The 55528-nt window shown below is 62.5% G+C and carries 52 protein-coding genes, 3 pseudogenes and 1 riboswitch (1 of these 56 cut by a window edge); of the genes and pseudogenes, 39 read left to right on the forward strand and 16 right to left on the reverse strand.

Annotated features, from left to right (window positions below):
• Positions 1-142 precede the first annotated feature (142 nt).
• The 5 genes and pseudogenes from J9892_RS07535 to yciA all read left to right on the forward strand — a co-directional run.
• Positions 143-1556: pseudogene (locus J9892_RS07535) on the forward strand (EAL domain-containing protein); the annotation flags it as partial.
• Positions 1557-1639: 83 nt separating this feature from the next.
• Positions 1640-3556, forward strand: a complete 1917-nt coding sequence (locus J9892_RS07540; RefSeq protein ID WP_171864886.1) for a transglycosylase SLT domain-containing protein — start codon at positions 1640-1642, stop codon at positions 3554-3556.
• Between the two features lie 178 nt (positions 3557-3734).
• Complete coding sequence (locus J9892_RS07545; protein WP_039038828.1) at positions 3735-4733, forward strand: LacI family DNA-binding transcriptional regulator; 999 nt, start codon at positions 3735-3737, stop codon at positions 4731-4733.
• A 246-nt stretch (positions 4734-4979) separates the two neighbouring features.
• Positions 4980-5792 (forward strand): NAD-dependent epimerase/dehydratase family protein, encoded by an 813-nt coding sequence (locus J9892_RS07550; RefSeq protein ID WP_043154205.1) that lies wholly within the window; start codon positions 4980-4982, stop codon positions 5790-5792.
• Between the two features lie 139 nt (positions 5793-5931).
• Positions 5932-6330: an acyl-CoA thioester hydrolase YciA gene (gene yciA, locus J9892_RS07555; RefSeq protein WP_029314261.1), complete on the forward strand. Its 399-nt coding sequence runs from the start codon at positions 5932-5934 to the stop codon at positions 6328-6330.
• A gap of 6 nt (positions 6331-6336) precedes the next feature.
• On the opposite strand, the gene J9892_RS07560 is transcribed toward yciA, so the two are convergent.
• Positions 6337-6561 carry a hypothetical protein gene (locus J9892_RS07560; RefSeq protein WP_010674132.1) on the reverse strand — a complete coding sequence of 75 codons (225 nt, stop codon included), beginning with the start codon at positions 6559-6561 and terminating at the stop codon, positions 6337-6339.
• Between the two features lie 111 nt (positions 6562-6672).
• Between J9892_RS07560 and J9892_RS07565 the strand changes: the two genes are divergently transcribed.
• A complete protein-coding gene (locus tag J9892_RS07565; protein ID WP_029314263.1) occupies positions 6673-7518 on the forward strand; it encodes an endonuclease/exonuclease/phosphatase family protein in 846 nt (281 codons plus the stop codon).
• Positions 7519-7613: 95 nt separating this feature from the next.
• On the opposite strand, the gene J9892_RS07570 is transcribed toward J9892_RS07565, so the two are convergent.
• Positions 7614-8936 carry a LysM peptidoglycan-binding domain-containing protein gene (locus J9892_RS07570; RefSeq protein WP_223302529.1) on the reverse strand — a complete coding sequence of 441 codons (1323 nt, stop codon included), beginning with the start codon at positions 8934-8936 and terminating at the stop codon, positions 7614-7616.
• Here J9892_RS07570 and J9892_RS24585 point away from each other — a divergent pair.
• A complete protein-coding gene (locus J9892_RS24585) occupies positions 8865-9137 on the forward strand; it encodes a hypothetical protein (protein WP_010674135.1) in 273 nt (90 codons plus the stop codon). The genes J9892_RS07570 and J9892_RS24585 overlap by 72 nt on opposite strands.
• Positions 9138-9224: 87 nt before the next feature.
• On the opposite strand, the gene gloB is transcribed toward J9892_RS24585, so the two are convergent.
• The gene (gene gloB, locus J9892_RS07575) at positions 9225-9989 is read right to left on the reverse strand and encodes a hydroxyacylglutathione hydrolase (RefSeq protein ID WP_109112289.1); all 765 of its coding nucleotides are present in this window, start codon (positions 9987-9989) and stop codon (positions 9225-9227) included.
• A 78-nt stretch (positions 9990-10067) separates the two neighbouring features.
• On the opposite strand from gloB, the gene J9892_RS07580 reads away from it, so the two are divergent.
• Positions 10068-10790 (forward strand): methyltransferase domain-containing protein, encoded by a 723-nt coding sequence (locus J9892_RS07580; RefSeq protein ID WP_161469592.1) that lies wholly within the window; start codon positions 10068-10070, stop codon positions 10788-10790.
• A gap of 6 nt (positions 10791-10796) precedes the next feature.
• Here J9892_RS07580 and rnhA read toward each other — a convergent pair whose 3' ends face one another.
• Entirely contained in the window at positions 10797-11261 is a 465-nt protein-coding gene (gene rnhA / locus J9892_RS07585) for a ribonuclease HI (protein ID WP_171864875.1), read from the reverse strand.
• A 75-nt stretch (positions 11262-11336) separates the two neighbouring features.
• Here rnhA and dnaQ point away from each other — a divergent pair, with 75 nt between their 5' ends.
• Together dnaQ and J9892_RS07595 are read left to right on the forward strand one after the other, a co-directional pair.
• Positions 11337-12071, forward strand: coding sequence for a DNA polymerase III subunit epsilon (gene dnaQ, locus J9892_RS07590; protein WP_041212726.1), 735 nt, complete (start codon positions 11337-11339; stop codon positions 12069-12071).
• Positions 12068-13318: a TIGR03503 family protein gene (locus J9892_RS07595; RefSeq protein WP_171864876.1), complete on the forward strand. Its 1251-nt coding sequence runs from the start codon at positions 12068-12070 to the stop codon at positions 13316-13318. Before dnaQ ends, J9892_RS07595 begins: the two co-directional genes overlap by 4 nt.
• Positions 13319-13393: 75 nt before the next feature.
• Here the strand turns inward: J9892_RS07595 and J9892_RS07600 are convergent.
• Together J9892_RS07600 and fadE are read right to left on the reverse strand one after the other, a co-directional pair.
• Positions 13394-14911: pseudogene (locus J9892_RS07600) on the reverse strand (HD domain-containing phosphohydrolase).
• Positions 14912-15085: 174 nt separating this feature from the next.
• Complete coding sequence (fadE, locus tag J9892_RS07605) at positions 15086-17542, reverse strand: acyl-CoA dehydrogenase FadE (protein ID WP_041212728.1); 2457 nt, start codon at positions 17540-17542, stop codon at positions 15086-15088.
• Between the two features lie 252 nt (positions 17543-17794).
• On the opposite strand from fadE, the gene lpcA reads away from it, so the two are divergent.
• From lpcA to J9892_RS07620, 3 genes are all read left to right on the forward strand, one after another.
• Positions 17795-18373 (forward strand): D-sedoheptulose 7-phosphate isomerase, encoded by a 579-nt coding sequence (gene lpcA / locus J9892_RS07610; protein ID WP_039038837.1) that lies wholly within the window; start codon positions 17795-17797, stop codon positions 18371-18373.
• 111 nt (positions 18374-18484) lie between these two features.
• Positions 18485-19282, forward strand: a complete 798-nt coding sequence (locus tag J9892_RS07615; RefSeq protein ID WP_210538173.1) for a class II glutamine amidotransferase — start codon at positions 18485-18487, stop codon at positions 19280-19282.
• A 300-nt stretch (positions 19283-19582) separates the two neighbouring features.
• The gene (locus tag J9892_RS07620) at positions 19583-19918 is read left to right on the forward strand and encodes an Hpt domain-containing protein (protein ID WP_010674144.1); all 336 of its coding nucleotides are present in this window, start codon (positions 19583-19585) and stop codon (positions 19916-19918) included.
• A gap of 12 nt (positions 19919-19930) precedes the next feature.
• On the opposite strand, the gene yvcK is transcribed toward J9892_RS07620, so the two are convergent.
• Positions 19931-20854: a uridine diphosphate-N-acetylglucosamine-binding protein YvcK gene (yvcK, locus tag J9892_RS07625; RefSeq protein ID WP_029314269.1), complete on the reverse strand. Its 924-nt coding sequence runs from the start codon at positions 20852-20854 to the stop codon at positions 19931-19933.
• A 113-nt stretch (positions 20855-20967) separates the two neighbouring features.
• Here yvcK and J9892_RS07630 point away from each other — a divergent pair, with 113 nt between their 5' ends.
• Together J9892_RS07630 and J9892_RS07635 are read left to right on the forward strand one after the other, a co-directional pair.
• Entirely contained in the window at positions 20968-22149 is a 1182-nt protein-coding gene (locus J9892_RS07630; RefSeq protein WP_113978476.1) for an FIST N-terminal domain-containing protein, read from the forward strand.
• Positions 22150-22167: 18 nt separating this feature from the next.
• Positions 22168-24243 carry a response regulator gene (locus J9892_RS07635; RefSeq protein ID WP_210538174.1) on the forward strand — a complete coding sequence of 692 codons (2076 nt, stop codon included), beginning with the start codon at positions 22168-22170 and terminating at the stop codon, positions 24241-24243.
• Positions 24244-24527: 284 nt separating this feature from the next.
• Here the strand turns inward: J9892_RS07635 and J9892_RS07640 are convergent, their stop codons facing one another.
• From J9892_RS07640 to narQ, 4 genes are all read right to left on the reverse strand, one after another.
• Positions 24528-25103 (reverse strand): LON peptidase substrate-binding domain-containing protein, encoded by a 576-nt coding sequence (locus J9892_RS07640; RefSeq protein WP_210538175.1) that lies wholly within the window; start codon positions 25101-25103, stop codon positions 24528-24530.
• 302 nt (positions 25104-25405) lie between these two features.
• Positions 25406-25831, reverse strand: coding sequence for a globin domain-containing protein (locus tag J9892_RS07645; protein ID WP_039038868.1), 426 nt, complete (start codon positions 25829-25831; stop codon positions 25406-25408).
• Positions 25832-25977: 146 nt separating this feature from the next.
• Positions 25978-26616: a two-component system response regulator NarL gene (gene narL / locus J9892_RS07650; RefSeq protein ID WP_039038841.1), complete on the reverse strand. Its 639-nt coding sequence runs from the start codon at positions 26614-26616 to the stop codon at positions 25978-25980.
• Complete coding sequence (narQ, locus tag J9892_RS07655; RefSeq protein ID WP_042882582.1) at positions 26616-28328, reverse strand: nitrate/nitrite two-component system sensor histidine kinase NarQ; 1713 nt, start codon at positions 28326-28328, stop codon at positions 26616-26618. The genes narL and narQ overlap by 1 nt, the downstream gene beginning before the upstream one ends.
• A 78-nt stretch (positions 28329-28406) precedes the next feature.
• A riboswitch (molybdenum cofactor riboswitch) is annotated at positions 28407-28546 on the forward strand.
• Between narQ and moaA the strand changes: the two genes are divergently transcribed.
• From moaA to J9892_RS07735, 16 genes are all read left to right on the forward strand, one after another.
• The gene (gene moaA / locus J9892_RS07660; protein ID WP_010674152.1) at positions 28534-29529 is read left to right on the forward strand and encodes a GTP 3',8-cyclase MoaA; all 996 of its coding nucleotides are present in this window, start codon (positions 28534-28536) and stop codon (positions 29527-29529) included. Its footprint overlaps the riboswitch before it by 13 nt.
• A gap of 251 nt (positions 29530-29780) precedes the next feature.
• Positions 29781-30290, forward strand: a complete 510-nt coding sequence (gene napF / locus J9892_RS07665) for a ferredoxin-type protein NapF (RefSeq protein WP_010674153.1) — start codon at positions 29781-29783, stop codon at positions 30288-30290.
• A complete protein-coding gene (locus J9892_RS07670) occupies positions 30287-30589 on the forward strand; it encodes a chaperone NapD (RefSeq protein WP_010674154.1) in 303 nt (100 codons plus the stop codon). Before napF ends, J9892_RS07670 begins: the two co-directional genes overlap by 4 nt.
• Before the next feature lie 189 nt (positions 30590-30778).
• The gene (gene napA / locus J9892_RS07675) at positions 30779-33268 is read left to right on the forward strand and encodes a nitrate reductase catalytic subunit NapA (RefSeq protein WP_041212735.1); all 2490 of its coding nucleotides are present in this window, start codon (positions 30779-30781) and stop codon (positions 33266-33268) included.
• 16 nt (positions 33269-33284) lie between these two features.
• Positions 33285-34019: a ferredoxin-type protein NapG gene (gene napG, locus J9892_RS07680; protein ID WP_049636342.1), complete on the forward strand. Its 735-nt coding sequence runs from the start codon at positions 33285-33287 to the stop codon at positions 34017-34019.
• Positions 34016-34891, forward strand: a complete 876-nt coding sequence (napH, locus tag J9892_RS07685; RefSeq protein WP_102948211.1) for a quinol dehydrogenase ferredoxin subunit NapH — start codon at positions 34016-34018, stop codon at positions 34889-34891. Before napG ends, napH begins: the two co-directional genes overlap by 4 nt.
• Positions 34891-35346 carry a nitrate reductase cytochrome c-type subunit gene (locus J9892_RS07690; RefSeq protein WP_029314277.1) on the forward strand — a complete coding sequence of 152 codons (456 nt, stop codon included), beginning with the start codon at positions 34891-34893 and terminating at the stop codon, positions 35344-35346. The genes napH and J9892_RS07690 overlap by 1 nt, the downstream gene beginning before the upstream one ends.
• An 11-nt stretch (positions 35347-35357) precedes the next feature.
• Positions 35358-35948 carry a cytochrome c3 family protein gene (locus tag J9892_RS07695; RefSeq protein ID WP_010674159.1) on the forward strand — a complete coding sequence of 197 codons (591 nt, stop codon included), beginning with the start codon at positions 35358-35360 and terminating at the stop codon, positions 35946-35948.
• 193 nt (positions 35949-36141) lie between these two features.
• Positions 36142-36648: a molybdenum cofactor biosynthesis protein B gene (gene moaB / locus J9892_RS07700; RefSeq protein WP_102948212.1), complete on the forward strand. Its 507-nt coding sequence runs from the start codon at positions 36142-36144 to the stop codon at positions 36646-36648.
• 50 nt (positions 36649-36698) lie between these two features.
• Positions 36699-37193 (forward strand): cyclic pyranopterin monophosphate synthase MoaC, encoded by a 495-nt coding sequence (gene moaC / locus J9892_RS07705; RefSeq protein WP_043154228.1) that lies wholly within the window; start codon positions 36699-36701, stop codon positions 37191-37193.
• Positions 37190-37435, forward strand: coding sequence for a molybdopterin synthase sulfur carrier subunit (moaD, locus tag J9892_RS07710; protein ID WP_010674162.1), 246 nt, complete (start codon positions 37190-37192; stop codon positions 37433-37435). Before moaC ends, moaD begins: the two co-directional genes overlap by 4 nt.
• 3 nt (positions 37436-37438) lie before the next feature.
• Positions 37439-37918, forward strand: coding sequence for a molybdopterin synthase catalytic subunit MoaE (gene moaE, locus J9892_RS07715; protein WP_102948214.1), 480 nt, complete (start codon positions 37439-37441; stop codon positions 37916-37918).
• A gap of 53 nt (positions 37919-37971) precedes the next feature.
• Entirely contained in the window at positions 37972-38694 is a 723-nt protein-coding gene (modA, locus tag J9892_RS07720) for a molybdate ABC transporter substrate-binding protein (RefSeq protein ID WP_210538176.1), read from the forward strand.
• A 122-nt stretch (positions 38695-38816) separates the two neighbouring features.
• Entirely contained in the window at positions 38817-39497 is a 681-nt protein-coding gene (modB, locus tag J9892_RS07725; RefSeq protein ID WP_010674165.1) for a molybdate ABC transporter permease subunit, read from the forward strand.
• Positions 39494-40549, forward strand: a complete 1056-nt coding sequence (gene modC / locus J9892_RS07730; protein WP_103243416.1) for a molybdenum ABC transporter ATP-binding protein — start codon at positions 39494-39496, stop codon at positions 40547-40549. Before modB ends, modC begins: the two co-directional genes overlap by 4 nt.
• 67 nt (positions 40550-40616) lie before the next feature.
• Positions 40617-41393, forward strand: coding sequence for an alpha/beta hydrolase (locus tag J9892_RS07735; RefSeq protein ID WP_199767372.1), 777 nt, complete (start codon positions 40617-40619; stop codon positions 41391-41393).
• Between the two features lie 67 nt (positions 41394-41460).
• On the opposite strand, the gene moeB is transcribed toward J9892_RS07735, so the two are convergent.
• Positions 41461-42216, reverse strand: coding sequence for a molybdopterin-synthase adenylyltransferase MoeB (gene moeB / locus J9892_RS07740; RefSeq protein WP_210538177.1), 756 nt, complete (start codon positions 42214-42216; stop codon positions 41461-41463).
• Entirely contained in the window at positions 42213-43439 is a 1227-nt protein-coding gene (gene moeA, locus J9892_RS07745) for a molybdopterin molybdotransferase MoeA (protein WP_053288944.1), read from the reverse strand. The genes moeB and moeA overlap by 4 nt, the downstream gene beginning before the upstream one ends.
• A gap of 370 nt (positions 43440-43809) precedes the next feature.
• On the opposite strand from moeA, the gene folE reads away from it, so the two are divergent.
• The 3 genes and pseudogenes from folE to J9892_RS07760 all read left to right on the forward strand — a co-directional run bounded on the left by folE (position 43810) and on the right by J9892_RS07760 (position 48704).
• Positions 43810-44466 (forward strand): GTP cyclohydrolase I FolE, encoded by a 657-nt coding sequence (folE, locus tag J9892_RS07750; protein WP_010674171.1) that lies wholly within the window; start codon positions 43810-43812, stop codon positions 44464-44466.
• A 251-nt stretch (positions 44467-44717) separates the two neighbouring features.
• A pseudogene (locus J9892_RS07755) lies at positions 44718-46367 on the forward strand (methyl-accepting chemotaxis protein).
• A gap of 249 nt (positions 46368-46616) precedes the next feature.
• The gene (locus J9892_RS07760; protein ID WP_053288585.1) at positions 46617-48704 is read left to right on the forward strand and encodes a methyl-accepting chemotaxis protein; all 2088 of its coding nucleotides are present in this window, start codon (positions 46617-46619) and stop codon (positions 48702-48704) included.
• A 74-nt stretch (positions 48705-48778) separates the two neighbouring features.
• Here J9892_RS07760 and J9892_RS07765 read toward each other — a convergent pair whose 3' ends face one another.
• Positions 48779-50509, reverse strand: a complete 1731-nt coding sequence (locus J9892_RS07765) for a formate--tetrahydrofolate ligase (RefSeq protein ID WP_210538178.1) — start codon at positions 50507-50509, stop codon at positions 48779-48781.
• Between the two features lie 66 nt (positions 50510-50575).
• Between J9892_RS07765 and J9892_RS07770 the strand changes: the two genes are divergently transcribed.
• The gene (locus J9892_RS07770; protein WP_210538179.1) at positions 50576-50977 is read left to right on the forward strand and encodes a hypothetical protein; all 402 of its coding nucleotides are present in this window, start codon (positions 50576-50578) and stop codon (positions 50975-50977) included.
• Between the two features lie 8 nt (positions 50978-50985).
• Here J9892_RS07770 and J9892_RS07775 read toward each other — a convergent pair whose 3' ends face one another.
• Positions 50986-51888, reverse strand: coding sequence for a LysR family transcriptional regulator (locus J9892_RS07775; protein ID WP_039038856.1), 903 nt, complete (start codon positions 51886-51888; stop codon positions 50986-50988).
• A 109-nt stretch (positions 51889-51997) separates the two neighbouring features.
• Here J9892_RS07775 and J9892_RS07780 point away from each other — a divergent pair, with 109 nt between their 5' ends.
• From J9892_RS07780 to J9892_RS07795, 4 genes are all read left to right on the forward strand, one after another.
• A complete protein-coding gene (locus tag J9892_RS07780; protein WP_102948221.1) occupies positions 51998-52558 on the forward strand; it encodes a YceI family protein in 561 nt (186 codons plus the stop codon).
• Complete coding sequence (locus J9892_RS07785; RefSeq protein ID WP_210538180.1) at positions 52558-53292, forward strand: hypothetical protein; 735 nt, start codon at positions 52558-52560, stop codon at positions 53290-53292. Before J9892_RS07780 ends, J9892_RS07785 begins: the two co-directional genes overlap by 1 nt.
• A gap of 185 nt (positions 53293-53477) precedes the next feature.
• Entirely contained in the window at positions 53478-54599 is a 1122-nt protein-coding gene (locus J9892_RS07790) for an adenosylhomocysteinase (RefSeq protein WP_201887739.1), read from the forward strand.
• Complete coding sequence (locus tag J9892_RS07795) at positions 54596-54907, forward strand: SelT/SelW/SelH family protein (protein WP_010674179.1); 312 nt, start codon at positions 54596-54598, stop codon at positions 54905-54907. The genes J9892_RS07790 and J9892_RS07795 overlap by 4 nt, the downstream gene beginning before the upstream one ends.
• A 63-nt stretch (positions 54908-54970) precedes the next feature.
• Here the strand turns inward: J9892_RS07795 and J9892_RS07800 are convergent, their stop codons facing one another.
• A protein-coding gene (locus tag J9892_RS07800) for a GNAT family N-acyltransferase (protein ID WP_103243411.1) crosses the window boundary here: on the reverse strand, positions 54971-55528 show its 3' end. 1167 nt of this gene lie beyond the right edge of the window; only the last 558 of its 1725 coding nucleotides appear in the window; the start codon falls outside the window, past its right edge; its stop codon occupies positions 54971-54973.

A 55528-nucleotide genomic window follows, 5' to 3' on the forward strand; every position in this document is an offset into this window, starting at 1 on the left:
AGAAGTTGCTTGAGGTACTGGGTTGCATTGATAATAGTCATGGCTTCGGGCGTGTCGGTTTTTTTTTGCGATTAAATCAGATCACAAACGAAGCCTTTTTTCTATCTATTTCAATTGGTTGTAGCTAAAGATCCTGTACATGATCAGCCACTATGTCATCTTCTTCGAGGATATTTCCGAGCGCAAGGCGGCGGAGCGCCGCATCCAGGATCTCGCCTTCTATGACGAGCTGACCGGCCTGCCCAATCGCCGTCAGCTGCACGAAACCCTGACCCAGGCGTTCACCGATGCAAATCGCAGTCACCTTATCGGGGCCCTGCTGTTCATCGATCTCGACCACTTCAAGACCATCAATGATTCCCTGGGTCACGCCACCGGCGACTGGCTGCTCAAGGAGGTGGCCAGCCGTCTCAAGCGGCTGGTGCGCCAGGGGGATTGTCTGGCCCGTCTCGGCGGCGACGAGTTCGTGTTGTTGCTGCCAGCGCTCTCCATCAGCCCGCCCCAGGCGGAGATGCAGGCCGACCTCATCGCGGAGCGGCTGATCGGGGAGATCGCCGCCCCCTATGATTTCAGAGGTCAGGTGCTGCACATCGGCGCCAGTGTCGGCATCACCCTCTTCCCCGGTCGGGAGCAGGAGGCGGGGGATCTGCTCAAGCAGGCTGACACCGCCATGTATCAGGCGAAATCGGCGGGCCGCAAGACCCGGCGCTTCTTCGATGCCTCCATGCAGTTGCAGGCCGACCGGCGTCTGCACATTCACAACGAGCTGCGCAGTGCCCTCGACAATGGGGAGCTGACTCTCCACTACCAGCCCCAGCATATGGTGGCGGGGGGGGGAGATCATCGGTGTCGAGGCACTGATCCGCTGGCAACCCCCCGGGCGTGCCCTGGTGTCGCCTGCCGAGTTCATCCCCATTGCCGAGGAGACGGATCTCATTGTCGACATCGGCAACTGGGTATTGCACGAAGCCTGTACCCAGTACGTCTCCTGGGAGGAGAACGGGATCCACGTCCCCCAGCTGTCGGTCAACGTGAGCGCCAAACAGTTCCATGCTCCCGACTTTGTCGATCGCATTCACGACGTGCTGGCTGCCACCGGCATGGATCCCGCCTGCCTCAACCTGGAGATCACCGAGTCGGTGGTGCTGGGTCATGCGGAAGACACCATCAGCAAGATGGCGGAACTCAAGACCCTGGGCATCAGCTTTGCCATCGACGACTTCGGGGCGGGGTACTCTTCCCTGAGCTACCTCAAGCGGCTGCCGGCTGACGAGCTCAAGATCGACCGCTCTTTCATCCAGGACATTCCCAAGGATGGTGACAACATGGCCATCGTCGAGGCCGTGATCGCCATGGCCCGCCACATGGGGTTCAACGTGACGGCGGAGGGGGTGGAGTCCCGCCAGCAACTGGAGTTTCTGCAGGCACAGGGCTGCCATTTCTTCCAGGGATACCTCGCCTCCAAGCCGCTTCCTGTTCCCTACCTTGAACGCTATGTCAGCCGCCAGGTACGCGGTGATCGCCCCGTCTGCACCGATAAAAATAGTGTGGCGTAGCCCCCGTGCTTAGCGGGTAGAATGAAGGTATGTCACCACCGCACTTTGGCGGTGGTTATGTCTTCAAGGGGAGAATGCCATTCGTGAAAGTCGTGCAGGGAATCATCTTGTCTGCGCTCTGGATGCCGGGGCTGTTGGCTCCTGCCTTCGCGCAGACCATGGAGCAGTCTCTCTATCGCCAGGCCCATGAGGCCGTGCGTGCCAATGATCAGGTCAAATTCAGCCAGCTTCGGGCACGCCTGATCCACTATCCGCTGTTGCCCTATCTGGATTACTACCAGCTTGCGTTCCGTCCCGGGGCGGCAGACTACAACGATGTGACCCGCTTCATCCGCCAGCACGGGGACACCCCCCAGTCCAACCGGCTCGAGCGCAGCTATCTCACCTATCTTGCCCAGAGCCAGCAGTGGTCCCAGTTCCTGCGCTTCTATCCAGCCAAGCCAAGCTCCACCGATCTGCTCTGTCAGCACTATCAGGCCCGCTACTACACGGGGCACCAAAGTGAAGCCCTGCAGGAGGCAGGCAAGCTCTGGTTGAGCGGTCAGTCCAGGCCCGATGCCTGCGATCCCCTGTTCCAGCTCTGGCAGCAAGCGGGTCTGCGTACTCAGGAGAAGATCTGGGAGCGCATGAACCTGGCTTTCGAGGCCCAGAACCCCAACCTCATTCGCCACCTCGGTGCCCAGCTCGGCAGCGGCATGAAGGGGTATGGCGATCAGATGATCGCCCTGTATGACCAACCCGTGCGGGCGATGAATCCGGCCAACTTCACGGCGGCGCCCCCGTCACGGCATCTGCTCTCCCTGGGGCTGGCCCGCTACGCCAACCAGGAGCCCGACGCGGTTCTGCGCCAGCTGGGGGAGATGACCCGTCGCTTCGGCCTGAACCATGCCGAGGTGAATCGGGTGGAGAAGGCGGCCGCCCGCCGCCTGTTGTTGGACCGCTCTTCTGACCAGCGTGCCTGGCTGGATACGGCCCTGGTGCGGCTCAAGGATCCGGAGCTGGTGGAGCTGCGGGCCCGTCTTGCCATTTGGGAGCAGGATTGGCGCGGCCTCGAAGGCTGGGTCAAGCGGATGCCCATGGGGCTGCGAAAAGAGGATCGCTGGCGTTACTGGATGGCGCGCTCGCTGGAGAAACAGGGGCGGCAGAAACCGGCGCGGGACCTCTATCTCGAGACTGCGAACCTGCGCGGCTTCTACGGCTTCATGGCGGCCCAGCGCACCGGTGTGCCCTATCGCATGAAGAACCAGAGCGTGGCGCACAAGGTGCCGGACTGGCAAAGTGCCAGTCGCCGTTGGCCCTTCCTGCTGCGGGTGCGTGAACTGCTGGCGATGAACGAGATCACGGCGGCCCGCTCTGAGTGGATCCACAACATGGATCGCAACAGCGTGGCCCAGCGTCTGGAGTTTGGTCACATCGCCCTCAACCAGGGCTGGCACGAGCTGGCGATCCTCTCCAGCATCCGTGCCGAGGCCTGGGATGCGCTGGATCTGCGCTTCCCGCTGCCCCTCAAGCGCACCTTCTCCCAGATGGCACAAGAGCGCACCATGAACACCAGTCTGCTCTACGCCATCTCCCGTCAGGAGAGCGCACTCTATCCCCTGGCCCAGTCACCGGTCGGGGCGCGGGGGTTGATGCAGTTGATGCCTGCCACCGCGAAAGAGACGGCCGGCAAGCTTGGGGTGCCCTATCGCAATGAGCAGCAACTGTTCGACCCGGCCATGAACATTCGACTTGGCAGCGCCTACCTCAAGCGCCTGCTGGATGTGTATGACGGCAACCGGATCCTTGCGGCGGCGGCCTACAATGCGGGTCCTGGCCGGGTCAAGCGCTGGCGCGAGCAGAGCAACAACAAGCCGATGGATGTCTGGGTGGAGAGCATCCCCTATCGGGAGACGCGCAACTATGTCCAGAACGTGCTCTCTTTCGATCTCATCTATCAACACAAGCTGCAGCAGCCTTTGCGTTTCATGTCGGAACGCGAGCTGAATCACGCCTATTGAGTTCGGGGGGCAGTCGTTGTGGCGGCTGCCTCCCATTCTTGCCCCAGAATGGTTATCATCCCTTAAGCTTTGTTACAAAAGGAAACCTGCCAGGTGATCGGGCGCCGCGTCTTGGTCTGTCAGGTTCGATACAATGCCCGATCATCACTAACAGGCTTTTCCAACAAAGGAATCGAGAGTGGCAACGATCAAAGATGTGTCTCAGCTGGCGAATGTCTCCATTTCGACAGTGTCTCGAGTGATCAACAACACGGCGCAGGTGGCGCCCGAGAAGCGCGAGGCTGTCCTCGCGGCCATGAAGGAGCTCAGCTTTCGTCCAAACAGCTTCGCCCAGGCCCTGGTGAGCAAGCGCTCCAACTGTATCGGTGTGCTGGTGGGGGATCTGTGTGGCGGCCCCTTCTTCGCCCAGATGATGCGCGGCATCGAAAGCATGGTCGACAAGGCGAACAAGTTCACCATCGTGGTGTCCGGCAACCACGACGCGACCCGTGAGCGGCACGCCATCCAGGCGCTGCTGCAGCGCCAGTGCGATGCCCTGATCCTTCACAGCAAGGCGCTGCCTGACGAAGAGCTCAGCGAGCTGGCGTCGGGCACGACCCCCATCGTCTTCATCAACCGTCAGGTGCCAGGCTGCGAGGATCGCTGCGTCTGGCTGGACAACCAGGCCGGCATCACCACGGCTTGCCAGCATCTGCTGGACGCGGGACATCGCAAGATTGCCTTCGTCACCTCCGATGACGAGGAGTTTGTGGATGGTCAGCAGCGGATGGCCGGCTATCGCTTCGCCCTGCAACGGGCAGGTATCGAGCTGGATCCTGCCCTCATCGGCCGTGCCTATGCCGATGAAAAAGGTGGCTATGTGGCCATGAGCGAGCTGCTGGCGCGCGGCGTCGAGTTCAGCGCTGTGCTTGGTTTCAACGATGCCATGGTGGCGGGGGCCATCTCCTGTCTGCTGGAGCGGGGTTACAAGATCCCCCAGCAGGTCTCTGTGGTCGGTTTTGATGACATCCCCTATGCCCGATACATCTATCCCAAGCTCACCACGGTACGTTACCCCATCGAGGAGATGGGAGAGCGTGCCGCTGAGCTGGCCCTGAGGCTGCTGGATCACAAGCCGGTAGAGGGGCTGGCGCTCAAATTCGAAGCCGAACTGGTACGGCGGGAATCTGTGGCCTGAGTTATGAAGTTGGCCCCGTGCGGGTCGACTTTTTTGCATAACAGTGAAAGCGCTTTCAGAAATCCTTTTCAACTGTGATCCGCTTCAAAGCTTTTTGACCGCGCTGCCACTAGGATAGGGCCACGAATTAGGAGCGTGCGCTCCCGATTTTCCCGCTGTGGGAGGTAACCGGTTAATCCGGCTATTTCCTTCGTTACTTTCGACGGTCATCATTGGATGGCCGTTTTTTTTTGTCAGGATCCGGGTATGACGAACGAATTTGAGTATCAGACGGGTATCGTGGGCGCCGGCTGGCTGGGGTTGCCCCTGGCCAGGGCATTGCAAGAGCAGGGGCAATCTGTCGCGGTGACGGTCAGTACGGCCGAAAAGGCTGAACGGCTGCGGGGGGAGGGCATCGCCGCCTGGCCGCTGTTGCTCACCCCTGACATGGGATCACTGCCTTTTCGCTGTCATGACCTGGTGATCTGCGTGCCCCCCAGCAAGACCGGGGATTACCCGGCATCCGTGGCCCGCCTGTGCCGACAGGCGAGGGAGGCGGGTGTTCAGAGGGTTCTTTTTATCAGCGCGACTTCGGTCTGGGGGGCCGGACAGGGGGAGGAGGATACGCCCGCTCCAGCCCATGACAGAGGCTCGCGGATGCGGGCGGCCGAGCTTGCCGTGCTGGAAGGGCATGTTGACTGCGCCATGATCTTGCGCCCGGCCGGACTCTATGGTCCTGACCGTCACCCCGGCCGTTTTCTGGCGGGCAAGACGCTGGCCGGGGGAGGCCAGGCTGTGAACCTGGTGCATCTGGACGACGTGGTAGCCGCCTGTGAGCTGATGCTGGCCCAGGGGCAGGATGGGGATGCCTACAATCTGAGTGCCCCCGTTCACCCGCGCCGGGAGCAGCTCTACCCCTTCGCGAGCCGCTTGCTCGGGCTGGTGCCGCCGCAGTTCGTCGAGCCGGCGGGGGAGTTTGCTCCCATCGAAGGTCAGCGCATCTGCCAGCAGCTTGGTTTCGTCTATCGCTGGCCGGATCCGGCCCACTGGTTTGCGGACGGGGCGGCCTTGAAGGGTTGAACGGGTCGTCGCCATCCGGGCCCCGGAGTCGGTCATCTGGCGTGCAAACCAGATACGGCGCGCGCTCCGGGACAATTGAGGTTTGCCAAGGGGGGGATCGCCCCCTATCATGCCGCCATCCATGATAAAGAGAGCGGTAATGATGGAAGAGACCAAGCGCCACCCCGATGGGGAGCTGTTGCTGAGAACCCTGGCAATGCCAGCCGATACCAACCCCAATGGCGATATCTTCGGCGGGTGGATTATGTCCCAGATGGATATAGGTGGGGGCATCATGGCCAAGGAGCTGGCAAAAGGGCGCATCTGTACCGTCTCGGTGGAGGGGATGACCTTCCACAGCCCGGTCAAGGTGGGTGACGTGGTGTGCTGTTACGGTCGCTGCCTCAAGATTGGTCGCAGCTCCATGCGACTCAAGCTGGAGGTCTGGGTCAAGCCGGTATTGCGGGAGAACGAAGCCCAGCGGTACTGCGTGACCGAGGGCGTCTTCACCTATGTGGCCATCGACGATCAGGGCAAATCCCGCCCCGTCCCGGTCTGAGTCTGCTCAGATGAGCCGGGCATTGATGATGGATATTTCCTGCTCAAGCCCGGTTTTTTGCCGTATCATGCGCTCCAGCATCTCTTCCGACCCCACGCACTGCCGGGTGTCGAACAGACAGAGATCACATTGGGGATCCCGCCTGATTTGATAGACGGTGGAAAGCTCCACTTGATGACAGGTTCCCTGTTGATCGTAAAATGTCACGCGGTACTGGTGCTGTCTCGCCATCGTTGAATTCCTTCTGGATGAGTCGGGCCGGACACGAATAATGAGACTAGTCGGCGACCGTGGCCTGTGTGAGGGCCATGTCGTCTTGCAGAGGCAGGTGATTGTTAGCCAATGAAAAATAGTTATCGGATTCTGGGAACGTCCCTGCTGACGTTGGGGCTGGTCGGTTGCTTCGAGGTACCGGATCAAGATCATCTGGTGACTGCGGCAGGTATCATACCTGGCGCAAGCTGTGACAGACCACCTCTGGTGGCGCTCGCCTCCACGGCCTTGCCGAGGGAGTTTGGCATCACCGTCTGGAACCTCTACAAGGGACAACGCAAGAACTGGCGGGAAGGGCTGGATGAGTATGCCAAGTCCCAGGATCTGGTGCTGCTGCAAGAGTCGGCGACCCGGCCCGAGATGCTGGACTGGCTGAAGAGAGGCGATTTCCAGTGGCAGCAGTTGCAGGCCTTCACCCAGGGAGGTGTCTCCTTTGGCGTGATGACAGTGGCGAAAACGCCGCAGGCGTTTGTTTGTGGCGTCCGTTCCCCCGAACCCCTGCTGCGTATCCCCAAGTCAGGTCTGGTCAGTCTCTATCCCTTGCAGGGGGATCCTGACGGCGTGCTGGTGGTGAATCTCCATGCGGTCAATTTCGAACTGGGCATGGCGACCTTCCGCGAGCAGCTCAACGATCTGACTGCGTTGATCCATCGCCACCAGGGGCCGGTCATCCTGGGCGGCGATTTCAACACCTGGAGCGACAAGCGCGCGTTCTGGTTGAACAAGCTGGTGGGCGAGCTTGGCCTGCAGGAGGCCATACCTGTGCCTGATCTGCGTCGCACCGCTTTTGGCCGCCCGCTGGATCACCTCTACTATCGCAATCTGGATCTGGTGGAGGTGAGTTCACCTGCTACCGATGCCTCTGACCACAACCCCATTCTGGCGCGCTTTGCGGCCCAGGCTATCACTCCCTGAGTCATCCCTCAGGGGAGAGCGGAGTCGCCGCTGGTTCATGCAGACAAAAAAATACCCCGCATCAAGCGGGGTATTTTTTGGATTGCGACGAGCGATCAGCTGTTGTTCTTCACGAACAGGGTCAACTCCTGACCCGGCTTGAGATAGTCACTCTTGCCGAGCTGGTTCCAGCGCATCACATCGTTGACGGCGACCTGGAAGCGGGCTGCGATGGAGGAGAGGGAATCACCGCGGCGCACCTGATAGACCATGGACTTGTTGCTGCTCTTGCCCTGCTTGGGCCAGACCACCAGCTTCATGCCAGGCTTGAGGGCCGACTTGGCGTTCAGGCCGTTCCACTTGGCCAGGTCGGCGTGGGTGACCCCGTGTGCCTGGCTGATGCTCCACAGGTTGTCACCGGAGCGCACCTGATAGTTCACCTTGCCACCACTGCGGCTGGCGAGCTGCTGCGGCTTGCTCTGGGCAACCTGGGTTGCGCGCCCGCCATTGGGGATGATCAGGCTCTGGCCACGGCGCAGGTTGTTGCCACGCATGTTATTGGCCAGCTTGAGCTGTTGCACGGTCACCCCGTGATTCTGGGCGATCCGTGACAGCGTATCACCACTGGTGACCTGATAGGAGCGCACGCCACGGGTACGTTCACGCTGGGGCAGATCGGCCAGGGCCAGCTCCAGGGTGTCGGCGTACTCGACGGGGACCAGCAGGTTGTAAGGGCCCTGCGGCGAGGTCATGCCACGCTTGAGCGCAGGATTGAGCGCCTTGAGCTGGGAGGCGGAAACACCAGCCAGCTGGGCGGCCACGTTCAAATCAATCTGGCCACCGGTATTGATGGTTCGCAATTGCGGCTTGTTGGCCAGCACCGGCAGGGTGACATTGTATTTGTCCGCATTGCGGATCATGTCGGCCATGGCCAGGATCTTGGGCACATACATCCGGGTTTCGCGGGGCAGGTCCAGCGACCAGTAGTCGGTCGGACGACCAGCCCGTTCGTTGCGGGTGATGGCGTTGCGCACCCGACCTTCACCGGCATTGTAAGCGGCCAGGGTCTGCAGCCAGTCACCGTCGAAGAACCGGTTCAGGTACTCCAGGTAATCCAGTGCGGCATTGGTGGATGCCAGGACATCGCGTCGACCGTCGTACCAGTTGTCGTGGCGCAGGCCGAAATTCTTGCCGGTTGCAGGAACGAACTGCCAAAGACCGACCGCATTGCTGCGGGAGCGGGCATTGGGATCGAACATGCTCTCGATCATGGGGATGGTAATAAGCTCCATTGGCAGCTCACGCCGTTCGATTTCCTCTACCATCAGATACAGGTAGGGCTCAGCCCGGCTGGCAATGGTCGCCATATGCTTATCATTGCGCAACAACCAATCACGCTGTTGGCGAACCCGGGCATTATCGTGCGAGTCCAGCTGCATATCATCGCTGATACGCACCCACAGGTTATCAGTGTCATCCAGCTCTTCTATCTGTTCGTCGCCGAACAGCATCCGCGAAGAGTGTTTTTTGTACGTTTTCTTGCTGACTTGGGGGGATTTGATCGGCTCGATTGCCGTTACCGCCCGGTCATCCTGATGGCTCAGGTTTTGACAGCCGCTGAGAAACAGCGCTGCCAATAAGGCCGTTCGTAGCTTCATCTCGCTCAGGTCATCTGTGGAAAAACAGCTCGCATCATAAGGGGCAATGCCCCCCTGATCAAGGTTTGTTCAAAAAACGTCCTTCCAGGCCCGCAGAACAGCGAAGGTATCCTCTGGATTTTCCAAGCATTTAAGGGCGTATTTCTCAGCAGAAAATTTTACCGAGTCCTGCTCGCAGCGCAGAAAAACATTGAAATTCCGCTCATCTCCCAGCCGGGAGGGGAGACTCGGGAGGCCCTGCTGACGCAGTTTGCTGATCACGCCGATCTGCCGCTGGATCGCCAGGTTGTCGGGCTCGACCGCATGGGCGAAACGCAGGTTGGAGAGCGTGTATTCATGGGCACAATAAAGGAGGGTCTCATCGGGCAGTGCCGCGAGCCGTTGCAGGGAAGTGTGCATCTGTGCCGGGGTCCCTTCGAACAGACGGCCGCAACCGGCGCTGAAGAGGGTATCGCCACAAAACAGCATGCCCTGGCCGTAATAGGCGATATGCCCCAGGGTATGACCGGGCACATGGAGGACATCCAGACTCAGGCCATGCCAGTTGATCTGATCCCCGTCGTCGAGCCACTGGCCGTGATGGTCCGGCATGGGGTCATGCTTGGGACCATAGAGGCGAGCGTGGGGGAAGTGTTGTAGCAGCTCGGATACGCCCCCGACGTGATCGCGGTGGTGATGGGTCAGGAGGATGGCATCCAGCACCAGATCCAGCGCAGCCAGCCGTTCCAGCACGGGATCGGCCTCGCCTGGATCGACGACCAGGCAGTGATTTTCGTGACGGATCAACCAGATGTAGTTGTCGCTGAAGGCGGGAACTGTGATGACGGTGTACATGGGTCGAGGCTCTTGTGTTCTCTTTAAGGAAGGGATCTTATATAACTGGATGGCATTCGCCCCCGAGTTGGTCCCATTATGCAACTGGCACGTACCGAACAACAGATCGCGCTTCCGACCAGTTGGTCCGCACTGCCCATGGGGGACTGGGTGGCCGCCGAGCTTCAGGAGCGCCTCGACAACTGGTGCCCCCACCTCTTTGGCTATCACTTGCTCAAGATAGGTGCCCTGAGCGCCGAACTCTCCTGCGGTTGTTCCACCATTCGCCATCAAATCGGTGTCGCCTCCGGCGGACGGCTGCTGGACATCCAGGGGGATCCGCTCGCCTTGCCGGTGCGATCGGGGAGCGTGGATGCCTGCCTGCTGGCTCACTGCCTCGATTTCTCGCCGGATCCTCATCAGGTGCTGCGGGAGGCAGAACGGGTGCTGACCGACGATGGCTGGCTCATTGTCAGCGGTTACAACCCGCTCAGCCTGGTGGGGCTGGGTCACTATCTGCCCTTCATGCGGCGGCATCTGCCCTGGTCTGCCCGCATGTTCACGCCCGCACGGGTGACCGACTGGCTGCAATTGCTCGGCTGCGAGGTGATGTTCGACGAGCGGTTCGGTTTCTCCTTCATGGGCAGGCAGAGCAAGATCGGCTGGTGGCGGGAGAGTCTGGGGCGGGACTATTGCCGCTCCCTGGCGTCTGTTTACGTGATTGCCGCCCGCAAGCGGCGTTTCCCCGTGACACCGGTGCGTCGCCGCTGGCGGCTGCCGGAGTCGATGGCCGCGCCAGGAATGGCGCGCCAGGGCGGCTAGCGGGCATCAGGGTTGGTAGCCGCTGTCTTCGGCAAGCTGCTTGCCGTTGGCGGCCTCACGGGCCAGCTCGTCACAGCGTTCGTTTTCCGGGTGGCCCGAGTGTCCTTTCACCCAGAACCATTCGATCTGGTGACGGGCCACTTCCGCATCAAGGGCCTGCCAGAGATCGACGTTCTTGACCGGCTGACGGTTGGCGGTCATCCAGCCCTTCTTCTTCCAGCCGATGATCCATTGGGTGATCCCCTGGCGCACATACTGGCTGTCGGTGGTGAGCCGCACCTGGCAGGGTTCGTTCAGGGTCCGCAGCCCCATGATGGCAGCCATCAGTTCCATCCGGTTATTGGTGGTCAATCGAAAACCGGCGGAGATCTCCTTGCGATGCTTGCCATAGACCATGACGGCACCATAGCCGCCGGGGCCCGGGTTGCCTAAGCAGGAGCCATCCGTGAATAAATCAATCTGTTTCAACATGAGCAATCAATCTGTTTTAGCGAGAGGCTTGGGGTAAACTAGCGAGTAAAACCGAAGTTTGACATGGATTTGATCATGAGCACACCCCAACTGAATCGCCAGATCATTCTGGATACCGAAACCACCGGCATGAACACCGCGGGCGGCCCTGTCTATCTTGGGCACCGCATCATCGAGATCGGCTGTGTGGAGGTGATCAACCGCAAACTCACCGGCAACCATTTCCACGTCTACATCAAGCCGGATCGGCTGGTGGACCCCGAGGCCATCGCCGTGCACGGCATCACGGATGCCTTCCTGGCGGACAAGCCCTCTTTTAGCCAGATAGCGGACGATTTCATCGAGTTCATTCGCGGCGCCGAGCTCATCGCCCACAACGCCCCCTTTGACGTGAGCTTCATGGACTATGAGTTCAGCAAGCTCGGTCTGAACTTCAAGACGGCGGATATCTGCGGCATCACGGATACCCTGGCGATGGCGCGGGATCTCTTCCCGGGCAAGCGCAATAACCTGGACGTGTTGTGCGATCGCTACGGCATCGACAACTCTCACCGTACCCTGCACGGCGCCTTGCTCGATGCGGAGATCCTGGCGGACGTCTACCTCCTGATGACGGGTGGCCAGACCAAACTCAATCTGGCGAGTGAAACCAGCGAGAGCGAGACCAGCCAGGATACCGGCATTCGTCGTCTGGAGAGCAATCGCCCGCCGCTCAGGGTGGTTCGCGCGAGCGACGAGGTGGCGGCCGTTCATGAAGCGAGGCTGGATCTGGTACAGAAAAAAGGAGGTGCCTGCCTGTGGCGGCAATGAGATCGCTTTGGGGGCTGCTGCTGCTGGCCTCCCTCCCGGCCGCGGCCAACGAGGTGTTTGCGCCTTCCGACATTCCTCTGCTCGACAACCGCTTTCGCATCGATTACGGCGTGAAGGAGATCACCTTCATCATCAAGCGCAAGCCGGGGACGCCCTCGGTGATCCTGGTGCGACCCGATGGCAGCAAGCTCTATGTGGGCAAGGTCAAGCCGCCCGACGTGGGCTGGTTGCCCCTCAAGGATCAGGATCTCATCACCATCCGCGACCCCATGCCCGGCCCCTGGCAGGCGATCGGGGAGGTGGACCCCGACAATCGGGTGCGCCTGCTCACCGACATCCAGGTCGAGAGCGAGCCGCTGCCGGCCCGCCTCTATCAGGGTGAGCGTGTCAAACTGCAATCCCGTCTGCTGATCGATGGCGCGGCGCCTGGGGCGGGTTACTACCTCACCGATCTGGGCATGACCGTCAAGCTGCAGCAGTTCAACGATGCCAGCCAGAGCGGCGATCCCGTGTTCGAGGAGACCCTGGGACGCTACATGGATGATGGCAAGGGGGTGGACGAAGTGCCGGGGGACGGTATCTTGACCGCCGAGGCGGTACTGGACGTCCCTGCGGGAAAATACCGAGCCCTCTTCAGCACCGGCAATGAGGTCTTCTCACGAGCCCAGTCACAGCAGGTGCTGCTCTACCCCTGGCCGGTCAGCTATTCCCTGAATCCCCCCTCCGGGGAGGGGGGAGCCAAGCTCTCTCTGGTCATCGATGTGGATGAACTGGATCCCGCCTCCGTGGTCATCCAGGGCAAGGCCATCGACGGCAGCGGCAGTAGCATGACGTTCAACGAGGTGGCGACAGCGCCGCGTTTTGGCGTGGATCTCTCCGCCCTCAAGGCGGCAGGGCAGTACAAGGTGGAGGCCACCCTCTTTGGAACAACCCGGCTCGGTCGCGAGGTGCAACTGCAATTGCCGGCCAAGTCGTTCACCATAGCACCGCCTCCCCCCCCTCCCGCACCCTCTGCGGCCATGCCCGCATCCGCCGCCACCCCCGACCGGTTCGAGGAGCGGGAGAGTCCGGTCTGGCTGCCCTGGGCGCTGGGGGGAGGTGGCGTGTTGCTGCTCTTGCTGGGGGCCGGTGGTTTCATTCTGCTGCAAAAGCGCCGCACCCTGCACAAGGCGATGGCGGCGCAGAAGGCGCAACTTGAAGAGACGCCAGCAACCCCCAAACTGGATCTCAATCTGCCGGAGCAATAATTCCGCGCACATTGCAAAGAAGCCGCCCAATGGGCGGCTTCTTCATGGTGGCAAGTGGATGGGGTGAACCCGATATCAGTGAGCGCCGATATAGATGTCTTTGTACTGCTCGCGAATATCGAGGAACTTCTCCAGATTGGCCAGCATCAGGTCCACCAGGAGGGGGTCGAAGTGCTCTCCTTTCTCCTCCTTGATCAGCGCCAGCACCTGATCCAGCGGCCAGGCCTGCTTGTAGCAACGATCCGAGCCCAGAGCATCGAACACATCCGCCAGGGCGACGATGCGTCCTTCCAGCGGAATGTCCTCTCCCTTCAACCCGCGGGGATAGCCGCTGCCATTCCACTTCTCGTGATGGTTGCCCGCGATGGTGGCGCCTATCTGGAACAGGGCCAGGTCACTGCCGGAGAGCATGTCCTGCCCAAGCTGGGCGTGGGTTTTCATGATCTCCCACTCCTCGGGAGTGAGTTTGCCCGGTTTGTGCAAGATGGCGTCCGGGATCCCCACCTTGCCGATGTCGTGCAGGGGAGAGGCCCGTTTGATGAGCTCGCACCTGTCCTCATTCATGCCGAGCAGCTTGCAGAACAGTTCGGTGTAGAGGGCCACCCGCTTGACGTGCAAGCCGGACTCTTTCGAGCGGCTCTCCACCAGTTCGCCGATGCGATAGATGATCTCTCGCTGGTTGTCACCGATCACCTCGTTGAGCCGGATATTCTCCAGCGCCACTATGATGTTTTCGGTGAACAGGCTCAGCAGCCCGGTATCCATCTGGCTGAGCGGGCGAGTGGTCTCGATGTGGAACAGCAGGTGATGACGGGCATTCTGGCAATAGAGCACCATCTGGTTGCCATCGTAGACATTGGCTCCCTTGGCCATGGCACAGCGCAGGATTTCCGGCGCATCGACGAGGCGCAGCATGGGACCATCGCTGAGCAGAGGCTCGAGCACCTGATCCCGCACCTCATACGCCAGGTGCTACACATCGTAAATCTGGGACTCTTCCAGATTGAGCAGGGCACTGAGCTGGGTCTGGGCTCCTTCGACGAACTGGCGCAGGGCACGCTGCTCGAAGATCCCCTTGGACGCCTCGATGACCTTCTCCAGCCCCTGTCGATTGCTCTCAAGGGTTCGGATGTCCCGGTAAGAGCGCAGGCTGGCGCGCAGCAGGGTGCGCAGTTTCTGGGAGGTGAGCTCGGTCTTGTCCTTGTAGTCGTTGATGTCGTAGTTGGTCACCACGTCATCTTCCGGGGCCTGGCCGGGCTGACCGGTTCGCAGCACGATGCGCACCATCTTGTTTTGCAGCTCGTCGCGCACGAACTTGACCACCTCGAGACCGGCATGATCGACCTCCATGACGACGTCGAGCAGCAGCAGGGCGACATCCGGGGTGAGGGCGAGCAAGGCTTTGGCTTCAGCCGCAGAGTAGGCGTGCAGAAAATCGATCGGCTTGCCGTCGAATTCAAACTTGTTCAGGGTGATTTTGGTGATGCGATGCACTTCGGGTTCATCGTCCACTATCATCACCTTCCAGCCGGCGGGACGCGGTGCTGATTGGGGAAGATCTTCATCATCAATAATCAGGATTTGATCATCCATTATGCAATCCTGTGTGTGATCCTGTGCTTACCTTAACCGCTTCATTCAATATAGGAAACGGATTGATATCCAAAATATGATCCAGTCGGTTTCTCTTTCTTCGTATCGGATGCCATCCACCCGCCCTTTCATGAAAAACGCCTCCACAAGGGAGGCGTTCTGGCATCAGAGGCATCAAGCTGCCCTGTGATAGGCGGAGGCTTCAAACAGTGCCTTGTTGGCCACTAGGTCGACGGGATCGAAGTCATCGACGTTGATGGTGCGAAGGCGACTCTCCTCGGCGCGCCGCAGCAGGTCCGCTTCGGCCTGGTTGATGACACCGAGGCTCAGGCCCGCCTCTGCCACCTTGTCGAGCTGGGTGAAGGGGCGTTTGCTCCCTTCGGCTTTGCACACCTTGTCAAACAGCGGCTCTGCGGTCAGCACATCGTCCAGCGCCTGTTCCAGCAGCCCGAAGGGGTTGCCCTCCTCGCGCGTCAGATATTGGCCCTCGGCCAGACGGCTGCGAGTGGCACTTGGCACCTGGAGCAGGCGGGCTACCTGGCTGTCGAGCTTGTCGGAGGGACGCTTCAGGTCGCGACCAAGGGGTAGCACGATGGCGCGCAGGGCCAGACCAATCCAGCGATTCGGGAAGTTGCGCAGCAACTCGTCGATCGCTTCCTGAGCCTTGAACAGGGCGTCTTGCAGTGCCCAGTGCAGCAGCGGCAGGTCGGCCTGCTGGCGTCCTTCATCCTGATAGCGCTTGAGGGCGCTGGAGGCCAGATAGAGCTGGCTCAGCACATCGCCAAGGCGGGCAGACACCCGCTCTTTGCGCTTGAGCTCGCCACCCAGGGTGCCCATCGCCATGTCTGACAGGAAGGCAAGGTTGGCGGAGAGGCGAGAGAGCTGCTGATAGTAGCCCTTGGTCTGATCCTTGTAGGGCGCGGCGGCGAAGCGGGCACCGGTCAGCCCCAGCCAGAAGCTGCGCACCAGGTTGCTGATGGCAAAGCCCACATGGCTGAACATCGCCTTGTCGAAATCTTTCAGCGCCTGTTCTTTGTCGGGGTGGCTGGCGGCCAGCATCTCCGGCAACACATAGGGGTGGCAACGGATGGCTCCCTGACCATAAATGATCATGCTGCGGGTCAGGATATTGGCTCCCTCGACGGTCACGGCGATGGGCGCCCCCTGATAGCCACGGGCCAGATAGTTGCTCGGCCCCATACAGATGGCCTTGCCGCCATGGATGTCCATGGCATCGATGATGCACTTCTGGGCGCGGTCGGTGAGGTGGTACTTGACGATGGCGGAGATGACCGAGGGTTTTTCACCGAGATCGATGCCGGTGACCGTCAGTTTGGCGGCGGCGCCCATGATGTAGGCGTTGCCACCCAGGCGTGCCAGCGGCTCTTCAATCCCTTCCATCTTGCCAATCGGCAGCTTGAACTGGCGACGGATGCGGCTGTAGGCACCGGTGGCCAGGGCCAGCATCTTGACGCCGCCCGTGCTGTTGGAGGGCAGGGTGATGCCGCGGCCGACGGAGAGACACTCCACCAGCATGCGCCAGCCCTGACCGGCCATAGCCGGACCGCCGATGATGAAGTCGAGCGGTACAAACACGTCTTGGCCGCGGGTCGGGCCGTTCTGGAACGGCACGTTGAGCGGGAAGTGGCGACGACCGATATCGACTCCCTTGATGTGGGTCGGAATGAGGGCGCAGGTGATGCCGAGCTCTTCTTCCTCACCCAGCAGGTGGTCAGGGTCACGCAGCTTGAAGGCGAGGCCGAGTACGGTGGCGATGGGAGCCAGGGTAATGTAGCGCTTGTTCCAGGTCAGGCGCATGCCGAGCACCTCTTCCCCTTCCCACTCGCCTTTGCAGACGATGCCGAAGTCGGGAATCGAGCCCGCATCAGAACCCGCTTCCGGACTGGTCAGGGCGAAACAGGGGATCTCCTTGCCGACAGCCAGACGGGGCAGGTAGTAATCCTTCTGCTCGTCAGTACCGTAGTGTTGCAGCAATTCACCCGGCCCTAAGGAGTTGGGAACGCCGACGGTGGAGGCGAGCACGGCGCTGGCGCCGCACAGCTTTTGCAGCACGCAGGACTGGGCGTAGGCGGAGAACTCCAGCCCGCCATATTTCTTCTTGATGATCATGGCGAAGAACTTGTTGTCCTTCAGGTATTGCCACACCTCGGGAGAGAGATCGGCACGCTCGTGGGTCACTTCCCAGTCGTTGACCATGCGGCACACTTCTTCAACCGGACCGTCCATGAAGGCCTGCTCTTCGGCAGACAGCGTGCTGACCGGAATGGCGTGCAGCTTCTTCCAGTCCGGGTTGCCGGCAAACAGATCCGCTTCCCACCAGGTCGTCCCCGCTTCGATTGCTTCCTTCTCGGTTCGGGACATCTCCGGCATGATGGACTTGTAGATCTTGAACAGCGGCTTGGTCAGCTGGTTGCGGCGAAACTCCACCAGATTGAGGGGCAGGGCTATCACCGCGAACAGCGCCCACACCAACAGGGGCACATGGCCATAGAAGGTGCCGGCGACCAGGGCGGCGGCCGTGGCAAGCGTGGCGGTGAACAGGGACGCACGGCGATAGGCCATGGCGCCGATCACCAGGATCACCCCGAGCAGAGTGAGGGTCGTCGTCATTGTTTGCTCCTTGCATGAATTGCCGAGGTTGGGAAATTGGCGTTAACTGATCCAGAGGTCTGACCTGTTGGATGTGGCCCCTGTTGTAATTCATACGCACAAACTTATCAAGCTGTTTACAAGCCTGTTACCTTGGCTCTGTGATCGGCATAACGCGCTGCCCGCCCCATCTTGGCGGGCGGGGGGCGACGATTGGACTGGCTTGTGCGACAATGCCGCCACCCTATGTTGGACGACGAGATTTCAAGAACCATGTACCAAGAACTGATCCGCAACGAGTTGACCGAGGCTGCCAGCGTGCTTCAGGCGTTCCTGGCAGATGAGCAAAATCTGAAAAACATCGAGGCGGCGGCCAAGCTGCTCGCCGACTCCTTCAAGCAGGAAGGCAAGGTTCTTTCCTGCGGCAACGGCGGCTCCCACTGCGATGCCATGCACTTTGCCGAGGAGCTGACCGGTCGTTATCGCGAGAACCGCCCAGGCTATGCCGGCATCGCCATCTCCGATCCCAGCCACCTCTCCTGCGTCTCCAACGACTTTGGCTATGACTATGTCTTCTCCCGCTATGTGGAGGCCGTCGGCCGTCGTGGTGACGTGCTGCTTGGCATCTCCACCAGCGGCAACTCCGGCAACATCCTCAAAGCCATCGAGGCGGCCCGTGCCAAAGGGATGAAGGTGATTGCCCTGACCGGCAAGGACGGCGGCAAGATGGCTGGTCTGGCCGATGTGGAGATCCGAGTGCCGCACTTCGGTTATGCCGACCGCATCCAGGAAGTGCACATCAAGGTGATCCACATCCTGATCCAGCTGGTTGAAAAAGAGATGGCCAAGTAATCAACGATCCGGGATTGAGAGGGGGGATGGGTGACCATACCGGCCCTCTCGTCCAGCCGTGACGGTTGATTGACGAAACCAGAGTCAAGACATTCAGGGAGTGGATGGTATATGTGCGAACTGCTCGGCATGAGTGCCAATGTGCCGACCGACATCTGCTTCAGCTTTACCGGGCTGATGCTGCGGGGCGGCAAGACCGGTCCCCACAAGGATGGCTGGGGGATCACCTTCTATGAGGGGCGGGGTTTTCGCACCTTCAAGGATCCCGAACCCAGTGCCCAGTCTCCCATCGCCAAGCTGGTCCAGGCACTGCCCATCAAGAGCCGTGCCGTGGTCAGCCATATCCGGCAGGCGAACCGGGGGTGTGTCTCCCTGGAAAACACCCACCCATTTACCCGAGAACTGTGGGGCCGTTACTGGACCTTTGCCCACAATGGCCAGTTGACCGGTTACAAGAGGCTGCCCACGGGGCGGCACCGCCCGGTAGGCGACACCGACAGCGAGCACGCCTTCTGCTGGCTGCTCGACAGGCTGGAGCACAAGTACCCCAAACGGCCGGCAAATTTCCCCGCCATGTTCCGCTACCTCGCGACCCTGTGTGACGAGCTGCGTGTGCTCGGGGTGTTCAACATGCTGCTGTCGGACGGAGAGTTCGTGATGACCTATTGCAGCAACAACCTTTACTGGTTGACGCGCAGGGCTCCCTTTGGCGAAGCCCGTCTGCTGGATGAGGATGTGGCCATCGACTTTCAGAGTGAAACCACGCCGAACGATGTGGTGACCCTGATCGCCACCCGGCCGCTCACCGGCAACGAGAATTGGGTGAAGATGGTGCCCGGGGAGTTCTGCCTGTTCAGGCTGGGCGAGCTGGAATATGGCAATGCAGCCAACTTGTTGAACCAGAAATAAAAAATACCAGGGTAGATGTCTACCCTGGTTCTTCGCAGCAGCCATACAGGCAAAAAGGGATGAGAGAGGTGTTGCTGAGCCGCATCATTCTCATGGGTTACATTGTTACTTTAATGTTAATTTTGTGACAACCTTTATCTCTCTCCATTCTGGCTGACATACCGATAACTTGAAGCTGCTCACATTCTGGTGTCGCAAGAGCATCCGGAGCGATACGGGCATGCCCGAAGGACGGGTGACAGCGGGGCTGTGGGTCCGCTATATTGTGGTCTGTTTGAATACCATCATAGGGAAGAGAAGATGGAGTGGCTGGATCAGAAAGTGCTGCGACAACTGGCAGATGACATCGGTCACGAGATGATGCCGGTCGTCATCTCGGTGTTTGTCGAAGAGGTAGGCGAGCAGTTGGCCCAATTAAGGCCGCTTTTTGAACAGCGGGACTGGTCAGCCCTGGCGCGTCTCGCCCACAGCATGAAATCGTCCTGTGGCAGCTATGGCGCCAAACCCAGCTATCAGCAGGTGATGGATCTGGAGTCCGCCTGTCGCCGGGAAGATGAGCAAGAGGCCGGCAGACTGCTGGCTGAGCTGGAGCACTCCCTGCCCCAGGTCTTCACCCATCTGGCCCAGTTTCACTGATCCAGAAGGGCATCAGCCCGCCATGTCGCGCTCGCCAAGCCTGCTCAGGATCACGGTGTCGAGTGCCAGCCGCAGCTTGAGGCGGTCGTGGCGGTGGGGGAGGGCCGCTTCACCCAGCTCGGCCCGAACGAGGCAGTGCTGCAGCTCGGGTACCTGGGGACCCTCGGGAGCCAGAATGGCATCGATCCGGCCGCTGCCTATCCGCTCTTCCAGCCAACGATGCTGACTGGACAGTGACAACTGGCCAGCCGGACCCTCTTCGTCCACCAGATTGCTGATGAACACGACGATGGCGCGGCTGCTGCGGATCGCCTCCGCAATCTCGCGCAGCAGCAGAGGAGGCATGATGGAGGTGAGGAAGCTGCCTGGCCCCAGGATGATCATGTCGGCCTGGCTCAGCGCCTCGACCGCTTCGCGCGTGGCGGGCACGACCGGTTTCAGGCTCAGGGCCCGTGGCGGCGTGGTGAGCTGATCGATGGAGACCTCCCCCAGGATCTGATCGCCACAGACGGTGTGGGCGCACAGATCGGTGGGATGCTCGGACATGGGCAGCAGATTGGGTTCAATTTCCAGCATGTCGCTGATGAGCCGGATGGCATCCAGGGGGCGCACGCAGAGGTTGTCGAGGGCCAGCAGCATCAGGTTGCCGAGGTTGTGGCCCGCGAGCTCGCCGCGGCCGGTAAAGCGGTGCTCGAACAGCTGGCTACCGATGCTGGGGGTGGTCACCAGCTGGTTGAGGCAGTTGCGCAGATCCCCCCAGGCGATGCACTCCTGGCTTTTGCGCAGGCGTCCGGTGGAGCCGCCATCATCCGTGGTGGTGACGATGCCCGTCAGCCGGGATCCCAAGAACGACAGGGAAGAGAGCACCCGGCCCATACCGTGCCCGCCGCCGATGGCGACGACCCGGTCGAAGTCATTGATATTTTTCTGCCACATGCAGTGATCCCGTGGGAGGCCAGTGAGCACTATTCTAGTCTCCATGGCCAGGTAATTGTTTGATAAGGGTATGATTTTTGCTTGATGCCAGCATCCCGTACCCCTAGGAGACGATGTTGAACTTCCTGACGGCTCACTCGCTTGCCGAGACGACCCCATTGGCCGCCCAACAAGTTACAGAGCGGTTGTATGCCCAGTCATCCCATGTTCCATCGCTGTTGCTGGTCTATTTTACCCAAGCACACGAGGCGGCGGAACTGCGCCGTGCGCTCAAGGCACGTTTTCCCGATACCCGGCTGATCGGTTGCAGCTCCTGCGGCGGTATCCTGACCCAGGATGGCCATCATGGTCGGCATGGCTGGAGCCTGTCGGTCGCCGCCCTTTATGATGACAAGGGGACCTATGGCGTGGCTGGCCAGATGGGGGATCAACCGGATGTGCGGGCATTGCTGCGCCGCGCTATCGCCGATGGTGGCCGACCGGGAGAGCTGCCGCAGCTCGTGTTGCTGCACACCAGCCCGGGGCTGGAGGAGGTTGTGCTCGCGGGGATCGACGCCGAGTTTGGCGCGACCGTTCCCGTCGTCGGCGGGTCGGCGGCAGACGATGGCGTGGCCGGGCAGTGGCAGCTGTGCTGGGACGAAGGGGAGGGATCACAAGGGTGCGTGTTGGCGGTGCTTTACCCCGACTGCCAACTGGCGTTCCAGTTTCATTCAGGCTATGTACCCACCGAGTGTCGCGGCATCATTACCGGGATAGACGGGCGGGAGGTGCTGACCATCGATCACGAGCCGGCGGCCCGGGTCTATGGTCGCTGGACCGAGCGTGCGACGCCCTGGCCGGTGGGCCCCATCCTCAGGGAGACGACGCTCTCGCCACTGGCCCGTCAGGTCGGCATGCTCGATGACCTGCCCTACTACAAGCTCTCCCATCCCGAGGCGGTGACGGCGCGGGAGGGGCTGCGCCTCTTTACCGAGACCCGACTGGGAGAGCGGCTGCTGCTCATGTACAGCAGCCAGGAAGGGTTGTTGCAGCGCAGCCTGAATGCGGTGAATATCGAGCCTGAATATGGCATGGCGAGCAATATGCGCCCCTTTGGCGCCCTGGTGGTGTTTTGTGCCGGTTGTCGGCTGGCACTGGGGGACAGGCTGGGGGACATCGTCAGTCAATTCAGTCAGAGGCTGGGTGAGATCCCCTTCATCACGCCCTTTACCTTCGGTGAACAGGGACGATTACCCCATGGTGAGCTGGCACACGGCAACCTCATGGTGTCGAGCGTAATCTTCCTCGAGAGCTGACACTGTGCTGGATTCAAGATGATAGGCAATAGCGAACTCGAAACCCTGGGTGACAAACTGCAAACCACGCTGGTGGAGCTGATGCGTTGCCGGGAGCGGGAGGCCAGATATCGGGAGGAGTCCCAAGCCCTGCTGTGCGGGGTGGCGACCCTGGCACAGGCCCAGAGTCTGGAGCAGGTACTGGAGAGTCTCATTCTTGCTCTCAAGCCCTTTATCGGATTCGAACAGGCGGACGTGGTCGCCTGGGAGGCCGTAGGGGGCAGCACCCATCTGAGCACCCAGCCGGACGAGGTGGGCCGGACCTGGTCGCTGACACCGCTCTTCTCCAGGGCCATCGAGGGGGAGACCCTGGTCATCTATGATCCCGCCCAACTGCCTGAGCTGGCGCCGCTGGCGGGGGCGCCGGGCTGGGCCAGCGTCATGATGACAGGCTTGCAGGGACCGGGGTTTTCCGGTGTGCTCATCTGCCGGCACAGCGTGGCGGGCACCTTCGATCTCAAGAGCAAGGCGGCGATGCAGCGTTGTCGCCCGCTCATCTCCCAGGCCCTGGTCAACATCGCCTATCGGGCTCGCCTGCAAGAACAGGTTGACCTCAAGACCCTGGCCCTGCAGGCCAGCGAACAGCGTTTTCGCAGTTTTGCCGCCATGGCCTCCGACTGGTTCTGGGAGACCGATCCCCAGCACAGGCTCAGCTATGTCTCTGCACCTGGCTATCAGGGGGAAGTGCTGGCCCGCCAGACGGGGAGAAGCCTCTATGATTTTGCCCACGACAAGCAGGAACCGGCCTGGAGTCACTACCGGCACCTGATCGCCCACCATCTGCCGGTGCGGGGAATGCGGGCCCAGGTGATGCTGGCGGGCGGGCCTTGCTGGATGGAGATCAATGCGGAGCCTTGCCATGATGCCGGTGGCCGCTTCCTCGGCTATCGGGGTACGGCGCGGGAGATAGGCAGCCAGATCCGCCGCGAGCAGGAGCTGGCGCGGGCGCGGGACGATGCCGAGACGGCCAACCGTGCCAAATCCCAGTTCCTCGCCATGATGACCCACGAGATCCGCTCTCCCATGAACGCCGTGCTGGGGATGCTGGATCTGCTGCAGCACGGCCGACTCGACACTCCGCAACAGACCCTCATCGGTCATGCCACCCACTCTGCGCATCTGTTGCAGACCATCATCGACGACGTGCTCGATTTCTCGAAAATAGAGTCACATACCCTGACGCTGCACTGTGAACCCTTTCAGCCAGCCGAGCTGTGCCGTGCCCTGGTGGAGCCCTTGCAGGCACAGGCCTGTGCCAAGGGCATCACACTGCACTGGCATCTGGATGAGACGCTCCCTGAACGCCTTCAAGGGGATGCCGTCCGCCTCTCCCAGGTGATAGGCAACCTGCTTGGCAATGCCGTGAAGTTCACCTCCGTCGGCAGCGTGCGTCTGGCATTGACCTGGGAGGAGGAAAAGCTGGGGGTCATGGTCAGCGACACGGGGATCGGCATCTCCGCCGAGGATCAGGCGTTGCTGTTCGAACCCTTCTATCAGGTCGACAGTTCGGCAACCCGCCGCTTCTCCGGCTCGGGGCTCGGGCTGGCCATCTGCAGGCGGCTGGTGCAGCTGATGGGGGGAGACATTTGCGTGCAGAGCACGCCTGGGCTGGGAAGCTGCTTCTGGTTCGAGCTGCCCGGGATGGCCTCTCCCTGTGCTCCGGCCGCCGCCCCCGGCAGTGAAGAGTGCGCCAGACTGGAGCTGGATGTGCTGGTGGTGGAAGACAGTCCGGTCAATCAGCTGGTGGTATCCCTGATGTTGCAGAAGCTGGTGTGCAGGGTGAGGCTGGCAGGCAATGGGCTGGAGGCCCTGGCACAGGTGGCGAAGCAGCAGCCGGACCTTGTCCTGATGGATATGCGGATGCCGCAGATGGATGGGCTGGAGGCGACCCGGCGCCTGCGGGACATGGGGTACGAGGTGCCCATCGTCGCGTTGACGGCCAATGCCATGATGGAGGACAGGGCCCGCTGCCTTGCCCAGGGCATGAACGATTTTCTGGCCAAACCCATCAGTCTTGCCAGGCTGCGAAGCTGCCTGCTCCGCCATTGCAGGTGATGCCGGCCGCTTTTGGGTAAAAAAAATGGTCAACCTGGTGGTTGACCAATTCTTCAGCAAATACTGAAGAGAGCACGGGATAAATCGGGTTGTACGGTTTTATATGAAAAAGTCGTGCCAACTTTTCAAAACCTGTTATTTGCGGCCTGTAGCTGAATTGTGTGTTATTTATCGCTACCGTGATTGCAAAATGCAATTCTCATTTTTTCATTATAAGAATGCAGTGCCGAGAATTCGCGTTTTGCAAACCAACCGTTGACTCACTCTTTGACTCACTCTTTGACTCACTGTGCGATCAGTCGGCGCAAGAACTGGCGCGCCGCTTCACTGTTCTGTTTGGCAATCAACATCTGTTTTTCATAGATCGGCATGGGCAGGATCTCGAGCCAGCGTTGGCAGAGCCAGGCTGCATCGTCGAACTGCTTGTCCGGGTAGAGCTCATCCAGTTCCGGGTATTGTGCAAAGACCTCTCTCAATCGGCTGACCAGCTGGTTGTCGCTGACATCAGAATCCGCACTCGGCCAGTTGGGCAGTGGCTCGACCTGGGCGTGCCTGAGGCCTGCGTCATCCGTTTCCATCTCGTGGATGCAGAAGCGTTCAAGGCCGAGCACGGTGATCCCGAGCAAACCGTCGTTGAGGGTATAAAAATCAGTCACCTTGACGCGGGTTCCGACCGGGAGAATCCGTCCGCAGGTGCCCGTGCTGGTGGTCTCTTCCATCACGATGCCAAAGCCACGATCCTCGAGGAAGGACTCCTTGAGCATCTGCAGGTGGCGCGGCTCGAACAGGCGAAGGGGGAGCTTGCCACCGGGCAGAATGTGGGACGGCAAGGGGAACAGTGCCAGTTGTTGAAGTTTCATGTTCCATCCTCCTAATCAGTCATTGCTGAATGTGACAATGCAGTGACCGTGCCAGAGAGAGGTGGCGTGGCGAAGGGGTGAGCCATTTCCCGTGGTTATTTTTAATATCCATTTAAAATCAATCTATTGTGATTTTGTATCACGAACGCAGGCAAGGTAGTGCGAAAGGGATTCAGGTGAGGTGTTAAGGCGCCGAACATACCCCGTGTGCAGAATGAGTCTATTTTCGCATATTGCAAATTTGATTCATGCAAAATGCCTGTTACAGACCCATTCAGCGATTGGAGGCCAAGGCCAGGGGATCAGGTGGTGAATTCGGTGTGCTGTGTCATGCCGTCCAGCATCAGGGCGGCTATCTCGTCATACATCTGCGACCAGGCCTGTGCTAGTGCCGGGGTAAAACCACTGCCGAGACGCCGTGCCAGTACCTGGGTCAGCGCCTGTTTGAGCAGCGCAAATTGGTGGGGTTGAACGTTGAATCGCTGGTGACGCCTGCCGAGATCGCGAATGATGAAACCCAGTGCATCCAGCTGGGAGAGGCTGGTGATGACGGTGTTCAGGGTGTCCGACACCTTGGCAACGGGCAGCTCCTGATGTGGGGGGAAGAGGGCCCTGAGTTCGGGAGACAATCTGAACAGCTCTTCATACACCTCCTGGACATAGCTGTTGTTTAGGGCGCTCACCCTGCCCCAGGCTTTCTGGACCAGCTCTATCTGCTCAAAGGTCATGTCGATGTTTCCTTCCCGTGCGATGTCATGAAAATAATAATCCATCTACTCAATAGAGCACCGGGTTCCGCGCCATTTGGGGAAAAGAAGAGGGGGCCAGCAAGGAGGCTCGGAAGGTGACCCCTTGCTGGCAGGAGGCCGGGACCTCAGTTGCGCTGTTCCAGGTACATGACGGCTGCTTCGACGCGGCTTTGGGCCTCGAGCTTTTTCAGCAGGCTCTTGACGTGGACCTTGACGGTTCCCTCGGAGATATGGAGCACGGAGGCGACCTGCTTGTTGGACAACCCCTTGGCGATTTCACGCATGATCTGCATCTCGCGTCGGGTCAGGCTCTCCAGCTTCTGCTGCAGGTGGTCCAGCTCGTAGATGTTCTCGAGATAGGGACGTAGCGGCTCGCTCAGGATCTGCTTGCCGGTCATCACGTCAGCCAGCTGGGCCAGCAGCATGTCAGGCTCGGTGTCCTTGAGCAGATAGCCGTCCGCGCCTGCCTTGAGCAGGGCAACCACATCCTGGCGGGCGTCAGAGACGGTCAGGATCACCACGCGGGAAGTCACCTCTTCGGCCCGCAGCGCCTTGAGGGTATCGAGACCTGACAACCCCTTCATGTTGAGGTCGAGCAGGATGAGGTCCGGTTCGGACTCCTTTGCCATGGCCACGGCGTCGGTGCCGTTGGAAGCCTCGCCAACCACGTCGATGTTATCTTCCAACTCCAGCAGTTGCACAATTCCCTTGCGCATCAGGGGGTGGTCATCCACGACCAGAACACTGTATTTCATCTCGTCCATCAGGCGTCTCTTGTTAGGCTGGTGGGAAAGGTCAGGTGTATGCGGGTGCCCCCGGAGGGCGGTTCACTGATGGTCAACTGGCCGCGCAATTTGCTGGCGCGTTCATTCATGATGCTGAGACCGTAGTGATTCACCGCCGAGCTTGCGCCCCTTATTCCAACACCATCGTCTGCAATCTGAACCTGGATGTTACCATCAGCCAGGGTCTCACAGCTAACGTCAATGTGCCGCGCGCTGGCATGCTTGATGGCATTGAGCACTGCCTCACGGATCAGCTGCAGGATGTGGATGTGCTGCCCCGCTTCAAGGTCGGTGTCCGTCAGTCCGTACTGGAGCCTGATGTCGGCGTGCGTCTGGGGTTTGAGCTGCTCGAGCATGACCGCGATGGCTTCACCCAGGTTGGCATCGCCGATGCTGAGGCGGAAGGTGCCGAGCAGTTCGCGCAACTGGGTATAGGCATTGCTGAGTCCCTCGTCGATCTGCTCCATGGCTGCCTCGGTCTTGGCCCTGTCCCCCTTGGCGAAGGAGCGCTTGAGCAGAGTGGCCTGGATCTTCAGGTAGGAGAGGGCCTGGGCGAGGGAGTCGTGCAGTTCACGGGCGATGACGGCGCGCTCTTCCATCAGCAGCAGGCGCTGGTGCTGCAGCAGGGTCTGATCCTTGTGCAGCACCTGGGCCAGCAACATGGAGAAGTTCTTCATCAGCCGCTCGTCGATGGGGTGGCCGCTTATCATGTCGAGCCGGCCGTACTCCTCGTCATCCATCTGCAGGTAGAAACTCACCACGGCGTCCAGATCCCCCGGCCACCCCTTTCGCCCTGTGATGTAGACCGGCATCGCATTGTGCTCGAAGCGGGTGAGGCGGATGTACTCGATGTGCTGGTGGGCGGCGGCCCGCTCCAGCAGTTTTTGCAGGGTACGGCGGCTGAGGGGCGCCGCGTGCAGTTTCTGGGCGGTGGAATAGAGGAAGGAGAGGGTGTCGTTGGCCTGTTGTAGTTTGGCCGTTTTCTCCTCCACCTTGCTCTCCAGCTCCCGGTAGAGTTTGCCAAGCTCGTCGGCCATGGTCGCGAACGCCCCCGACAACTCTCCCAGCTCGTTTTCACAGTGGGGGGGCAGGGTGAGATCGAACTCCTGACGCTGGATCTGGCGTGCGCAATAGACCAGCTGGTTGAGGGGGGCCACCACCTGCTGGCGGGTGAAGCGCACCGTGCACCAGGCGATGGTGATGATGGCGAGTAGACCCAACCCCTCTGCCAGGGCCAGCATGCGCACCTTGAACTCCACGTGGTACTGCATCTGGTTGACGAAGTCATCGATGGCGGCGACGAACTGTTCCGTATTGTCGGTATAACGGCTGGGGGTGGCATTCTCGATGTGTTCGCGCATCACTTGCCATTGCAGCAGGACTTCACCATAGGTGCGGCGCAGGGAGGCGGGCGTGATCCAGCGCTGGGTCTCCTGCAGCTCGGGGGCATGAAGGGTCTGTTCAAACTGGGCGAGCCGACCGAGGACGACCTGATCCTTCTCGATTTCATAGGCCATGCGGTAGGCCTGCATGCGCAGGGATCCCGACAGGTTGATGGCTTTGGCATCGGGAACCGAATAGAAGAGGGTGACCATGGCCACCACGGCGATCAGGCTGGCCATGAACAGGATCAGCACCATGGAGCGACCGATGGCGCTGCTGACCGACTGCACTCTGAACCATTTTCCCATGCCGACCGGCTCCCTTTTCACCCACAAAGACCCCACAAAGTAGCATGGGAGTGTACTCCAAGTTGTGCTAGCATCGAAAAACTAGATGAACTCCGAGCGATTTTGCCTAAGTCATTGAGATAGGGGGAGATCGCCGTCAGCCGATGTTCGAGCTGAAAGGGTCAGGAAAGAAATGCCCTGGCCTCCCGTATTTGGAAAGGTGTTTATGTTGCCACTTGAAGATGGTTTTTCCCGTCGCTTTTACTATTTGCGTCTGTCGGTCACCGACGTCTGCAATTTCCGCTGTACCTACTGTCTGCCGGACGGCTATCACCCGCCGAAAGGAGATGGTGAGGGGCGCCAGTCCTTCCTCTCCCTGGAGGAGATCCGTCGCGTCGTCTCCGGGTTTGCGGCCATGGGGACGCGCAAGGTGCGTCTGACCGGAGGCGAGCCCTCCCTGCGTCGCGACTTCACGGCCATCATCGAGACCGTGGCCAATACTCCCGGCATCGAGAAGGTGGCCATGACCACCAACGGGTATCGCCTCAAGGAGCGTGCCCGCGAGTGGTTCGATGCGGGGCTGACGGCCCTGAACGTCAGCGTCGACAGCCTGGATCCCCGCCAGTTCCACCAGATCACCGGCGAGAACAAGCTGGCGGAGGTGATGGCGGGGATAGACGCCGCCCTGAGTGCAGGTTTCCGGTCGGTCAAGATCAACGCCGTGCTGCTCAAGGGGCTCAATGATCATCAGCTCGAGACATTCCTCGCCTGGATCCGGGACAAACCTATCGAGCTTCGTTTCATCGAACTGATGCAGACCGGCGAGATGGACGCCCTGTTTCGCGACCACCATACCAGCGGTGAACTCATCAAGCAGCGCCTGCAAGAGAGCGGCTGGGTGCAGCAGCTGCGCGGCCTGGATGATGGCCCTGCCCAGGTGTTCACGCATCCGGACTCGAGGGGCGGGGTGGGGCTCATCATGCCCTACAGCAAGGATTTTTGCGCCGGTTGCAACCGGCTGCGGGTCTCCTCCAAGGGCAAGCTGCACCTGTGTCTCTTTGGCGACAACGGGGTGGAACTGCGGGATCTGCTCACCGATGACAGCCAGCAGGAGGCGCTGCAATGGCGTATTCGCCAGGCGCTGACCGGCAAGGCCGCCACCCATCGCCTCCATGAAGGCAATGCAGGCATGACCCCCCACCTGGCCTCCATCGGCGGCTGACAGCCGCCGTGCACCTCAAATAACCTTCGATTAATTATCAATCCTCACATAGGGGTAATTTACCTTGCCCCTGCTGTGTCTAATTACGCCAAGGGTTTGATCCAGCGCAAGAATCCCCCCTGTTTATCTCCCTGGTGGTATATCCCCTGACTTGTCAGGGCCGCAATATACACCCACGCTTATAATTGGCATTGAAAATGCCAGTCACGGGATCCGCGCGGGGGCATTCGTCCCCGAAAAGAGGAGTCGATATGACCGACGGGGTCAACTTGTCACGCAGAGGCCTGTTTCGGGGACGCCTTAGCGCCCCCAAGGCTGGGATCCAGTTGCCCTGGTCCGTCTCCTGGGACGAGTTCGTGGCCGGCTGTACCCGCTGCGGCGACTGTCTGGCGGCCTGTCCGGAGCAGATCCTGATCAAGGGAGACGGGGGCTTCCCCACGGTGGATTTTCACCGCGGCGAGTGCACCTTCTGCACCGAGTGTGTGAGCGCCTGCCAGGCGCCGGTGTTCAGGCCGACAACCCAGACACCCTGGGAGTATGTGGCCCATATCGAGGCGGGCTGTCTGGCTACGGCCCAGGTGTTCTGCCAGCGCTGTCAGGACAGCTGCGAGCAGCAGGCCATCCGCTTTTCCCCCCGACTGGGGCGCGTACCCACCCCCAGCATCCATGCCGAGTCGTGCAACGGCTGCGGGGCCTGCGTGGCGGATTGCCCGGTGGGCAGCATCAGCATCGGTCTGTCTCGTGGCGAGGCTTCGCGATGACCCAAGAGACGAACAAGTTGGAAAACGGTGATATGACGCGAGAAGAGTTCCATGTATCCAGCCTGGTGGTGCTGACCCAGCCCGATCTGCGCCACGCCCTGGCAGAGCGGATTGCGACCCTGGACGGGGCCGAGATCCACGCCGTCAGCGAGGAGGGCAAGCTGGTGGTGACCCTGGAGGGGCCGAGCCAGCGCCCCATCATGGCGGCCATCGACACCATTCAGGGGTTGCCCGGGGTGCTCTCTGCGGCCCTGATCTACCACCAGTTCGATGAAATGGACGCCGAAGATGGGGAATAAGGCGTCATGTGGCAGAAGCGCAAGAGTCGTTCGCTGACCGCCATGGGTAATACACGGGATGCCGGGTCTGTTGTCTGCGTTCGATGAACGAAAAGCCCAGAGCAAAGGAATAAAGCGCCATGGAGCTGAGCCAGCGCGGCTCGTCACAATGGCTGTCATTGATGTGATTAAGCAATGCGAGGATATGTCATGAAGCTGAGTCGACGCGACTTTATGAAGGCCAATGCGGTGGCGGCAGCCGCTGCCGTGGCCGGTGTCAGTGCCCCCACTCTGGCGGCGAACCTGATCACCAGTACCGACAAGACCGCCATCACCTGGGACAAGGCGCCATGCCGCTTCTGCGGGACCGGCTGCTCCGTGCTGGTGGGCTCCCAGGCTGGCCGCGTCGTGGCGACCCAGGGGGATCCCGATGCACCGGTCAACCGCGGCCTGAACTGCATCAAGGGCTACTTCCTCTCCAAGATCATGTACGGGGAGGATCGCCTGACCCAGCCCATGCTGCGCATGACCAACGGCAAGTTCGACAAGAACGGCAACTTCGCCCCCATCAGCTGGGATCAGGCCTTCGACATCATGGCCGAGAAGTTCAAGGCGACCCTGAAAGAGAAGGGCCCGACCGCCGTCGGCATGTTCGGCTCCGGCCAGTGGACCGTCTGGGAAGGCTATGCCGCCGCCAAGTTGATGAAGGCAGGCCTGCGCTCCAACAACCTGGATCCCAATGCCCGTCACTGCATGGCCTCCGCGGTAGTGGGCTTCATGCGTACCTTCGGCATGGATGAACCCATGGGCTGCTACGACGATATCGAGCAGGCCGACGCCTTCGTGCTGTGGGGCTCCAACATGGCCGAGATGCACCCCATCCTCTGGTCGCGCATCTCCGATCGCCGTCTGTCCCACCAGGATGTGCAGGTGCACGTGCTCTCCACCTTCGAGCACCGCAGCTTCGAGCTGGCGGACAACGGGCTGGTGTTCACCCCCCAGACCGATCTGGCGATCCTCAACTACATCGCCAACTACATCATCCAGAACGACAAGGTGAACTGGGAGTTCGTCAACAAGCACACCCAGTTCCGCAAAGGGGTGACCGACATCGGTTACGGCCTGCGTCCCACCAACCCGCTGCAGCAAAAGGCCAAGAACCCGGACAGCGGCGACTCCACCCCCATGAGCTTCGACGACTTCGCCAAGTTCGTGGCGGATTACGATCTGGAGTCCGTCTCCAAGCTCTCCGGCGTGCCCAAGGACAAGCTCGAGAAGCTGGCCCAGATCTATGCGGATCCGGACAAGAAGGTGGTCTCTTACTGGACCATGGGGTTCAACCAGCACACCCGTGGCGTCTGGGCCAACAACCTCTGCTACAACATCCACCTGCTGACCGGCAAGATCTCCCAGCCGGGCTCCGGCCCCTTCTCCCTGACCGGCCAGCCCTCCGCCTGTGGTACCGCCCGTGAAGTGGGTACCTTCGCCCACCGTCTGCCGGCGGACATGGTGGTCACGGATCCCAAACACCGCGCCATCGCCGAGAAGATCTGGAAGCTGCCGGAAGGCACCATCCCGGAGCAGGTGGGCTACCACGCCGTGCTGCAAAACCGCATGCTGAAAGACGGCAAGCTCAACGCCTACTGGGTGATGTGCAACAACAACATGCAGGCCGGCCCGAACATGAACGAAGAGGCGCTGCCCGGTTATCGCAACCCGGCCAACTTCATCGTGGTCTCCGACCCTTATCCGACCGTGACCGCCCAGGCGGCCGACCTCATCCTGCCCACCGCCATGTGGGTGGAGAAAGAGGGGGCCTATGGCAACGCCGAACGTCGCACCCAGTTCTGGCACCAGCAGGTGAAGGCACCGGAAGGGGCCAAGTCCGACCTGTGGCAGCTGATGGAGTTCTCCAAACGCTTCACCGTGGAAGAGGTGTGGCCGGCTGAGTTGATTGCCAAGATGCCGGAAGTGAAGGGCAAGACCCTGTTCGACGTGCTCTATGCCAACGGCCAGGTGAACCAGTTCCCGAAAGAGCAGAGCAAGGGGGCCCTGAACGACGAGGCCGAGCACTTTGGTTTCTACGTCCAGAAGGGGCTGTTCGAGGAGTACGCCTCCTTCGGTCGCGGCCATGGCCACGACCTGGCGCCGTTCGATCAGTATCACGAAGCCCGTGGCCTGCGCTGGCCGGTGGTGGACGGCAAGGAGACCCTGTGGCGCTATCGCGAAGGGTTCGACCCTTACGTGAAGGCGGGGGAGGGGGTGCGCTTCTACGGCAAGCCCGACGGCAAGGCGGTCATCTTCGCGCTGCCCTATGAGCCGGCTGCCGAAGCTCCGGACAAAGAGTACGACATGTGGCTCTCCACCGGTCGCGTGCTGGAGCACTGGCACACCGGCACCATGACCCGTCGCGTGCCCGAGCTCTATCGCGCCTTCCCGGATGCGGTGCTCTTCATGCACCCGGAAGATGCCAAGGCCCGTGGCGTGCGCCGTGGTGAAGAGGTGATCGTCTCCTCCCGCCGGGGCGAGGTGAAGACCCGGGTCGAGACCCGTGGCCGCAACCGTCCGCCCAAGGGACTGGTGTTCATGCCCTTCTTCGATGCGAGCCAGCTGGTCAACAAGCTGACCCTGGACGCCACCGATCCGCTCTCCAAGGAGACGGATTACAAGAAGTGCGCCGTCAAGGTCATGAAGGCCTGAGGCGGGGGAGCGCGAGATGAGTCGTAGTCGGCGCCAGTTTCTGGCCGACATGGCCAAGGGGGTCTGCGGTGTGGGCCTGCTTGGCGTGGGGCTCGGCGGCGTGGCGCGCCAGCAGGTGCAGGCTTTGCCTGCCCAGGCGCTGCGCCCGCCGGCCGCCCTCGACGAGGCCGAGTTTCTCGGCGCCTGCGTGCGCTGCGGGCTCTGCGTCGAGGCATGCCCCTACGACACCCTCAAGCTCGCCCGGCTGTTTGAACCCGTGACCACCGGCACCCCCTACTTCAAGGCGCGCGCCGTTCCGTGCGAGATGTGTGACGACATCCCCTGCGTGGCGGCCTGCCCGAGCGGGGCGCTGGATCGGGCCATGACCGATATCGATCAGGCGCGGATGGGGGTGGCGGTGCTCATCGATCACGAGACCTGCCTCAACTACCTGGGGCTGCGCTGCGACGTTTGCTACCGGGTCTGCCCCCTCATCGACAAGGCCATTACCTTGGAGCTGCAGCACAACCCGCGCACAGGCAAGCACGCCATGTTCCTGCCCACGGTGCACAGCGATCTCTGCACCGGCTGCGGCAAGTGCGAGCACGCCTGCGTGCTGGAGGAGGCGGCCATCAAGGTGGTGCCTCGCCAGCTTGCCAAGGGGGAGCTGGGTCACCACTACCGGCTCGGCTGGGAAGAGAAGGCGAAGGCGGGCAAATCGCTCATCGGCGACAGGCTCACCCTGCCGACCCGCAAACCGGAGGGTCTATGAGTCGGTATCCGGGGGCCGAGGCCACGGCCAGGCTGGGGTGGTGGCGTGCCCACCGCTTCCTGCTGCTGCGCCGGCTTTGCCAGTTCGGGGTGCTGGGGCTGTTCCTGCTGGGGCCGCTCGCGGGCATCTGGATCCTCAAGGGCAACCTCTCCAGCTCCCTGCTGCTGGAGACGGTGCCCCTCACGGATCCCCTGACCCTGTTGCAGTCGGTGGCGGCGGGCCAGTGGCCCATCCCCACCCTCTGGCTCGGGGCCGGGCTGGTGCTCGCGGGTTACTGGCTGGTCGGGGGGCGGGTGTTCTGCTCCTGGGTCTGTCCGGTCAACCTGGTCACCGATGCCGCCGCCTGGCTCAGGGGGCGGCTCGGGCTCAAGGGCAACGGTCAGTTCAACCGCGCTACCCGCTACTGGCTGCTGGCCATGGTGCTGGTGGCGCCGGCCATCGCCGGCGTGCTGGTGTGGGAGCTGGTCAATCCGGTGCCCCTCACCCTGCGCGGCCTGCTGTTCGGCATGGGGGCGGGCTGGGGCCTGCTGGCGGCGCTGTTCCTGTTCGACCTTTTTGTGGTGGAGCGGGGCTGGTGCGGTCACCTCTGTCCGGTGGGGGCCTTCTATGCCCTGGTCAACCGGGTCGGGTTCATCAAGATTGCAGCCTCGGGGCGCGAGCGGTGCAGCAACTGCATGGATTGTTATGCGGTCTGCCCGGAGCGCCCCATCCTGCGCGGCCCCGTTCACGGTGCCAGGCGTGGTCACGGGCCCTTGATTGCGGCTCAGGAGTGTACCAACTGCGGCCGTTGCATCGATGTCTGCGCGGAGCAAGTTTTTGAAATCACTGTAGGTTTTGCCGTCAAGGCAGAGAAAACGTCGGAGAACACATAATGAAGAAGCTGATTGGAGCAATGCTGGCCTGCCTGATGGCGGGTTCCTTGATGGCGGCCGTCCCCGAGATCACCAACAGCACGGGGGGCATCAAGTCGGAGCGGGGAAGCACGGATCTGGTGACGGATGCCGACGCGGCCCCCATGAAGAACTTTCGCAAGGATGGCGACCTCTACGATCGCCAGTACATGCACCAGCCCCCGCTGATCCCCCACGACACCCGCAACTATGAAGTGGACAACAAGGTCAACAAGTGCCTGGCCTGTCACAGCTTCAAGAACGCCAGTGCCATGAAGGCCCCCAAGATAAGCCCCACCCACTTCGAGACCCGCGACGGCATGACCCTGGGCGAAGTCTCTCCGCGTCGCTACTTCTGTCTGCAGTGCCACGTGCCGCAAGCGGATGCCAAGCCGCTGGTGAACAATACCTTCAAACCGGTTGAAGCGCTGAACTGAGGAGCCCATAGATGAAATTACCCGGCTTTGTGAAGCGTCTGTGGACCACCTTCAAGTCACCGTCGAAGGCGGCCCTCTGGGTCATCCTGCTGATGGGCTTCTTCGGTGGCGTCATCTTCTGGGGCGGGTTCAACACCGCCATGGAAGCGTCCAACACCGAGGCCTTCTGCACCGGTTGCCACGAGATGAAGGACAACGTGTTCGTGGAGTACCGCGACACCATCCACTACGCCAACCGCTCCGGCGTGCGGGCCAGCTGCCCGGATTGCCACGTACCCCACGAATGGACCTACAAGATCATCCGCAAGGTGCAGGCCTCCAAGGAGCTGTGGGGCATGATCACCGGCAAGGTGGATACCCGCGAGAAGTTTGAATCCCACCGGCGGGAGATGGCCGAGCGGGAGTGGCAGCGGATGAAGGAGACGGATTCGCGCGAGTGCCGCAACTGCCACAACTTCGAGTACATGGACTTCTCCCTGCAAGGGCGTCGAGCCGCCCAGATGCACTCCACCAACCTGGCAAGCGGGGCCAACACCTGCATCGACTGCCACAAGGGGATTGCGCACCAACTGCCTGACATGAAAGGGGTGCCAGGCTTCTGATGGGAAGGCCGCCGGATCCCCGGGATCCGGCGGCCTTCGAGATTAATGGGCAATGACGCCCCCCAGCCAGACATCTTTTGATAGAATCCCTTCCCGGCAACGCGGCGCCCACCGGCTCCTTTCATGGCTGGCACCACGGTGCGGCGCGTTCACCTCATCCTCTCGTGGTCAATGATTGACAGGAATGGCCCCAATGGCACCCAAACACAGCGAATTCATCCCTCTCAAGATCGCCGTCCTGACGGTTTCCGACAGTCGCACCGCTGCCGATGACAGCTCGGGGGACTATCTGGTCGAGGCCCTGACCCAGACCGGCCACGTGCTGGCCGACCGGGCGCTCTGCCCAGACAACCTGTTTCGCATCCGCGCCCAGGTGAGCGAGTGGATTGCCGACGAGGGAGTCCAGGTGGTGCTCATCAACGGCGGCACCGGCTTCAACGAGCAGAACCGGGTGCCCGAGGCGGTCGGCGTGCTGTTCGAGCGCACGGTGCAGGGCTTTGGCGAGATGTTCCGCCAGCTCTCGTTTGCCGAGATAAAAGGCTCCGCCATGCAGAGCCGTGCCCTGGCAGGACTCGCCAATCGCACCCTGATCTGCTGCCTGCCCGGCTCCACCGGCGCCTGCCGTCTGGGCTGGGAACAGCTTATCCGGGATCAGCTCGACGCCCGTACCCGGCCGTGCAACTTCGTGACCCATCTGTGATCCCGGGAGTAAACCCGGATCATCCATCTTATTCTTCGATAGGGGCATAGATGAACCTGACCCATCTCAACCAGAGCGGCGAGGCCCACATGGTGGATGTCACCGACAAGCAGGTGACCGAACGCGAGGCCCGCGCCGAGGCTTTCGTGACCATGGCCCCCGAGACCCTGGCGTTGATCCTGAGCGGTCAGCACCACAAGGGGGACGTCTTCGCCACCGCCCGCATCGCCGGCATCATGGCGGCCAAGAAGACCTCGGATCTCATTCCCCTCTGCCATCCCCTGGCCCTGACCCGGGTGGAGGTAGAGATAGCCCCCCAGGCGGCGCACAATCGGGTCCATATCCGCACCCTGTGCAAGCTCTCGGGCAAGACCGGGGTGGAGATGGAAGCGCTCACCGCCGCCTCGGTGGCGGCCCTGACCATCTACGACATGTGCAAGGCGGTGCAAAAGGACATGGTGATCGAGCAGGTGCGTCTGGTGGAGAAAAAGGGCGGCAAGTCCGGTCATTTCCAACTGGGTGCGACCAAAGGAGAGCAGGCATGATCAAGGTTCTGTTTTTTGCCCAGGTGCGTGAGCTGGTCGGCTGCGACGAGCTCAGCCTGCCTTGCGACTACGCCAGTGCCGATGCCCTTCGCGCCGCCTTGAGCGAGCGGGGTGACAAGTGGGCGCTGGCGCTCGAATCCGGCAAGCTCCTCGTGGCGGTCAACCAGACCCTGGTGCCGCTGGATACCCCTCTCCATGACGGGGATGAGGTAGCCTTCTTCCCGCCGGTGACCGGAGGTTGAGCCATGAGCGACGTAGCCATCACAGATCGCATTCTGGTGCAGCGGGCTGACTTCTCGCTGGCCGACGAATATGCCCGCCTTGCTGCCCGGCAGGACACAGGCGCGATTGTCAGCTTTGTCGGCAAGGTGCGCGACTTCAATCAGGGGGAGCATGTGAAGGGGCTGGCCCTCGAACACTACCCCGGCATGACCGAGAAGGCGCTGACGAACATAGTGGCCGAGGCCCGCAGCCGCTGGCCCCTGCAGGAGTGTACCCTCATTCACCGCATCGGCGAGCTGCTGCTCGGGGATCAGATCGTGCTGGTGGTGGTGAGCAGTGCCCACCGCGAGGCGGCCTTCGAGGCCTGCCACTTCATCATGGATTTCTTGAAAACCCGGGCGCCGTTCTGGAAAAAAGAGCTGACCGCCGACGGGGTGCAACGCTGGGTCGAGGCCAGGGCGAGCGATGACGCCGCCCTGGCCCGCTGGCAACAAGGGGAGTGAGCCTCGAGCTCGTGTCAATCGATCCGGCGTGCCGGAACATAAGGAGCAACGGAATGAAGAGATGGGTATCCCTGTTGGTGCTGGGGATCGGCGCCATGTACAGCGGTGCTGTGCTGGCTGACGAGGTCAAGGTGGCGGTGGCGGCCAACTTCAAGGGCACCATAGAGCGCATCGGCAAGGAGTTCACCGCCAAGACCGGCCACAGCGTCGTCATCAGTTCGGCGGCCACCGGCGTGCTCTATACCCAGATCACCCACGGTGCGCCCTTCGATCTCTTCCTCTCGGCCGACGTGGCGACCCCTCAAAAGCTGGAGTCGGAAGGCAAGGGGAGCGAGCGCTTCACCTATGCCATCGGTCAGCTCGGCCTCTGGCAGAAGGGGGGGCCTGCTCCTGATGAGGCCACCTTGCGCCACTGGCAGGGGGAGCTGGCCATCGCCAACCCCAAGACAGCGCCCTATGGCGCTGCCGCCATGGCGACCCTGGCTCACCTCAAGATCGATCCCAAGCAGTATCGGGTGCTGACCGGCACCAACATCAGCCAGACCTGGCAGTTTGTCGATACCGGCAATGCGAAGCTGGGCTTCGTCGCCTGGGCCAACCTGGTGGAGGCGGGCAAGACCGGCGAAGCCTGGGCGGTGCCGGCCAGCTTCTATCCCCCCATCGAGCAGCAGGCCCTGGTGCTGAAGAAAGGGGCAGCGGTGGATGCCCTGGTCGCCTGGCTCAAGGGGCCGGGACAGGCGCAGATCAAGGCGGCGGGTTACGCCCTGCCGCAGTAAGCGCCCGGCGTCTGCCGGGGCCGGCCAGCCCCGTGCTGGCCAGATCCGGTGCCTGACGTGTCCCAAGGCGGCGTCCGTCATGACGGCGCCCTGTTTTTTATCGACACCCGAGAGGGGACCCTATGAGTGAAGGGGATCTGCTGGCGGTCTGGCTGACCCTGAAACTGGCGGCCAGTACCACTGCCATCCTGCTGCTGCTGTCGCCGCCGCTCGCCTGGTGGCTGTCTCGCAGCCAGCACCGGCTGCGCCCTCTGGTGGAAGCCATGGTGGCCCTGCCGCTGGTGCTGCCGCCCACCGTGCTCGGTTTCTATCTGCTGCTGGCCTTCTCCCCGGAGTACGGCCTCGGTGGCTGGTGGCGGGAGACCTTCGGAGCCCCGCTCGCCTTCAGTTTCCTCGGCCTGCTCATCGCCTCCGTCATCTATTCGCTCCCCTTCGTGGTACAGCCCCTCACCTCCGCCTTCGTCAACATGGGCAACAAGGAGCTGGAGGCTGCCGCCACCCTGGGGATGGGCCCGTTTGAGCGTTTCTTTCGCATCATCCTGCCCATGACGCTGCCCAGCTTCGTGATGGCGGCAGCGCTGGGCTTTGCCCACACCCTGGGGGAGTTCGGGGTGGTGCTGATGATCGGCGGCAACATTCCCGGGGAGACCCAGGTGCTCTCCATCGCCCTGTTTGATCACGTGGAGGCGATGGATTACCAGAATGCCCATATTCTGGCAGGCGGCCTGATGGGCTTCTCCCTGGTGATGCTGGTGCTGGTCTACGGGGTGCTGCAACGCCGGCAACGGAGGCTGTTCGGATGAACCTCTACCTCAAGGCCAGACGTGATTTCGGACCCTTCACCCTGGCGTGCGATCTGGCGCTGCCCCCCAGCCGCATCCTCGGCCTGTTCGGTCCTTCGGGCTGTGGCAAGAGCACCCTGCTGCGTATCATCGCCGGGCTCGACAGGGCCCCGGGCGATGCCCTGCGCTGGCAGGGGCGCGAGCTTGCAGCCCTGCCCCCCGAGGCGCGGCGCATCGGGCTGGTGTTTCAGGATGCTCGTCTCTTCCCCCACCTGAGTGTGCTCGGCAACCTGCAACTGGCGGCTCGCAAGGGGAGGGGGCGCTGGCAGCCAGAGGATCTGGCTGCGCGTCTTGGCTTTGCCGAGCTGCTGGGGCAACCGGCCCACGGCCTTTCCGGCGGTCAGCGTCAGCGGGTGGCACTGGCCAGGGCCTTGCTGGCCGAGCCTGATCTGCTGCTGCTGGATGAACCCTTCTCTGCGCTGGACAGGCGCAGCCGCATCCATCAGGCCCACGTGCTCAAGGGCTTGCAGCAGGAGAGCGGCATCCCCATGATCTTCGTCAGCCACGCCATGGAGGAGGTGAGCCTGCTCTGCGATGGCCTGGTGCTGCTGGCAGAGGGACGGGTGGAGGCCCAGGGCACCCCCGAAGAGATCTTCGCCCGCACCGACCTGTCGCTGGCCAGTCGCGACGACGTCGGGGTCATGCTCTCGGCGACCCTGGCCCACTACGACGAGCACGAGCAGATGGCGACCCTGCGACTCGGGGAGCAGGCCCTGATGGTGACCATGGAGCATGCCCCCGATGAAGCAGGTCCCTTGCAGATCAAGGTGGCGGCGCGGGATCTGGTGATCGCCACCGAGCCCATCGTGCACTCCAGCCTCTCCAACTGCCTCGAGACCCGGCTGCTGGAGGTGCGGGAGGTGCGACCGGGGCAGACCCTGTTGCAGTTGGCTCTCGGGCAGCAGATACTGCTGGCCCGGATCACCAGCCGCTCCGCGCAGCGGCTCGCCCTGACGCCGGCCATGCGCCTCTACGCCTACATCAAGGCGGTGAGCCTGGTGGGAGAGGGGTAGACGGGGGATCGGAGTTCGGATTGGCTGGCCCTGAGTGGCTGGCATGGCGTCGAGAAAGGGGGGACGGGTGCGTCGCAATCAGGTAATGAAATCCCATGGCTTGGCCCTGCGCAGTGCAGGGGAGGGGCCCTTGCTGCTCTTGCTGCACGGGCTGGGCTCTTCCAGCCTCGACTGGCAGGCGCAGATCGAGCGTTTTTCCGAGCGCTACCGGGTGGTGGCCATGGACTTGCGCGGCCACGGTCAGAGCATGCAGGAGGGGCCCTTTGACGTGCCCACCCTGGCGGCGGACGTGGCCCGCTGGCTCGACGAGCAGCCCGAGCCTGCCTGGGTAGTGGGGTTGTCGCTCGGTGCCATGGTGGCGCTGGAGCTGGCGCTGCAACTGCCCCACAAGGTGCAGGGGCTGGTGCTGATCAACGGCTTCAGCGAATTTCTGCTGGAGACGCCAAAGGAGCAGGAGCGCTATGCCATGCGCCTCAAGTGGCTGCGCTGGTTCGGCATGCGGCCGCTGGCGTGGTGGCTCGGTCGCGAGCTCTTTCCCGGCCCCGATCTCGCCCAGGTGCGCCACACCTTCCGGGGGCGCTTCGTGCGCAACAAAAAGAAGACCTACAAGGCGCTGCTGGAGGCGCTGCCCGGCTGGTCGGTGCGGGCTCGTCTCGGCACCCTCTGGCAGCCGGTGGCCATCATCTCCACCAGTCACGACTATCTGCCCCTGGCGCGGCGGGTGGAGCAGTTCGCCTCCCTGCCCAATGCCACCATCCACACCCCGGATGGTCACCACGCCTGGCCGGCGGAAGATCCCGCCGGGTTCAATCATCTGTTGCAGCGGATCCTCTCAACCCATTGAGGGGAGCAGACAGCAGAGGTAGATAAAAAAGCCGAACCCCGGGGTTCGGCTTTTTTGTGGGCGCAGCTCAGGGCCTTGAGCAGACCGGGCAGTTGGGGCGTTTGGGCAGTTTCAGCTCGCGAAAGCTGCCACCCAGACCGTCGATCATCAGCAGGCGGCCACTGTAGCTTTTGCCCATGCCCGCCAGCAGCTTGATGGCTTCGAGCGCCTGCAGGCTGCCCACCAGCCCCACCACGGGGGCCAGTACCCCCGCCTCGACACAGGTGAGGGCCTGATCGCCAAAGAGGGCGCTGAGACAGGCGTAGCAGGGTTCATCCTCCTGCCAGGTGAAGCTGCAGAGCTGCCCTTCCAGCCGGATGGCGGCGCCGCTGACCAGGGGCACCTTGTGCTGGCGGGCGCGCTGGTTGAGGAGGTTGCGGATGGCGACGTTGTCGGTGCAGTCGAGCACCAGCTGATGGCCTGGCAGCAGGGCATCGAGCAGCGCCTCATCGGCGAGGGTGGCGTGGGTCTCCACCTCGAGCCAGGGGGTGAGGGCGCGCAGGGACGTCGCCGCGGACTCCACCTTGAGCTGGCCGATGCGCTCGTCGCTATGCAGCACCTGGCGCTGCAAATTGGAGAGCTCCACCCGATCGAAATCCACCAGGGTGAGGTGGCCGACCCCGGCCACCGCCAGATACTGGCTGGCGGCGCAGCCGAGGCCCCCGGCGCCGATGACCAGCACGCGGGATTGCTTGAGCGCCTCCTGTCCCTCGAAGTCGAAGGATTTGAGCACGATCTGGCGGTTGTAGCGAAGGAGTTCTGCGTCGCTCAGGATCTCGCTCACAGCAGCAGCCCCGAGAAGGGCTCGACGGTGACCGTCTCACCGGCGGCCACCTTGCCGCGCTCCTGCTCGAGCACGATGTAGCAGTTGGCCCGGGACAGGGAGCTGAACACCCCGGAGTCCTGGGAGCCGGTGCTGCGTACCTCGAGGCCATTGGGGCCCACGCTCAGGATGCCGCGCTGGAAGTCCTGGCGCCCCGGGCTCTTCTTGAGCGGCGCTGTCGCCAAGGCCTGGAGGGGGTGCGGGCGTGCAAACTGCTGACCGGCGAGTCTGGCCAGGGCCGGTTGCACCAGCTGATCGAAGGTGACCATGGCGGAGACCGGGTTGCCCGGCAGACCGAAGAACCAGGCGTTTGGCAATCGGCCAAAGGCGAAGGGTTTGCCCGGCTTGATGGCGAGCTTCCAGAAGCCAATTTCCCCGAGCTCTTCGAGCAGTTGCTTGGTGAAGTCCGCTTCTCCCACCGAGACCCCCCCGGTGGTGATCAGGGCATCGGCCTCGCGGTCGGCCTGCAAGAAGGCGGCGCGCAGGGCCGCCGGATCGTCGGGGATGATGCCAAGGTCCAGGCACTCACAGCCCATGCGGCTCAGCATCGCCTTGACCCCGTAGCGGTTGGAGTCGTAGATGTCCCCGTGCTGGAGCGGGGTGCCCAGAGGCTTGAGCTCGTCCCCTGTGCTGAAGATGGCGACCCTGAGGGGACGGCGCACCGTGACGTTCGCGATGCCAAGGGAGGCGAGCAGCGGCAGCTCCCTGGGGCTCAGGCGCAGGCCGCTTTCGAGCACCCGGGCGCCCTGCGCCAGATCCTCGCCGCGGCGACGGATGTTCTGGCCAGGCGTGGGCGCGGTCAGGAAAGTGATCCCGTTGTCGCCGGCTTGCGTTTCTTCCTGCATCACCACAGCGTCTGCACCCGGGGGCACAGGGGCCCCGGTCATGATGCGGATGCAGTGGCCGGCGGGCCACTCCCCCTCATAGGGCTGGCCCGCAAAGGCCTTGCCCGCCACGGGGAGCGGCACCCCGGCGGCGAGATCCGCCAGGCGCACGGCATAGCCGTCCATGGCGGCGTTGTCGAAGGGGGGGACGAAGAGAGGGGAGCTTATCTCCTCGGCCAGGATCCGATCCAGCGCCTGGGGCAGGGGCAACCGCTCCGTCTCGCAGCAGCAGGTGAGTTGTTCCAGCATCCCTTGCAGGGCCTTGTCCAAGGGGAGGAGTGCACCGGTATCGAATCCCATCATCATGACCTCTCTGGTGTGTAGGGGGCGGATTATCCCAAAAATCCGCTCCGATGGGCAGGCCGAAGGTGCGGTAATGGGGGGCAGATGCTCCGGTGTGATCGGATTCTGGGACGCTATCCCGTTGAATTACCTCCTGATGGGTAACCAGGGCGAGGCTTGCGCGGGATGGCAGGTGGGGAAGAGGCGGCACGGCCGTGCGCCTTGCCCCCGAATGGGCAGGCCGGTGCGGACAAAACGGGGTGGTTTGGCATAAAGTCGGGCACCGGGCTTGAGTTAGACAGAATTATGACAATAATCGCCCTGTAAGATTGCGCCGCGGCACCATGCCGCAGGCCAGCACAGTCCCTGAGCGTGGGAGAGAAACACGATGACGAGCTTAAGCCAGGAGGCCCTGTTGGTCAGGGCTGCGCTCGAGGCCGAGGGCCTTGAGACACCTCTGGTGGCCAATGAATTGAGCGGCCAGCAGAAAAAGGAAAAAATCGAAGGTCATATGCGCGCCATCATGGAGACGCTGGGACTGGATCTGGCCGACGACAGTCTGGCCGAGACCCCTCACCGCATTGCCAAGATGTACGTGAACGAGATCTTCTCCGGCCTCGACTATGCCACCTTCCCCAAGGTGACGGTGATCGAGAACAAGATGAAGGTGGACGAGATGATCATGGTGCGGGACATCAGCCTCACCAGCACCTGCGAGCACCACTTCGTCACCATAGACGGCTTTGCCCACGTGGCCTACATTCCCCGCGGCAAGGTGATTGGCCTGTCGAAGATCAACCGCATCGTGCAGTTCTTCGCCCGCCGTCCCCAGGTACAGGAGCGGCTGACCCAGCAGATCCTGCTGGCGTTGCAGACCCTGCTTGGCACCAGGGACGTGGCCATCAGCATCAAGGCGACCCACTTCTGCGTGAAGGCCCGTGGCGTGATGGACTCCACCTCCTACACCACCACCACCTCCCTGGGCGGCGTCTTCAAGACCCAGCCCGACACCCGCGCCGAGTTCCTCGGTGGTCTGAAAGGGTAGTGCTCCCGGGGCCTGTCGCCGACAGGCCCCGTCTCCTTTCCCTCACTTTTTTTGAAAAATACCTAAAGTTGTGACCGTGCCGGTCGCTATGGCTCTCCGTGTTGTCGGACGGTCTGGTTGACGCCGACACCCCCGGGCCCGCCCTTGTGCGCGCCGACAGGGACGAGATGTGCTGCCAAGGAGGGTAGTGAAGGCGCAGGCCAGGCCTGCGCCCAGCAATGCCACTTGTTTTCCCCCATGCAGGACATCCCATGAACACCATGACGATAGGCAAAAAACTTACCGCCGGCTTTGCCGTACTCGGCCTGATGATGGCCTTTATCGGCGGCTTCTCGCTGTTTGAATTCAGCAAGATGAACCGCGCCGCCATCGGCTTTACCGACAGTATCCTGCCCGCCGTCGTGCGCACCAGCACCCTCGGCGAGACCATCAATGCCCTGCGCCGCTACGAACTGGATGTCTTCCTGGTGGCGGACGATGCCCAACAGAAGGCCCGCTATCGCAACGAGAGCGAGAAGAGCCTGCAAGAGGCTGCGCGCCAGATAGTGGCCCACGATGGCACCATCTGGGCGGAGGATCGGGAGGAGCGCCGCGCCTTTGACATCGTCAAGGCGGACTGGGAGCGATATGTCGCCCTGCACCAGCGCATCCGGCAGATGCAGGACTCGGGACAGATGGCCGAAGCCCAGCACCTCTTCATGGGGGAGGGGGTCACCCTCTATACCAATCTGACCAAGTCGGTGGGTGAGCTTATCCGCATCAACCACGGCTACTCCGTGGGCTCCCGTGCCGAGGTGGTGGACGCCTTTGACAGCGCCAAACTGAGCGTGACCCTGGCCCTGGTGATAGGCCTGGCCCTGGTTGTCGCCCTCTCGGTGGTGCTGACCCGCCAGATCCGCGACCCGCTCATCATGCTGGCCCGTCAGGCCCAGCGCATCGCGAGCGGCGATCTCGGCCGGGGCGAGCTGCAGGAGTGGGTCCGCGGCAACCGCTTCAACCGCGACGAGCTGGGTCAGCTGGGGTCGGCCATCGACCGGATGTAGGGGGCACTGGCAGAGCTGGTGAGCGAAATCTCCGGCTCGGTGAGCCAGCTCAGCAGCGCGGTAGAGGAGGTGAGCGCCATCTCCGAGCAGTCCGCCAAAGGCATGGCAAGCCAGCAGGGAGAGGTCTCTCAGGTCGCCACCGCCATGAACGAGATGCAGTCCACCGTCAATGAGGTGGCTCGCAACACCACGGACGCCATGGGGGCGGCCAAGCAGGCTTCCCGCACCTCCACCCAGGGCAACCAGGTGGTGCGCAGCGCCATCGGCAGCATAGAGCAGGTTTCCCGCCAGATAGAGCAGGCCGGGAGCGTGGTGCAGCAACTGGAGACCGACAGCGCCAGCATCAGCATGGTGCTGGACGTGATTCGCGGCATCGCCGAGCAGACCAACCTGCTGGCCCTCAACGCGGCCATCGAAGCGGCCCGGGCCGGCGAGCAGGGGCGTGGCTTTGCGGTGGTGGCAGACGAGGTGCGCAGTCTGGCCCAGCGTACCCAGGCATCCACCGCCGAGATCAGCAAGATGATCGAGGTGCTTCAGGAGCGCACCGCCGAGGCGGGCAGCGCCATGCAGCTGAGCCGTCAGCAGATGCAGGAGAGCGTGGAGCTGGCGCGGGAGGCGGGGAGCAGCATCGACAGCATCAACGGTGCCGTCACCCAGATCACCGACATGAACACCCTGATCGCCACCGCCACCGAGCAGCAGAACGCGGTCACCGAGGAGCTCAATCGCAGCATCGTCAAGATCCACACCGCCGCCGACGAGAATGCCCAGGGGGCGCAGCAGACCGCCCAGGCCTGCGTCGAGCTGAGCAGGCTGGCCACCTCGCTGCACCATATGACCCAGCGCTTCACCCTCTGAGTCTTGCTGCCACCCGGCACAGCGCAGAAGGCCCCGCCAATCGGCGGGGCCTTGTTGTTTGTCATCGCCCTCCCTGTGCCCGTTTCAACCGGCCCGCCTGCCCCGTCACCTACCGGATGGGGGGATGACAGGCCGGATGTTCGAATTCGCTCACAAATCGGCGATTAATTTCATGCGGGGCCGTTTGCGACCTGTTTGCAAGCCCGTATGATGCCCCCCTTTTTTGGATCAAGAGACCCACCATCCGTCATGTTCCGTTCCATCAAGTATCAAGTCATGTTCTTTGCGGGTTGCATCCTGCTGACCACCGTCCTCAGCGTGGTGGGTTACAGCTATGTTTCCCTGGCCAGCATGCAGGAGAAGATCCAGCAGGAGAGCCACGATGCGGCCCGCCAGCAGGCCAGGCAGTGGCTGCTGACCCTGGCGGATGGTCAGGCGAGCGAGGTGGCACGCTCCTTCGAACTGGCGCTGGATGCGGCCGAAACCCTGGCGGCGCTGCTGGCGGGCAATGTACATCAGTCCGAGCCTCTCGATCGGGACGAGGTCACGGCCCTGCTCAAGGACATAGGGGATCGCAACCCGGATTTCCTCAGCATCTACAGTGGCTGGGAGGCGGATCGTTTCGACGGTCAGGATGCGCTCCATACCGGTGATGGCCGGCATAGCCAGGCATCGGGCAACTTCGCCCCCTACTGGAGCCGCGGCCCGGCCGGTTTTGACCTCAAACCCCTGGGGGATTTCTACAGCAAGACGCCGAGCGCGACCGGGATCCGGGCCTCCGAGTGGTATCTCTGCCCGCAGGAGAGCAAGGCAAGCTGCGCCGTCGACCCCTCCGTCTACCAGGTTAACGGTCAGCCCACCCTGCTCACCTCCTTCGTGGTGCCTGTGCTGAACGGGGATCAATACCTCGGCATGGTGGGCATCGACTACTCCCTCAACTACCTGCAACGGCTGGCCGCTGACATCAGCCGACGGGTATTCGACGGGCAGGGCAGGGTGCGCATCATCAGCCCCATGGGCATCATCGCCGCCGACTCCCGCGATGGCGACGGGGTAGGGCAGCGCTTGCAGGATCCATCCTTGCTGGCCCAGTTGCAACGCGGCGAGAGGGGCAGCGACGAGCATGCCGATGGCTTGAGGGTCTTCGCACCCATCAGCCTCAACAAGGTCACACAGGCCTGGGGGATCGCCATCGAGGTGCCGGGCAGCGCCCTCTATGCCGAGTACGAGCGGATGGCGCAGGCCCGTGCCGAGGCCTTTGGCAAGGGGGTCTGGACCCAGCTGATGGTGGGCATCCTGGTGGCGGGTATCGGTCTGGTCGGGCTCGCTTTCGCGGCAGGGTCCATCTCCCGGCCGGTGCAGGAGACGGCTCGCATGGTGGCGCGTCTCTCCAGCGCCGGAGGGGATCTGACCCAGCGGCTGACCCAGCACCGGCGCGATGAGACCGGGGTGCTGGCGGAGGGGATCAACCAGTTCGTCGCGACCGTGCAGGGCATAGTGACCGACACCGCCACCAGCGTGCACGAGTTGCAGCAGGCGGCGGTGAACTCGGCCAGGCAGGCCCAGCAGGGGCTGGCGAACAGCCATCACCAGCTGGAGCAGGTCGAGCTGGTGGCCACGGCCATCCATGAAATGTCATCGACCGCAGACTCCGTCTCCAGCAGCGCCCAGATCACGGCCCAGGCGGTGGATGAGACCCGTCATGCGGTGCACAAGGGTCAGCAGGTGGTGAGCGCCTCTGCCAACGGCATCCGCCAGTTGAGTGCCCAGGTCAGCGAGGTGTCGGACAGGATCACCGCCTTGCAGCAGCAGGGGGTGCAGATTGGCAGCATCCTGGATGTGATCCGGACCATCTCTGAGCAGACCAACCTGCTGGCGCTGAATGCAGCCATCGAGGCGGCACGGGCCGGTGAACATGGTCGCGGTTTCGCCGTGGTGGCCGACGAGGTGCGTACCCTGGCATCCAAGACCCGGGCCTCGACCCAGGAGATCCAGCTGATGATAGACAGGCTGCGGGATACCACGCGCGCCGCGGTCGACACCATGACAGAGGGGCGCCAGTTGAGCAGCCTGGCGCTGCGTGATGCCGAGCAGGCGGTAAGCGAGCTGGCGACCATAGTGCAGGCCGCCGACCGTATCCAGGACATGGCGACCCAGATTGCGAGCGCCGCCGAGCAGCAATCCAAGGTGAGCGAGGAGATTAACCAGAACGTCAGCAACATCCACGAGCTGGCGAGCGCCTCCACCCGGGTGGCCCGGGAGCAGGATGCCCAGAGCCGGCAGATGCACGGGTTGACCGAGACGGTCATGAGCAAGCTGGGGCGCTTCCACTACTGATGGCGTTCTGATACGCATAACAAGGCCCCGCCAATCGGCGGGGCCTTGTTGTTTCTGGCTGGACCTGGGCGCCGTCAGCTCAGGCCGACGATGTCGCCGTCATCGTTGATGTCGATATGGCGATAGGCCGGCAGGCTGCCCAGGCCCGGCATGGTCATGATGGGGCCTGCCAGGGCATAGACGAAGCCTGCCCCCGCGCAGAGTTTCACCTCTTCGATGGGCACCTCGAAGTCCGTCGGCACGCCCTTCCTGGCCGGGTCATGGCTCAGGGAGAGCGGCGTCTTGGCCATGCAGACGGGCAGGTTATCCTGGCCCTCTGCCGAGAGTCTGGCCAGTTGCTGGCGCGCCTTGTCCGAGAGGGTGACGCCCCGGCCACCATAGCCGCACTCCACCAGGGTGGCGAGCTTGGCGGCAAGGCTCATCTCATCGGGGTAGAGCAGCCTGACCTCACTGGGCTGCTTGCAGGCCGCCACCACGGCGTGAGCCAGATCCGCCGCACCCGCGCCACCGTCAGTGAAGGCCCGGGAGAGGGCGACCCCACAGGCACCGGCCTGGCGCGCCGCCTCCAGCAGGGCCAGCTCGGCATCGCTGTCGCTGGGGAAGCGGTTGATGGCGACCACCACGGGCACCCCGTAACGGCGGGCGTTGTGAATATGCCAGGCGAGGTTGGCGCACCCCGCTGTCAGGGTGGGGAGATCTTCCCCTTGCAGGCTGGCCGGCAGCGGCTGGCCCGGCCGGATGTCAAGCAGGCCGCTGTTGGCCTTGAGGCCGCGCACCGTGGCCACCAGCACCACGCAGGCGGGGGCGAGGCCGGATTGGCGATACTTGATGTTGAAGAACTTCTCCAGCCCCATGTCGGAGCCAAAACCCGCCTCGGTCACCACGTAGTCGGCAAGACCCAGCGCCATGCGATCGGCGATGACGGAAGAGTTGCCGTGGGCGATGTTGGCAAAGGGGCCGGCGTGGACCAGCACAGGGGTCTGCTCCGTGGTCTGCATCAGGGTGGGCTTGAGGGCGTCTTTGAGCAGCACCGTCATGGCCCCCGCCACTTCCAGCTGCTCGGCGGTGATGGGCTTGCCGCGCAGGTCGAGGGCGAGCTGGATGCGGCCGATACGCGCGCGCAAGTCCCTGAGATCCCTGGCCAGGGCCAGAATGGCCATCAGCTCGGAGGCGGCGGTGATGACGAAGCGATCGGGGCGCTCGACCCCATCGGCAGCGCCGCCCTGGCCGAGGGTGAGGTGGCGAAGCGCCCGGTCGTTCATGTCCAGGGTGCGGGGCCAGAGGATGTTGGCCGGGTCGATATCGAGCCGCGCCAGACCGGTTCTGGCGCTGAACTGGTCACCGAGTTTGCGTTCATGGAACAGGCGGGCATCGAGGGCGGCAGAGGCCAGGTTGTGGGCGGCGGTGAGGGCGTGAAAATCCCCGGTGAGGTGGAGGTTCATCTCCTCCATCGGCACCACCTGGGCCATGCCGCCCCCGGCGGCGCCCCCCTTGACCCCGAAGACGGGGCCGAGGCTCGGCTGGCGAATGGTGGCGATGCTGGGCTGGCCGATGTGGTTGAGCCCCATGGAGAGGCCGATCGTGGTGACTGTCTTGCCCTCCCCAAGGGGGGTGGGCGTGATGGCGCTCACCAGCACCAGCTTGCCGGGCTCGCGGGCGGGGGCGTGATGGAGCAGCGCGAGGTCGAGTTTGCCCTTGTAATGGCCGTGGGGGTGGAGATGGGCGGACGCTATGCCGAGCTGTGCTGCCACCTCGGCGATGGGCAGGCGGGGGGACTGGCGGGAGATCTCGATATCGCTTAGCATCAGCACCTCGTTGGCATGTCAGGTCAAATATGCGGCGAAGTCTAGAGGAATCAACAGGGTAATCCAATGAGCAGTACTATTTTATCCGGCAGTCGTGAGCCCCATCAAAGCCCCATCCTGCTGGATCTCAACGCCCTCTATCACCCGCCCAAACGGCCCCTCACCGCCCTTGGCATCGTCAGCGCCTTCATTCCGCTCTTTGGTTACGGCTGGCAGGCGATGACCCAGGATCCCGAGACCCACTTTCGCCACGAGCTCGGCAAGCGCATCAACAAGCACAAGAGCGACGAGGCGAACCTCGCCCTGATGATGCAGTTGGCGGCTATGCTGGATTGCCACTGCCTGCACGTCACCCTGCCCTATGCGCTGGGGGAGGCCGAGCTCGCCGCCTTGCGCCAGCGTCTGCCACGCTGGCAGATGAGCCAGCAGGATCACCTGCTGGTGGCCGAGCTGATGCCCACCCCCTGAGCCCGGGCTCAGGTCTCCCTGTCCCAGTAGTGGGGCGCCAGATAGCGCTCCTGCACGAATTCGATGAAGCAGCGCACCTTGGCCGACACGAAACGGCGGTGCGGATAGAGGGCATAGAGCCCCACCTGCCCCTTCTCCCACTCCAGCAACAAGGGGACCAGCGCCCCCGAGCGCAGCGCATCCCCCACGATGAAGGTGGGCTGCAAGATGATGCCCTGGTGGTCGCAGGCGGCCCGGGTCAGGGCCACCCCGTTGTTGGCGCGAAGGGGCCCCTGGGGGCGGATGCTGTGCTCCTCCCCATCCCGTTTGAAGACCCAGTCCGGCTGGGTCAGGGTGTAGATGAGGCAGTCGTGCTGCTTGAGATCCTCCGGGGTCTTCGGCCTGCCCCGGCGGGCCAGGTAGTCGGGGCTGGCGCACACCACCATCTTCATCATGGCGAGCGGCTTGGCCACCAGGGAGGAGTCCGGCAGGTTGCCGATGCGCAGGGCCAGATCGAACCCCTCCTCCACCAGGGCCACCCGCCGGTCGCTGTACTCAATCTCGAGCTTCAAGTCCGGGTAGCGCTCGCGAAACAGCGGCAGGGCGGGGGAGAGGTGCAGGTAGCCGAAATCCATGGGCACCGAGAGCTTGAGGGTGCCCTGGGGCTGCTGGTTGTTGTGGGTGAGCTGGCTGTGGGTCTCTTCCAGCTCCGCCAGCAGGGCCAGGGAGCGCTGGTAGTAGAACTGGCCCGCCTCGGTGGGATTGACCTGGCGGGTGGTGCGCGACAGCAGCCGGGTGGAGAGGGACTCCTCGAGCTGCTGCATCAGCTTGGAGGTCATGGCGACCGAGATCCCGAGCTGATGGGCGGCCTTGGTGAAGCTCTGGCACTCCACCACCTTGATGAAGGTGCGCATGGCGGCTATCTGATCCATATTCCACTCTCGGTTGATAATTATTTTAATAAATCGATGATTATCTATTCTCGATAGGAGGTTAGCATTTTGTTCACCGTTGTGAACCCTCAATGAAGGAACGATCGGAATGAAAATGACCAAGGCCCTGCTGGCCTCCTGCCTGTTTATGGCGGCTCCCCTGATGGCTGCCGATTACGATGTCGATGCAGCGCACACCACAGTCCAGTTCAAGGTGGGCCACCTCGGCTTCTCCGAACTGGTCGGCCGGTTCAACACCTTCAGTGGCACCTTCAGCATGGACGACGCCAACCCGGCGGCGGCCAAGGCGAACTTCGAAATCGATGCCGCCAGCGTGGATTCCAACCACGAGGCCCGCGACAAGCACCTGCGCAGCCCCGACTTCCTGGACGTGAAGCAGTACCCCAAGATGACCTTCGTCAGCACCAGCTATGAAGGCACCAAGGACAAAGGCGTGCTCAAGGGCACCCTGACCCTGCACGGCGTCTCCAAGGACGTGGCCTTCGACCTGGTCCACATCGGCGAAGGCAAGGATCCCTGGGGCGGCTACCGCAGCGGCTTCAACGCCACCACCACCATCAAGCGCAGCGACTTTGGCGTGAACTACATGGTGCCGAACATCCCTGACGAGATGACCATCAACCTGTTCGTTGAAGGCGTGCGCAAGTAATGGGCGCAGCACTCCTGCTTCAAACCCTGGCGGCTCCTTTAGGGGCCGCTTTGCTGTCGTGGCGCTGGCCGCGGCTGGGCTATCTGTGGGGCGCCCTGGGGATCTGGCTGGTGGGCTGCCTGCTGGGCGGTGCCTATGGCCTGCCGGTCAAGGCGTGGCAGTGGCTGCCGTTGACCCTGCTGGTGCCCGCCCTGACCCAGGGTGCCAGCAAGGGGGTCGCCCTCGCGCTGTTCGGGGGGCTGGGCGCCCTGGTGTGGTGGCAGGGGCTGGCCTCCGTGCTGGCGAGCGAGCCCGGGATCTGGCTGGCCCTGCTGCCCGCCATCCTCTGGTCTGGCTGGATGAGCTGGCGCGGTGACAGCGAGGAGGGGCTCGGCTTCGCCCTGGCCTTCATCTGGCTGGCGCTGGTCATCGGCATCGATGGCAGCCTGCTCATCGCCCAGCTGACGGGGGCCCTGGCCGCATTTGCCGGATTCCGTGCCCTGCTCGGCGCCTTTGCAGGGGTCAAGGTGACCCCGGCTGCCCTGGGGCTTTCACTCGCCTTCGTGCAGATGCTCGCCTGGCAGTACGTGGAAGTGCCCCTGCTGGTGCTGCTGCCGGTCTGGCTGTTGCCGCTGCTGGAACGTGCCCTGCACGGGCGCCCGGGACTCTCTCGCTGGGGGGTCTTGATCCTGGTGGCGGCCGTTGGTGCCGGAGTGAGTCTGTGGTGGGTATGGCCAGAGGCGTCACTTTACTGATTTCTGCATGAAAAACAGGCTATTACCTTAGAAATTGATGGGCTTGTCAAAGTCTGGACAGATAAAGATTGAGACCCATGGTGCTTTCGGATAAAAAGGATTTTCAATTATCTGGATACACACAGAACCCGGCTATGCCGGGTTCTGTTTGCCTGCTTTCCCGCGGCATGCTAAGGAGGCCACAGTTGCACAGTCAGGGATCTGAGCATCTGTTTTTTCGCCATTTCACCGAACAGGGATGTCTTGGGGATCTCTGCATCCTGCTGGTGACCCACCTGCTTCCCGACAGACCCGACTTCATCCAGGTGCTCGATCGGGTGGGCCGGGTCGGCGCCATCCTGCCCAAACCCAAGTCCGTGCACGGGCCGACGCTGGCCTGGGCCCAGCAGCACTACCCCGTGCTGCCCCTCAATCGCCACTGGACCTCGGATCCCGGTGAGGTGATCGCCCAGATTGCCCCTCTGGTGATGTCTCACGAGCGGCTCATCATCCTCGACATCGGCGGCTACTTCGCCAAGAGCCAGGCGGTACTGGCCGAGCACTTTGGCGCCCGCTTCATCGGGGTGGTGGAGATGACCGAGAACGGCCATCAGCGGTATGAGCAGGAGTCCCTGGCGGCCCCCGTCATCTCGGTGGCCCGCAGCCCCCTCAAGCAGGCGGAAGATATCCAGATCGGCCTGAGCGTGGTCTACTCCGCGGAGTCCCTGGCGCGTACCCTGAGGCGTACCTTCAATGTCTGCCAGGCCGCCCTGTTCGGCTATGGCAAGGTGGGGCGCAGCATCGCCCGGGAACTGCGCTGTCGCAACCTGCATCTGGAGCTGGTGGAGACGGATGCCCTGCGCCAGGTGGAAGCGCTCTCCCACGGCTTCAAGCTGGTGAACAAGGCCGAGGCCCTGGGCCGTGCCGAGCTGGTGATCTGCTCCACCGGCAACGGCTCCCTCGATATATCCGATCTGCAGGCCCTGCGCCCCGGCGCCATGCTGGCCTCGGTCACCTCCGCCGACGACGAATTCGCCTTCAGCCTCGCCCAGCTGCCCTGGCCGAGCGAGGAGGTGTGTCCCCATGTGCTGGCCCTGACCCGGCCGGACGGCAGCACCATCTTTTTGCTCAACCGGGGGGAGGCGGTCAACTTCGTCCACGGCGCCGTCATCGGCGAATATGTCTACCTGGTGCTGGCGGAGATCATCGAAGGGGTGCACCAACTGGCCCATCAGGCATCCACCCCGGGCCTTCACGAACTGCCCCAGGCCACCATGCAGCGCATCGCTCGCCACTGGTTGACCGATTTTCACGGAGTCACCCCATGACAGACACCCATTTGCCCCTCGCGAAACCGCGCATCGAAATCCGTTACTGCACCCTCTGCCGCTGGATGCTGCGGGCCGCCTGGCTCGCCCAGGAGCTGCTCTCCACCTTCGACGGCGAACTGGGAGAGGTGGCCCTGGTGCCCGCCAGCAAGGGGGAGTTTCGCATCCTGGTGGACGGGGTGCTGGTGTGGGACAGGGTGGCCGACGAGGGCTTCCCCGAGGCCAAGGAGATCAAGCAGCGGGTGCGGGATGTCATCGCCCCGGAGCGGGATCTCGGCCATGCGGATCGCAAACCCGCAGCCGAGTAGGCGGCATCACCCATGATGTGAAAGAGGGAGGCGCAGGCCTCCCTCTTTCGTTGCGACGCCCGGTCAACGGTCGCCAGATGTGGCCGGCGCTTCCCCGGCGGGGAGGCCAATATAGCGGGCCCGCTTGTGGGGCTTGATGCGGCTCACGTCCACCCACACCAGGCCGTCGATGCAGTGGTTGAAGTCCGGGTCGATGCCAAAGTCCATGAACTGCACGCCCCCCGGCTCGCACAGCTCGGCGTACTGCTTATAGAGGGTGGGAATGGCGCAGCCCAGGTTGTCGAGCCCGGCCTTGAGCACCTTGAGGTCATCCCCGTAATCGCGCCCCTCGAACAGCGTCGGCGTGGCGGGATAGGGGCGGCGGGAAGGGGCGAGGGCAAGGGTGGGGGCGAAGTGCTGGCGATAGAAGCTCACCAGCAGATCCTTGGCCGCCGGCGGCAGGCTGCCGGAGAGGGTGACGGGCCCGAACAGGTAGCGGTATTGGGGATAGCGGGCCAGATAGGCCCCGATGCCGAACCAGAGGTAATCGAGCCCCCGCTTGCCCCAGTAGGCGGGCTGGATGAAACTGCGGCCAAGCTCGATGGCCTGTTCCAGCCGGGGCAGCAGCTTCTCTTCGAAGCC

Origin of the sequence: Aeromonas sp. Prich7-2 (assembly GCF_017939255.1) — a bacterium.
In the GTDB taxonomy this organism is placed as follows: domain Bacteria; phylum Pseudomonadota; class Gammaproteobacteria; order Enterobacterales; family Aeromonadaceae; genus Aeromonas; species Aeromonas caviae.

What these genes read in the sequence shown, in the direction of transcription:
- J9892_RS07550 (WP_043154205.1), top strand. Translation starts at nt 4,980, where the DNA reads ATGACGAACGAATTTGAGTATCAGACGGGTATCGTGGGCGCCGGCTGG.
- yciA (WP_029314261.1), top strand. Translation starts at nt 5,932, where the DNA reads ATGATGGAAGAGACCAAGCGCCACCCCGATGGGGAGCTGTTGCTGAGA.
- J9892_RS07560 (WP_010674132.1), bottom strand. Translation starts at nt 6,561, where the DNA reads ATGGCGAGACAGCACCAGTACCGCGTGACATTTTACGATCAACAGGGA.
- J9892_RS07565 (WP_029314263.1), top strand. Translation starts at nt 6,673, where the DNA reads ATGAAAAATAGTTATCGGATTCTGGGAACGTCCCTGCTGACGTTGGGG.
- J9892_RS24585 (WP_010674135.1), top strand. Translation starts at nt 8,865, where the DNA reads ATGCTTATCATTGCGCAACAACCAATCACGCTGTTGGCGAACCCGGGC.
- J9892_RS07570 (WP_223302529.1), bottom strand. Translation starts at nt 8,936, where the DNA reads ATGCAGCTGGACTCGCACGATAATGCCCGGGTTCGCCAACAGCGTGAT.
- gloB (WP_109112289.1), bottom strand. Translation starts at nt 9,989, where the DNA reads ATGTACACCGTCATCACAGTTCCCGCCTTCAGCGACAACTACATCTGG.
- J9892_RS07580 (WP_161469592.1), top strand. Translation starts at nt 10,068, where the DNA reads ATGCAACTGGCACGTACCGAACAACAGATCGCGCTTCCGACCAGTTGG.
- rnhA (WP_171864875.1), bottom strand. Translation starts at nt 11,261, where the DNA reads ATGTTGAAACAGATTGATTTATTCACGGATGGCTCCTGCTTAGGCAAC.
- dnaQ (WP_041212726.1), top strand. Translation starts at nt 11,337, where the DNA reads ATGAGCACACCCCAACTGAATCGCCAGATCATTCTGGATACCGAAACC.
- J9892_RS07595 (WP_171864876.1), top strand. Translation starts at nt 12,068, where the DNA reads ATGAGATCGCTTTGGGGGCTGCTGCTGCTGGCCTCCCTCCCGGCCGCG.
- fadE (WP_041212728.1), bottom strand. Translation starts at nt 17,542, where the DNA reads ATGACGACGACCCTCACTCTGCTCGGGGTGATCCTGGTGATCGGCGCC.
- lpcA (WP_039038837.1), top strand. Translation starts at nt 17,795, where the DNA reads ATGTACCAAGAACTGATCCGCAACGAGTTGACCGAGGCTGCCAGCGTG.
- J9892_RS07615 (WP_210538173.1), top strand. Translation starts at nt 18,485, where the DNA reads ATGTGCGAACTGCTCGGCATGAGTGCCAATGTGCCGACCGACATCTGC.
- J9892_RS07620 (WP_010674144.1), top strand. Translation starts at nt 19,583, where the DNA reads ATGGAGTGGCTGGATCAGAAAGTGCTGCGACAACTGGCAGATGACATC.
- yvcK (WP_029314269.1), bottom strand. Translation starts at nt 20,854, where the DNA reads ATGTGGCAGAAAAATATCAATGACTTCGACCGGGTCGTCGCCATCGGC.
- J9892_RS07630 (WP_113978476.1), top strand. Translation starts at nt 20,968, where the DNA reads ATGTTGAACTTCCTGACGGCTCACTCGCTTGCCGAGACGACCCCATTG.
- J9892_RS07635 (WP_210538174.1), top strand. Translation starts at nt 22,168, where the DNA reads ATGATAGGCAATAGCGAACTCGAAACCCTGGGTGACAAACTGCAAACC.
- J9892_RS07640 (WP_210538175.1), bottom strand. Translation starts at nt 25,103, where the DNA reads ATGAAACTTCAACAACTGGCACTGTTCCCCTTGCCGTCCCACATTCTG.
- J9892_RS07645 (WP_039038868.1), bottom strand. Translation starts at nt 25,831, where the DNA reads ATGACCTTTGAGCAGATAGAGCTGGTCCAGAAAGCCTGGGGCAGGGTG.
- narL (WP_039038841.1), bottom strand. Translation starts at nt 26,616, where the DNA reads ATGGACGAGATGAAATACAGTGTTCTGGTCGTGGATGACCACCCCCTG.
- narQ (WP_042882582.1), bottom strand. Translation starts at nt 28,328, where the DNA reads ATGGGAAAATGGTTCAGAGTGCAGTCGGTCAGCAGCGCCATCGGTCGC.
- moaA (WP_010674152.1), top strand. Translation starts at nt 28,534, where the DNA reads ATGTTGCCACTTGAAGATGGTTTTTCCCGTCGCTTTTACTATTTGCGT.
- napF (WP_010674153.1), top strand. Translation starts at nt 29,781, where the DNA reads ATGACCGACGGGGTCAACTTGTCACGCAGAGGCCTGTTTCGGGGACGC.
- J9892_RS07670 (WP_010674154.1), top strand. Translation starts at nt 30,287, where the DNA reads ATGACCCAAGAGACGAACAAGTTGGAAAACGGTGATATGACGCGAGAA.
- napA (WP_041212735.1), top strand. Translation starts at nt 30,779, where the DNA reads ATGAAGCTGAGTCGACGCGACTTTATGAAGGCCAATGCGGTGGCGGCA.
- napG (WP_049636342.1), top strand. Translation starts at nt 33,285, where the DNA reads ATGAGTCGTAGTCGGCGCCAGTTTCTGGCCGACATGGCCAAGGGGGTC.
- napH (WP_102948211.1), top strand. Translation starts at nt 34,016, where the DNA reads ATGAGTCGGTATCCGGGGGCCGAGGCCACGGCCAGGCTGGGGTGGTGG.
- J9892_RS07690 (WP_029314277.1), top strand. Translation starts at nt 34,891, where the DNA reads ATGAAGAAGCTGATTGGAGCAATGCTGGCCTGCCTGATGGCGGGTTCC.
- J9892_RS07695 (WP_010674159.1), top strand. Translation starts at nt 35,358, where the DNA reads ATGAAATTACCCGGCTTTGTGAAGCGTCTGTGGACCACCTTCAAGTCA.
- moaB (WP_102948212.1), top strand. Translation starts at nt 36,142, where the DNA reads ATGGCACCCAAACACAGCGAATTCATCCCTCTCAAGATCGCCGTCCTG.
- moaC (WP_043154228.1), top strand. Translation starts at nt 36,699, where the DNA reads ATGAACCTGACCCATCTCAACCAGAGCGGCGAGGCCCACATGGTGGAT.
- moaD (WP_010674162.1), top strand. Translation starts at nt 37,190, where the DNA reads ATGATCAAGGTTCTGTTTTTTGCCCAGGTGCGTGAGCTGGTCGGCTGC.
- moaE (WP_102948214.1), top strand. Translation starts at nt 37,439, where the DNA reads ATGAGCGACGTAGCCATCACAGATCGCATTCTGGTGCAGCGGGCTGAC.
- modA (WP_210538176.1), top strand. Translation starts at nt 37,972, where the DNA reads ATGAAGAGATGGGTATCCCTGTTGGTGCTGGGGATCGGCGCCATGTAC.
- modB (WP_010674165.1), top strand. Translation starts at nt 38,817, where the DNA reads ATGAGTGAAGGGGATCTGCTGGCGGTCTGGCTGACCCTGAAACTGGCG.
- modC (WP_103243416.1), top strand. Translation starts at nt 39,494, where the DNA reads ATGAACCTCTACCTCAAGGCCAGACGTGATTTCGGACCCTTCACCCTG.
- moeA (WP_053288944.1), bottom strand. Translation starts at nt 43,439, where the DNA reads ATGGGATTCGATACCGGTGCACTCCTCCCCTTGGACAAGGCCCTGCAA.
- folE (WP_010674171.1), top strand. Translation starts at nt 43,810, where the DNA reads ATGACGAGCTTAAGCCAGGAGGCCCTGTTGGTCAGGGCTGCGCTCGAG.
- J9892_RS07760 (WP_053288585.1), top strand. Translation starts at nt 46,617, where the DNA reads ATGTTCCGTTCCATCAAGTATCAAGTCATGTTCTTTGCGGGTTGCATC.
- J9892_RS07765 (WP_210538178.1), bottom strand. Translation starts at nt 50,509, where the DNA reads ATGCTAAGCGATATCGAGATCTCCCGCCAGTCCCCCCGCCTGCCCATC.
- J9892_RS07770 (WP_210538179.1), top strand. Translation starts at nt 50,576, where the DNA reads ATGAGCAGTACTATTTTATCCGGCAGTCGTGAGCCCCATCAAAGCCCC.
- J9892_RS07775 (WP_039038856.1), bottom strand. Translation starts at nt 51,888, where the DNA reads ATGGATCAGATAGCCGCCATGCGCACCTTCATCAAGGTGGTGGAGTGC.
- J9892_RS07780 (WP_102948221.1), top strand. Translation starts at nt 51,998, where the DNA reads ATGAAAATGACCAAGGCCCTGCTGGCCTCCTGCCTGTTTATGGCGGCT.
- J9892_RS07785 (WP_210538180.1), top strand. Translation starts at nt 52,558, where the DNA reads ATGGGCGCAGCACTCCTGCTTCAAACCCTGGCGGCTCCTTTAGGGGCC.
- J9892_RS07795 (WP_010674179.1), top strand. Translation starts at nt 54,596, where the DNA reads ATGACAGACACCCATTTGCCCCTCGCGAAACCGCGCATCGAAATCCGT.